At 40.9% G+C, this 57671-nt stretch carries 60 protein-coding genes and 2 pseudogenes; 38 read left to right on the plus strand and 24 right to left on the minus strand.

Annotation, left to right across the window (positions count from 1 at the left end; translation table 11 throughout):
- Positions 1-546: IS630 family transposase (locus tag LC653_RS20830; RefSeq protein ID WP_229496703.1), on the plus strand; the 546-nt coding region annotated here is incomplete at its 5' end.
- A 34-nt stretch (positions 547-580) separates the two neighbouring features.
- On the plus strand, positions 581-808 hold the full coding sequence (locus tag LC653_RS20835; protein WP_229496704.1) for a trypsin-like serine peptidase: 228 nt from the start codon (positions 581-583) through the stop codon (positions 806-808).
- A 79-nt stretch (positions 809-887) separates the two neighbouring features.
- Here the strand turns inward: LC653_RS20835 and LC653_RS20840 are convergent, their stop codons facing one another.
- Together LC653_RS20840 and LC653_RS20845 are read right to left on the minus strand one after the other, a co-directional pair.
- Positions 888-1046 carry a hypothetical protein gene (locus LC653_RS20840; RefSeq protein ID WP_229496705.1) on the minus strand — a complete coding sequence of 53 codons (159 nt, stop codon included), beginning with the start codon at positions 1044-1046 and terminating at the stop codon, positions 888-890.
- A gap of 81 nt (positions 1047-1127) precedes the next feature.
- Positions 1128-1337, minus strand: coding sequence for a hypothetical protein (locus LC653_RS20845; RefSeq protein WP_094352741.1), 210 nt, complete (start codon positions 1335-1337; stop codon positions 1128-1130).
- A 353-nt stretch (positions 1338-1690) separates the two neighbouring features.
- Here LC653_RS20845 and LC653_RS20850 point away from each other — a divergent pair, with 353 nt between their 5' ends.
- Positions 1691-2740, plus strand: a complete 1050-nt coding sequence (locus tag LC653_RS20850) for an adenosine deaminase (RefSeq protein ID WP_229496706.1) — start codon at positions 1691-1693, stop codon at positions 2738-2740.
- 644 nt (positions 2741-3384) lie between these two features.
- Here the strand turns inward: LC653_RS20850 and LC653_RS20855 are convergent.
- A complete protein-coding gene (locus tag LC653_RS20855) occupies positions 3385-4029 on the minus strand; it encodes a hypothetical protein (RefSeq protein ID WP_229496707.1) in 645 nt (214 codons plus the stop codon).
- 226 nt (positions 4030-4255) lie between these two features.
- Between LC653_RS20855 and mutL the strand changes: the two genes are divergently transcribed.
- Positions 4256-6010 (plus strand): DNA mismatch repair endonuclease MutL, encoded by a 1755-nt coding sequence (gene mutL / locus LC653_RS20860; RefSeq protein WP_229496708.1) that lies wholly within the window; start codon positions 4256-4258, stop codon positions 6008-6010.
- Between the two features lie 18 nt (positions 6011-6028).
- On the opposite strand, the gene LC653_RS20865 is transcribed toward mutL, so the two are convergent.
- Positions 6029-6580 carry a Uma2 family endonuclease gene (locus LC653_RS20865; RefSeq protein ID WP_229496709.1) on the minus strand — a complete coding sequence of 184 codons (552 nt, stop codon included), beginning with the start codon at positions 6578-6580 and terminating at the stop codon, positions 6029-6031.
- Positions 6581-6837: 257 nt separating this feature from the next.
- Between LC653_RS20865 and LC653_RS20870 the strand changes: the two genes are divergently transcribed.
- Positions 6838-7110 (plus strand): GlsB/YeaQ/YmgE family stress response membrane protein, encoded by a 273-nt coding sequence (locus LC653_RS20870; RefSeq protein ID WP_229496770.1) that lies wholly within the window; start codon positions 6838-6840, stop codon positions 7108-7110.
- 176 nt (positions 7111-7286) lie between these two features.
- On the opposite strand, the gene LC653_RS20875 is transcribed toward LC653_RS20870, so the two are convergent.
- Positions 7287-7469 (minus strand): CsbD family protein, encoded by a 183-nt coding sequence (locus LC653_RS20875; RefSeq protein WP_100901031.1) that lies wholly within the window; start codon positions 7467-7469, stop codon positions 7287-7289.
- Between the two features lie 306 nt (positions 7470-7775).
- On the opposite strand from LC653_RS20875, the gene LC653_RS20880 reads away from it, so the two are divergent.
- The gene (locus tag LC653_RS20880; RefSeq protein WP_229496710.1) at positions 7776-8663 is read left to right on the plus strand and encodes a TIGR02587 family membrane protein; all 888 of its coding nucleotides are present in this window, start codon (positions 7776-7778) and stop codon (positions 8661-8663) included.
- Positions 8660-9055, plus strand: coding sequence for a TIGR02588 family protein (locus tag LC653_RS20885; protein ID WP_229496711.1), 396 nt, complete (start codon positions 8660-8662; stop codon positions 9053-9055). Before LC653_RS20880 ends, LC653_RS20885 begins: the two co-directional genes overlap by 4 nt.
- Positions 9056-9300: 245 nt before the next feature.
- On the opposite strand, the gene LC653_RS20890 is transcribed toward LC653_RS20885, so the two are convergent.
- The 3 genes from LC653_RS20890 to LC653_RS20900 all read right to left on the minus strand — a co-directional run bounded on the left by LC653_RS20890 (position 9301) and on the right by LC653_RS20900 (position 11493).
- Positions 9301-10068, minus strand: a complete 768-nt coding sequence (locus LC653_RS20890) for a ChaB family protein (protein ID WP_229496712.1) — start codon at positions 10066-10068, stop codon at positions 9301-9303.
- Between the two features lie 152 nt (positions 10069-10220).
- Positions 10221-10760 carry a Dps family protein gene (locus tag LC653_RS20895; RefSeq protein WP_229496713.1) on the minus strand — a complete coding sequence of 180 codons (540 nt, stop codon included), beginning with the start codon at positions 10758-10760 and terminating at the stop codon, positions 10221-10223.
- Between the two features lie 373 nt (positions 10761-11133).
- Positions 11134-11493 carry a hypothetical protein gene (locus LC653_RS20900; protein WP_229496714.1) on the minus strand — a complete coding sequence of 120 codons (360 nt, stop codon included), beginning with the start codon at positions 11491-11493 and terminating at the stop codon, positions 11134-11136.
- A gap of 747 nt (positions 11494-12240) precedes the next feature.
- Between LC653_RS20900 and LC653_RS20905 the strand changes: the two genes are divergently transcribed.
- The 5 genes from LC653_RS20905 (at position 12241) to LC653_RS20925 (ending at position 16722) form a co-directional block, all read left to right on the plus strand.
- Positions 12241-13950 carry a fumarate reductase/succinate dehydrogenase flavoprotein subunit gene (locus tag LC653_RS20905; protein WP_229496715.1) on the plus strand — a complete coding sequence of 570 codons (1710 nt, stop codon included), beginning with the start codon at positions 12241-12243 and terminating at the stop codon, positions 13948-13950.
- 2 nt (positions 13951-13952) lie between these two features.
- The gene (locus tag LC653_RS20910; RefSeq protein WP_229496716.1) at positions 13953-14675 is read left to right on the plus strand and encodes an HAD family hydrolase; all 723 of its coding nucleotides are present in this window, start codon (positions 13953-13955) and stop codon (positions 14673-14675) included.
- An 8-nt stretch (positions 14676-14683) separates the two neighbouring features.
- Entirely contained in the window at positions 14684-15379 is a 696-nt protein-coding gene (locus LC653_RS20915) for an HAD family hydrolase (protein ID WP_229496717.1), read from the plus strand.
- A gap of 74 nt (positions 15380-15453) precedes the next feature.
- Positions 15454-16236, plus strand: coding sequence for a class I SAM-dependent methyltransferase (locus tag LC653_RS20920; RefSeq protein ID WP_229496718.1), 783 nt, complete (start codon positions 15454-15456; stop codon positions 16234-16236).
- A 24-nt stretch (positions 16237-16260) separates the two neighbouring features.
- Positions 16261-16722, plus strand: coding sequence for a GNAT family N-acetyltransferase (locus LC653_RS20925; RefSeq protein WP_229496719.1), 462 nt, complete (start codon positions 16261-16263; stop codon positions 16720-16722).
- 520 nt (positions 16723-17242) lie between these two features.
- On the opposite strand, the pseudogene LC653_RS20930 reads toward LC653_RS20925, so the two are convergent.
- Positions 17243-17785: pseudogene (locus LC653_RS20930) on the minus strand (REP-associated tyrosine transposase).
- Positions 17786-17885: 100 nt separating this feature from the next.
- Here LC653_RS20930 and LC653_RS20935 point away from each other — a divergent pair.
- From LC653_RS20935 to LC653_RS20945, 3 genes are read left to right on the plus strand one after another with little or no spacing between them, the layout of a single operon-like run.
- Positions 17886-18113: a 4Fe-4S dicluster domain-containing protein gene (locus LC653_RS20935; RefSeq protein WP_012408944.1), complete on the plus strand. Its 228-nt coding sequence runs from the start codon at positions 17886-17888 to the stop codon at positions 18111-18113.
- A gap of 19 nt (positions 18114-18132) precedes the next feature.
- Positions 18133-19116, plus strand: a complete 984-nt coding sequence (locus tag LC653_RS20940; protein ID WP_229496720.1) for a HEAT repeat domain-containing protein — start codon at positions 18133-18135, stop codon at positions 19114-19116.
- 2 nt (positions 19117-19118) lie between these two features.
- The gene (locus LC653_RS20945; RefSeq protein WP_229496721.1) at positions 19119-20195 is read left to right on the plus strand and encodes an Mrp/NBP35 family ATP-binding protein; all 1077 of its coding nucleotides are present in this window, start codon (positions 19119-19121) and stop codon (positions 20193-20195) included.
- A 7-nt stretch (positions 20196-20202) separates the two neighbouring features.
- Here the strand turns inward: LC653_RS20945 and LC653_RS20950 are convergent, their stop codons facing one another.
- Both LC653_RS20950 and LC653_RS20955 read right to left on the minus strand, forming a co-directional pair.
- Positions 20203-21300, minus strand: coding sequence for a glutamate-cysteine ligase family protein (locus LC653_RS20950; RefSeq protein WP_229496722.1), 1098 nt, complete (start codon positions 21298-21300; stop codon positions 20203-20205).
- An 11-nt stretch (positions 21301-21311) separates the two neighbouring features.
- Complete coding sequence (locus LC653_RS20955; protein WP_229496723.1) at positions 21312-21554, minus strand: hypothetical protein; 243 nt, start codon at positions 21552-21554, stop codon at positions 21312-21314.
- A 242-nt stretch (positions 21555-21796) separates the two neighbouring features.
- Between LC653_RS20955 and LC653_RS20960 the strand changes: the two genes are divergently transcribed.
- The 3 genes and pseudogenes from LC653_RS20960 (at position 21797) to obgE (ending at position 23963) form a co-directional block, all read left to right on the plus strand.
- Positions 21797-22471 (plus strand): Mo-dependent nitrogenase C-terminal domain-containing protein, encoded by a 675-nt coding sequence (locus tag LC653_RS20960; protein ID WP_229496724.1) that lies wholly within the window; start codon positions 21797-21799, stop codon positions 22469-22471.
- A gap of 40 nt (positions 22472-22511) precedes the next feature.
- Positions 22512-22883: pseudogene (locus LC653_RS20965) on the plus strand (four helix bundle protein).
- 51 nt (positions 22884-22934) lie between these two features.
- On the plus strand, positions 22935-23963 hold the full coding sequence (obgE, locus tag LC653_RS20970) for a GTPase ObgE (protein WP_229496725.1): 1029 nt from the start codon (positions 22935-22937) through the stop codon (positions 23961-23963).
- A gap of 119 nt (positions 23964-24082) precedes the next feature.
- On the opposite strand, the gene LC653_RS46885 is transcribed toward obgE, so the two are convergent.
- Complete coding sequence (locus tag LC653_RS46885) at positions 24083-24382, minus strand: ATP-binding protein (protein ID WP_308189113.1); 300 nt, start codon at positions 24380-24382, stop codon at positions 24083-24085.
- 143 nt (positions 24383-24525) lie between these two features.
- Complete coding sequence (locus LC653_RS20980) at positions 24526-24780, minus strand: hypothetical protein (RefSeq protein WP_229496726.1); 255 nt, start codon at positions 24778-24780, stop codon at positions 24526-24528.
- 285 nt (positions 24781-25065) lie between these two features.
- On the opposite strand from LC653_RS20980, the gene LC653_RS20985 reads away from it, so the two are divergent.
- The 4 genes from LC653_RS20985 to LC653_RS21000 all read left to right on the plus strand — a co-directional run bounded on the left by LC653_RS20985 (position 25066) and on the right by LC653_RS21000 (position 27561).
- The gene (locus LC653_RS20985) at positions 25066-25671 is read left to right on the plus strand and encodes a vWA domain-containing protein (protein ID WP_229496771.1); all 606 of its coding nucleotides are present in this window, start codon (positions 25066-25068) and stop codon (positions 25669-25671) included.
- 219 nt (positions 25672-25890) lie between these two features.
- Complete coding sequence (locus tag LC653_RS20990) at positions 25891-26496, plus strand: vWA domain-containing protein (RefSeq protein WP_229496727.1); 606 nt, start codon at positions 25891-25893, stop codon at positions 26494-26496.
- Between the two features lie 30 nt (positions 26497-26526).
- Complete coding sequence (locus LC653_RS20995; protein WP_229496728.1) at positions 26527-26922, plus strand: salt stress protein, Slr1339 family; 396 nt, start codon at positions 26527-26529, stop codon at positions 26920-26922.
- Between the two features lie 90 nt (positions 26923-27012).
- The gene (locus LC653_RS21000) at positions 27013-27561 is read left to right on the plus strand and encodes an AAA family ATPase (RefSeq protein WP_229496729.1); all 549 of its coding nucleotides are present in this window, start codon (positions 27013-27015) and stop codon (positions 27559-27561) included.
- A gap of 313 nt (positions 27562-27874) precedes the next feature.
- Here LC653_RS21000 and LC653_RS21005 read toward each other — a convergent pair whose 3' ends face one another.
- Complete coding sequence (locus LC653_RS21005) at positions 27875-28216, minus strand: winged helix-turn-helix transcriptional regulator (RefSeq protein ID WP_229496730.1); 342 nt, start codon at positions 28214-28216, stop codon at positions 27875-27877.
- A 430-nt stretch (positions 28217-28646) separates the two neighbouring features.
- Entirely contained in the window at positions 28647-29390 is a 744-nt protein-coding gene (locus LC653_RS21010) for a ferritin-like domain-containing protein (RefSeq protein ID WP_229496731.1), read from the minus strand.
- Positions 29391-29718: 328 nt separating this feature from the next.
- Here LC653_RS21010 and LC653_RS21015 point away from each other — a divergent pair, with 328 nt between their 5' ends.
- Entirely contained in the window at positions 29719-30312 is a 594-nt protein-coding gene (locus LC653_RS21015) for a thermonuclease family protein (protein ID WP_229496732.1), read from the plus strand.
- A 125-nt stretch (positions 30313-30437) separates the two neighbouring features.
- On the opposite strand, the gene LC653_RS21020 is transcribed toward LC653_RS21015, so the two are convergent.
- Positions 30438-31319 (minus strand): carbohydrate ABC transporter permease, encoded by an 882-nt coding sequence (locus LC653_RS21020; RefSeq protein ID WP_229496733.1) that lies wholly within the window; start codon positions 31317-31319, stop codon positions 30438-30440.
- Between the two features lie 251 nt (positions 31320-31570).
- Here LC653_RS21020 and LC653_RS21025 point away from each other — a divergent pair, with 251 nt between their 5' ends.
- The 3 genes from LC653_RS21025 (at position 31571) to LC653_RS21035 (ending at position 32726) form a co-directional block, all read left to right on the plus strand.
- Positions 31571-31948 (plus strand): type II toxin-antitoxin system RelE/ParE family toxin, encoded by a 378-nt coding sequence (locus LC653_RS21025; protein WP_229496734.1) that lies wholly within the window; start codon positions 31571-31573, stop codon positions 31946-31948.
- A 3-nt stretch (positions 31949-31951) separates the two neighbouring features.
- Positions 31952-32281 (plus strand): helix-turn-helix domain-containing protein, encoded by a 330-nt coding sequence (locus tag LC653_RS21030; RefSeq protein WP_229496735.1) that lies wholly within the window; start codon positions 31952-31954, stop codon positions 32279-32281.
- A 133-nt stretch (positions 32282-32414) separates the two neighbouring features.
- Entirely contained in the window at positions 32415-32726 is a 312-nt protein-coding gene (locus LC653_RS21035) for a hypothetical protein (RefSeq protein WP_229496736.1), read from the plus strand.
- Between the two features lie 256 nt (positions 32727-32982).
- Here the strand turns inward: LC653_RS21035 and LC653_RS46890 are convergent, their stop codons facing one another.
- Complete coding sequence (locus LC653_RS46890) at positions 32983-36228, minus strand: caspase, EACC1-associated type (protein ID WP_308189112.1); 3246 nt, start codon at positions 36226-36228, stop codon at positions 32983-32985.
- 354 nt (positions 36229-36582) lie between these two features.
- On the opposite strand from LC653_RS46890, the gene purN reads away from it, so the two are divergent.
- Complete coding sequence (purN, locus tag LC653_RS21050) at positions 36583-37254, plus strand: phosphoribosylglycinamide formyltransferase (RefSeq protein ID WP_229496737.1); 672 nt, start codon at positions 36583-36585, stop codon at positions 37252-37254.
- Positions 37255-37585: 331 nt separating this feature from the next.
- On the opposite strand, the gene LC653_RS21055 is transcribed toward purN, so the two are convergent.
- Positions 37586-40168 (minus strand): GAF domain-containing protein, encoded by a 2583-nt coding sequence (locus tag LC653_RS21055; RefSeq protein WP_229496738.1) that lies wholly within the window; start codon positions 40166-40168, stop codon positions 37586-37588.
- A gap of 707 nt (positions 40169-40875) precedes the next feature.
- Here LC653_RS21055 and LC653_RS21060 point away from each other — a divergent pair.
- Both LC653_RS21060 and LC653_RS21065 read left to right on the plus strand, forming a co-directional pair.
- Positions 40876-41061 carry a hypothetical protein gene (locus LC653_RS21060; RefSeq protein ID WP_229496739.1) on the plus strand — a complete coding sequence of 62 codons (186 nt, stop codon included), beginning with the start codon at positions 40876-40878 and terminating at the stop codon, positions 41059-41061.
- Positions 41062-41713: 652 nt separating this feature from the next.
- Positions 41714-42109 carry a hypothetical protein gene (locus LC653_RS21065; RefSeq protein ID WP_229496740.1) on the plus strand — a complete coding sequence of 132 codons (396 nt, stop codon included), beginning with the start codon at positions 41714-41716 and terminating at the stop codon, positions 42107-42109.
- A 68-nt stretch (positions 42110-42177) separates the two neighbouring features.
- Here the strand turns inward: LC653_RS21065 and LC653_RS21070 are convergent, their stop codons facing one another.
- From LC653_RS21070 to gyrA, 6 genes are all read right to left on the minus strand, one after another.
- Positions 42178-42780 (minus strand): CPBP family intramembrane glutamic endopeptidase, encoded by a 603-nt coding sequence (locus LC653_RS21070; protein WP_229496741.1) that lies wholly within the window; start codon positions 42778-42780, stop codon positions 42178-42180.
- A 90-nt stretch (positions 42781-42870) separates the two neighbouring features.
- Complete coding sequence (locus tag LC653_RS21075) at positions 42871-43935, minus strand: DUF3326 domain-containing protein (protein ID WP_229496742.1); 1065 nt, start codon at positions 43933-43935, stop codon at positions 42871-42873.
- Positions 43936-44131: 196 nt separating this feature from the next.
- Positions 44132-44338, minus strand: coding sequence for a DUF8621 family protein (locus LC653_RS21080; RefSeq protein WP_229496743.1), 207 nt, complete (start codon positions 44336-44338; stop codon positions 44132-44134).
- Positions 44339-44483: 145 nt separating this feature from the next.
- Positions 44484-44804 carry a 2Fe-2S iron-sulfur cluster-binding protein gene (locus tag LC653_RS21085; RefSeq protein WP_229496744.1) on the minus strand — a complete coding sequence of 107 codons (321 nt, stop codon included), beginning with the start codon at positions 44802-44804 and terminating at the stop codon, positions 44484-44486.
- A gap of 497 nt (positions 44805-45301) precedes the next feature.
- Complete coding sequence (gene lnt, locus LC653_RS21090; RefSeq protein ID WP_229496745.1) at positions 45302-46915, minus strand: apolipoprotein N-acyltransferase; 1614 nt, start codon at positions 46913-46915, stop codon at positions 45302-45304.
- The gene (gene gyrA / locus LC653_RS21095) at positions 46896-49502 is read right to left on the minus strand and encodes a DNA topoisomerase (ATP-hydrolyzing) subunit A (RefSeq protein ID WP_229496746.1); all 2607 of its coding nucleotides are present in this window, start codon (positions 49500-49502) and stop codon (positions 46896-46898) included. The genes lnt and gyrA overlap by 20 nt, the downstream gene beginning before the upstream one ends.
- Positions 49503-49658: 156 nt before the next feature.
- On the opposite strand from gyrA, the gene LC653_RS21100 reads away from it, so the two are divergent.
- From LC653_RS21100 to LC653_RS21140, 9 genes are all read left to right on the plus strand, one after another.
- Positions 49659-49820: a hypothetical protein gene (locus LC653_RS21100; RefSeq protein ID WP_229496747.1), complete on the plus strand. Its 162-nt coding sequence runs from the start codon at positions 49659-49661 to the stop codon at positions 49818-49820.
- 781 nt (positions 49821-50601) lie between these two features.
- Entirely contained in the window at positions 50602-51153 is a 552-nt protein-coding gene (locus LC653_RS21105) for a hypothetical protein (RefSeq protein WP_229496748.1), read from the plus strand.
- 308 nt (positions 51154-51461) lie between these two features.
- Entirely contained in the window at positions 51462-52109 is a 648-nt protein-coding gene (gene trmB / locus LC653_RS21110; protein WP_229496772.1) for a tRNA (guanosine(46)-N7)-methyltransferase TrmB, read from the plus strand.
- An 894-nt stretch (positions 52110-53003) separates the two neighbouring features.
- Positions 53004-53162, plus strand: a complete 159-nt coding sequence (locus LC653_RS21115) for a hypothetical protein (RefSeq protein WP_229496749.1) — start codon at positions 53004-53006, stop codon at positions 53160-53162.
- 31 nt (positions 53163-53193) lie between these two features.
- Positions 53194-53565, plus strand: coding sequence for a Nif11-like leader peptide family natural product precursor (locus LC653_RS21120; protein ID WP_229496750.1), 372 nt, complete (start codon positions 53194-53196; stop codon positions 53563-53565).
- Between the two features lie 75 nt (positions 53566-53640).
- Complete coding sequence (locus tag LC653_RS21125; protein WP_229496751.1) at positions 53641-54903, plus strand: nif11-class peptide radical SAM maturase 3; 1263 nt, start codon at positions 53641-53643, stop codon at positions 54901-54903.
- A 21-nt stretch (positions 54904-54924) separates the two neighbouring features.
- A complete protein-coding gene (locus LC653_RS21130; RefSeq protein ID WP_229496752.1) occupies positions 54925-55104 on the plus strand; it encodes a hypothetical protein in 180 nt (59 codons plus the stop codon).
- 390 nt (positions 55105-55494) lie between these two features.
- Positions 55495-56655 carry a phosphotransferase family protein gene (locus tag LC653_RS21135; RefSeq protein WP_229496753.1) on the plus strand — a complete coding sequence of 387 codons (1161 nt, stop codon included), beginning with the start codon at positions 55495-55497 and terminating at the stop codon, positions 56653-56655.
- A 530-nt stretch (positions 56656-57185) separates the two neighbouring features.
- Complete coding sequence (locus LC653_RS21140) at positions 57186-57425, plus strand: hypothetical protein (protein ID WP_229496754.1); 240 nt, start codon at positions 57186-57188, stop codon at positions 57423-57425.
- The last annotated feature ends 246 nt before the right edge of the window (positions 57426-57671 follow it).

A 57671-nucleotide genomic window follows, 5' to 3' on the forward strand; every position in this document is an offset into this window, starting at 1 on the left:
AAAAAAACATACGGGTATAGCCAGCGAGATGAGGCCAAACGGGCGGCATTCTTAGCGCAACTAGATAACCCAAAAGCCCCTCATCTGATATATGTCGATGAATCTGGTATGGATGAACGCGATAACTACGGTTACGGCTACTCCCTTGCTGGAGAGCGCTTCTACGACCTCAAATCAGGTCGGCGGCAGGGTCGTATTAATATGATCGCTGGCTATCGAGATCGGCAACTGATTGCCCCATTTACGGTTGAGGGGGCGTGTAACCGTACTGTGTTTGAAACCTGGTTAGAAACTTGCTTGATTCCGGTGTTGCGTCCGGGTGAGTGGGTAATTGTAGATAATGCGACATTTCATCATGGCGGTCGGATTGCCCAATTAATTGAAGCCGCAGGGTGTCAGCTAGTTTACCTGCCGCCCTACTCGCCAGACCTCAATCGGATTGAAAAGTGTTGGGCGACTTTAAAAAGCAGAATTCGCAAGCTATTACTTAAATCTGATAATTTACGTGATGCTATGGAAATCGTTCTCAAGCAAGCTGCGTCCTAATTAAAATGGCTACGGCTATACTGCTGGTAAAAGTATGACTGCTGGCGTTCATCTAGAATGCAGTATCCTCCGCCGTCAGGATAATTTGTTGTACCACAACTGTGATACTAATCACGGTGCTTCTGGAGGTGCAATTATCGGTAATATAAACGGCAAGTATTATATTTTCGCCCTCCACTCCGGCTCAAACGAGGTGAATGGATTGCTGTTGAACCGTGCAGTGGAAATGTCTCGCTTGGATGAGTGGTTGCAAGGGAATTAAGGACTAAAGTCCTTACTACGAACTTGCTTACCCATCAATTTAAATTTGACAAACTACTAGAAACTAAGCACAATTCTAATCACTTTGTGCCTAGTTCTCGCATTTCTTGGCGGGGCATGAACATAATATCAGTTTGTTCAAAAATTTTCGCCTGCACTGCTATAGTGTGAAGGCGTTTTTCTGGAAAATCATCCATAACGGATAAGTCTTGTGCATAGGCGTAGCCCAACCCAGCCATCGCACCTTTAAAATAACTATATCCAGCTTGAGGCTGGACAATAGCTAGAGATATTTTTGAGATTGAATGTTTACTTGATTTTTAACTTACCAAATCAACTAAGGCGTTGCTCTGAAAGCGGACTATAGATGAAACTGAGCAACCGCGATAATTCTCAGATGTGAATACTGATAGTGTGATATTAGCTTGACCGGGATCTAAAATGCGTTTTACCTTGCAGGTTTGCATTTTGTTGTTGCAGTAAGCAATAATGCGATCGCCAGCCTTGACTTCCAACGCTTGAATTTTCAATTAATACCAACCTTGCCAGGAATTTGCTTAGTTAAAGGAAAAATATATTGCTATATTTCACTTGCTCAACAATAGCGATGTTCTTCTAGTATAACACAAAAATTAAGGATATCAATGTTATCAATTTAATCTTGATGATGTCAAGTTTATTTATGCTCAAAACGCTATATAAATGCTGGATTTTCACAAAATAAGGATAAAATCCCGACCTTAGCGCAGAAGCCTTATCTGAAAAATCCAGATGGTGGAAAACCTGCGCTCCAATTTCTCTGGAGCTAAATTTTTTCGAGTCCAGATTTTTTCCTTCTATGTTTTTGTTACAATCAATGAAATTTTTACATAAAAATACCACTATGGCTTTATATGCTGAATTACATAGACATCTGGGCGGCTCGGTCGTACCACGAGTTTTATGGCGATATTTCGAGCGACATTCTTCTGAGTTGATTTCCCGCTTTGCTGACTATTCACAATTTGAAGATTTTTACACCCGTCCACGCAACAGCCTGGATGAGTATCTAGAATTACACACCCTGGTAGAAAGTGTGCAAACTGTTGAGACTTTGCCTTACTTTATCTATCGCTTGGTGCGGGGTGCTTACATTTTTGAAAATTTGGCTTATCTGGAACTGCGCTACACTCCCTATTTGCGGACACCTGAGCATCTGAGTCAATCACAGAGAATTGACAAGATGGCAGAAATCGTGCAAGTAGTAGGGCTTGCCAGCCACCAGCCAGAATATCCGATTGTTACTAGCCAAATTCTCTGTATGCACACGCGCCTACCTTATGAGGTGAACAAAGCGATTGTTGATTTGGCGGCGCAAAATAAGCAGTATGTCTGTGCAGTAGATGTAGCGGGGGGTGATAGCTATTATGCCGATCGCTTAGAAGAATGGATTAGCTTATATGATTATGCGCGATCGCAGGGCGTTAAAACTACTGGACATCTATATGAAACCACTGCTGGCTGTTACCCTGAACTGTTACCCTATCTCATGCGAATCGGTCACGGCATCCAAATTCCCCTACTATATCCAGAGTTACTTAATGATGTAGCTAAACGCGGACAGTGTTTAGAGGTTTGCCCCACAACTTACCTGAAAACTGGTACTTTGCAGGATATCCGTCAACTCAAATTAGTTTTTGACCGTTGTTTTGAAGCTGGGGTAGATATTGCTATCTGTACTGATAATGCTGGATTGCACAATGTGCGTCTGCCATTTGAGTATGAGAATCTCTTGACTTACAACATTATCAGTTTTGCACAACTACAAGCTTGTCAGGATGCAGCTTTCCGTCATGCTTTTGCTTGGCCTTACACTCAACGTCCCGCATCCCTGTTGAATGGGTTACTGAAACCTGAACCACCTAAAGTATTGGCAACAAGGGATAGTAATTAACCACCATCTAGAGGTAAGGGACTTCCAAATAAAAAAATATACCATTGCTATAGAGGCAGGGGGCAGGGGGAGGGAAAGTCATAGTGAAGTCCAGAAATTGGATAATTTATTTTTTGGAGTTCCCTAAGTAGAAAGTAAGATGATTTAATGTTTATTAATGTTCTAATCAGTGTGTTTTGTTGATGCTGTAGAGAAAGCTGTAATGCACAGTAGATATCTTGCAAAAGTGAGGTACACCCGTAGGGGCTTGTCTTTGCCCATAGGTGTCAACTTAACGTAAAAGCTATGTCCCGCAAGGAACTGAACTTCCTTGGCTTTTAGCGGAAGTCTTCTGTTGATGACTAAATATAGCCAAAAATCTTTAGTCTACTTCAGTAGACTTTAGCTATCAGCCTTGAACTTTAGTTCGAGGCGGGTGAGGAAGCTTTCAGTTAAGCTACTTTTAGCTTAAGTTGACACCAATGGGCAAAGACAAGCCCCTACACCTTGCGATATAATTTTGTACCGCATCTGAATGGGAACCGCTATAATTTATGGGTGTTTATCTGTGGTTTTCTTTTCACTGATTCGGATTTTTGCTGAATCTATCCCACGAATAATATTTTGTTAATATTGTTTGTGAATGCCATAGTTCATCCAGTACCTTAAAGGTAACGTCTACGTAAGATCCAACCAATCCCAATTACACATATACCGAATAGTGTTGCGTTAGTTTTTGGTTCTGGAGTTTTCTGCGGTGTCTGGAAGGAACCATTCAAAAAAGCTTGACCTTTCAAGGGAGCAGTTGGATCTTGATCGAGTGACTCAATTTCACTAAAGTTTAATATGCCTGTAGCACCGCTAAACCTGCCTGTACCACCAGTGATAGTTATAGTACCAGAACCTACTAATTGGCGGTTGATAAAGTCAAATGAAGCAGTAGCGCTACTGCTGCCAAATAATTTATCATCGCCACTGCCAAAAAACTCATCTCTGCCGATTGGCAAGCCTTGTAAACCAAATTTTGCTGGGTCTTGCAAGAATACGAGATTACCAGTATTGGGATCAGTTCGGCTGTAGTTATTTATGCTTGAAAAGTTACTCAGACCGTAAGGAGCATCAGAATTAAAGCCTGAGACAAATGCTTTTGATACGTCGGTCGATGGGATAGGTGTGAGAGTGACTTCCGTGTTGTATACTACATCAAATGGATAAGTAGTCTGGGCGATCGCTTTTGTCGTATTCGCACCCACACTAACTAAAAACAAAACTAGCCCAACAAGACATATATTATGCGATCGCAGTGTCATTTGAAGACCTCTACTATAATGACAACGAGCAGAATCTTTGTGCTATGAGCTAGAGAATCAATTTTCTACTAGCAAGTAAGCATAGAATACCAATTTGTAATTCATAGTTCGCCATAAATGCTACCACGTCAGCGAGAAAAATTTTTTGTAAATTCGCCTCCTCATCTGGCTCAACTTCTTCACTCCCCCCACTTCCCTTGCACCCAGAAGCTATAAACTATAATTTATGGCATCTACTATTCAAGCTCTACCAACAGAAGTCGTATATCTCATTACAGCTGGTGAGGTAATCGACTGTTTCGCTTCTGTGGTGCGGGAATTAGTAGAAAATTCCCTAGACGCAGGTGCAACGCGAATTGTGGTTTCTTTATGGCCGCAGCAATGGCGAATTCGTGTGGCAGATAATGGTTGTGGAATGAACCTAGATGATTTGCAACAAGCAGCCACAGCCCACAGCACCAGTAAAATTCGTTCTAGTGCCGATTTATGGAAAATTAACAGTTTAGGATTTCGTGGTGAGGCGTTACATAGCTTAACGACTCTGGCAGATTTAGAAATTTTGAGTCGTCCTGTGGGTGGAAAATTAGGATGGCGAATTAGCTATGGCAATGGTGGGGAAGTTGTGCAAGTTGAAGTAACTGCGATCGCACCTGGTACAGTGGTGACAGTTTCTCATCTTTTCGGTAATTGCTCATCTCGTCGTCAGGGATTGTCCACAGCAGCACAGCAAATGAAAGCCGTGCAAGCCACAATTCACCAAATCGCCCTGTGTCATCCTCATGTTACTTGGCAGATTTGGCAAAATGATCGTCAATGGTTCACCATCTCTCCCGCCGCGACAACTGGACAATTGCTACCGCAGATTTTACCCCAAGTGCGACAAGGTGATTTGCAAGAGGTGAAATTAGAAATACCCAACCCTCCCAACTCCTGTACAGACGCGATTAATCGCGTCTCTACTCCCCACTCCTGTACAGACGCGATTAATCGCGTCTCTACTCCTAACTCCTCACTCACTTTAGTGGTAGGATTACCCGATCGCACTCATCGTCATCGTCCAGATTGGGTACGTGTAGCCATTAACGGACGGATGGTTAAGACACCAGAACTAGAGCAAACAATATTATCAGCATTTCACAGAACATTACCACGCGATCGCTATCCAATTTGTTTCCTACATCTTGCCATTTCCCCCAATCAAATTAACTGGAATCGCAATCCAGCAAAAACAGAAATTTACCTCAACGAAATCATTTATTGGCAAGAGCAAATTACCCAAGCTATTAACCAAGCACTCAGCATTTCTTCTAGCAATCTCAAAGAAGCTGTCCACACCACACGAGTTAGTAAATTACTCAAAGCCGCAGAAGCCAAAGGCGGCTACAATTTCAATTCTCAAAATCCTAATCCTTGTACAGACGCGATTAATCGCGTCTCTCCTAACTCCTTGAAAGCTGTCGCTCAAGTTAGCAACACCTATATTGTGGCGGAACATCCAGGTGGTATGTGGTTAGTGGAACAGCACATTGCCCATGAGCGAGTTTTGTATGAGCAATTGTGTGATGATTGGCAACTTGTCCCCGTCGAACCGCCAATCATTCTTTATCAATTGTCGCCAGCGCAAGTATCGCAACTGCAACGCATCGGTTTAGAAATAGAACCCTTTGGCGAACAACTTTGGGCAGTGCGAAACATACCCGCACCTTTGCAGCAGCGAGACGACTGTGCAGAAGCAATTTTAGAACTTAGTTGGGGAGGCGATTTACAAACAGCCCAAGTAGCTGTCGCCTGTCGCAGTGCCATTCGTAATGGTACACCTATGAACCAACAAGAAATGCAGACACTTTTAGATAATTGGCAACGCACTCGCAACCCTCGCACCTGTCCCCACGGACGCCCAATTTATCTATCTTTAGAAGAATCAGCTTTAGCCCGGTTTTTCCGGCGGAATTGGGTAATTGGTAAAAGTCATGGAATTTGACTTTTTATTTAAATTATCTTAATTGTTAATTATCTGTGCCACCGCAACAGAAATATCTGGAAATGCCAGAGGTTGAATTGTTCCCATAGTCAATGTTAGTTTTGTGGCATACTCTCCGTCTAAGATTTCCCGAAACACCACTAAGTGTAGCTTTTTGAGATTGACAACCCAATACTCTAAAATACCTGCTTCTGCGTATATTTTGCTTTTTCTCTGTAAATCTTTTTCTAAACTGGAGTTAGAATACTCAATTAACCAGAAAATATTTTCTGGATAGGGATGATGCTCTCGATACTCGCGTCCTAAACGTTGGACAATGGCAATATCTGGTTCTGGTTCCGAGTCGTTGGGTAATGTGATAGGCTTGGCATGACGAATTTTGGCACGTTCAGCCAATAACTTTGCCAGATACTCACCACTTTCATCACTACAATAAGCATGGGGTTCCCCTTCCGGCGACATTTCGACAATTTCTCCCTTAAGTAGTTCTACTTTGCGATCGCTCAAAATGCCAGCATCAATCATGCGGTGATATTCGTCAATCGTCCACTTAGCAACAATAACAGTCATGACGATTGATTCCTCCCAGTGATTATTGATATTTTTCCATCTTAAACGTATTTTAAAGGAAGCCGCTAGCGCCTATGTACCCGTGTAGCCAAGACTTATAATCATTAGGGTTGTAGTTATTGGCAACAAAGTGCAATCTAATTAGCATAAAGAGTATTAATTTTTATTGAAGTTTAATACTTGTATCTTCGGGTATAAGGAAAACACTATTGTAATTTCTAAGCTAGTCATTAAGTTTTTTAATGGATGAAATTATGCTGAACATTATTGCTTGGATAATTTTAGGTTTAATTGCTGGAGCGATCGCTAAAGCTATTTATCCCGGTCGTCAGGGTGGCGGATTTTTTTCAACTATGGTTTTAGGTATTATAGGTGCTGTGATCGGGGGAATTTTAGTTACTATTTTAGAGACAGGAAGATTTCAATTAACTGCTGCAACCCTTAGTATTCCTGGTATAATTCTTGCCGTTATTGGTGCAATGATTGCCATCTTTGTCTGGAACTTATTAGCTAATCGTGCTAGTTCTTAGTTGAATCAAATTGCTAATAAAATCATGGTAAGAACCAGTTTGTTAGTAATTACCCTTTTAACTTTTACGCCAACAACACAAAAACTCCACTTCCTAAAAGATAGTGGAGTAATTAATGTTAGACTATCAGTAATAGAATCATCGTTAACATTACTATTTACACTGCAAAAACTAAATTAGTCTAAAGCTTTCTTAAGTTCGTCTTTAATGTTTTCTACAGTGTGAGTAGCTTGGGCTTGGGCTTGCTTTGTTTGTCCTTCAGCTTTATCTTGTGGATTGCCGGTTATTTCACCCACAACCTCTTGAATTTTCCCTTCAATATTTTTTGCAGTAGCTTCTACTCTTTTTTCAGCACTCATGGTTTTTATTTCCAGCTTGTAGTTGATTCAGCTATTACATAAACTAACAGTAGTGTATTATTTTTGACTTCCATCAACCGAGAGAAGAATTTGCTAGATTATGTATCTTAAGATAGATACGGGGTGCGACAGAACACCCGACTGAAAAAATATGAAGATATCGTAAATTCGCGGTGTCCAGATCCCCGACTTCGTAAAAGTTGTCGGGGATCTAACTTTTCACGAAGGATTTAGGACTGCTATATGCATCTTCATAGAGAATTAGTATAAGTCAAAGCAAATTTTCAACAAAAGGAAAGTAAAGGAGTGACAACAAAACGTCAAAAAAATGCATGGAGGAGTGAGATTAATGACATCATTCGGGGTGCTTGCGGAGGTTTTTTATTTGGTATACCTTTACTGTACACAATGGAGGTTTGGTGGATTGGCTCATTGGTAAAACCACAACTGATGATGATGGCGATCGCATTAATGTTTATTGTGGTTTACTTGCTCAATTATACAGAAGGCTTTCGCAAACGCAGATATAGCTGGCTAACTCCTGAAGCCGCAATGGATACCGTAGAAGCGATCGCGATCGGACTAGCTTGCTCTGCCTTTGTGCTGCTACTATTGCGAGAATTGACCCCAGAAACTTCCCTAAAGGAATCTTTAGGTAAAATCATCTTTGAAAGTGTGCCTTTCACTCTCGGTGTAGCATTAGCCAACCAGTTTTTGGGAGATACTAGAAACAGCAATGCAGAAGCACAAGCAAGCGATCAGGTAAACAGCACAACCAAAAACAAAGGGGATGAGTTACAAGCCACCTTTGCCGATGTGGGTGGAACCCTAATTGGTGCAACCATAATTGCATTTAACATTGCTCCAACAGATGAAATTCCTATGCTTGCAGCCGCAGCCTCACCACCTTGGCAATTGGCAATGATCGCCACATCTTTGCTGATTTCTTATGGCATTGTATTTGAGGCAGGCTTTTCTGACCAGCAAAAGCGAAGACAGCAAAAGGGAATTTTCCAACGACCATCAAGCGAAACCATTATGTCCTACCTAGTATCACTGCTAGCAAGCGCTTTTATGCTGTGGTTTTTTCAAAAGTTAACTTTTAGCGACCCTTGGACAATGTGGTTAGATCACACCTTGATGCTGGGCTTACCTGCAACTATTGGCGGTGCAGCCGGAAGGTTAGCAATATGACTAAAACAGAACAACCAAAGCGTTCAATTGCAGAGTGGGTAACATTCAGCGTTGCCTCACTTATCCTAGCAATCATTGTGAGTTTGGTGGGCTACACTTGGCTGAACGAAAAGAATCAACCTCCCATTGTTTCTGTCACCAAAAAACAAACAATTCGGGAAATTAATGGGCAATTTTATGTTCCCTTTGAAGTCGTGAATAGTGGAGGAGACACAGCCGAGTCAGTTCAAATTATGGCTGAGTTACTGATTAACGGTAAAGTTACAGAAACAGGAGAGCAACAGATCGATTTTTTATCTAGTGGGGAAAGTGAAGAAGGTGCATTTATATTCAGCCAAAACCCGCGCCAAGGTCAGTTAAATCTGCGTGTTGGTAGTTATAAATTGCCCTAATAAAGATTTAAAACCGCAGATATAGCAATATTCACGGGTAGGGACACGGCAATGCCGTGTCCCCACAAGTATCTGTATTCATCTGTGGTTAATTATTTTTTATGGATCTTACCCATGCGGGAATAGCTATAAACGCGGACTAACACAAATGATTGTAGGGTGGGCATCTCGCCCGCCCTTAACTAAAGAAAGCTTGGCAGAATTACCCACCCTATACAATTGGATAATTTATTTTTTGGAAATCTTTAAGCTTTAACCTTAGCTTTTGACCAAACCCCATTTTCATCTTCATCATATTGCTGATGAACAGACTCCCAAGCGGCTTGTTCAGCAGTGAACTCATCATTTTTCTCATTGAAGACAGTGTTATAGCGCTCAATGAAGGTGTGTTGAGCTTCATCAGAAAGATGAGCGCGAACTTCAGGAGACAAGTCTTGTGGGCTGTTGCACTGTCCAGGACAAGGGCGAGCAAAGGTTTTTTCAATTGTGTGAATTTCTTCGCCACCAGCACTTTCGAGCAACAATTGAAATTCGCCAGCGCGATCGCTCGGTACTTCTGCCATCACTAAGAACTCGCCAGCTTGTAAGCGGGTTTGGTAGATAGCCGCTTTATCTTCTGGCATCCCCAAAGTAGTTAGAACCGATACTAGACCAGCACCTGCACTACCTGCGATCGCTCCACTCGCTGCTCCCAATAGCACTGCACCAATAGGCCCTGCTGCCACAATTGGGCCGACAAAAGGAATAAACAGTACGCCTACACCCGTGAGCAAGCTGAGAAAGGAACCAAACAAAGAACCAAAAACTGCTCCTGTTCTCAAACCTCCCAGAATCACATCTTTTTTACTAATAAAGCCAGCGATTCTAGTTTCGGACTGGAAATTTCTACCCATGACCGAAATATGATCTCTAGGCACACTCCTGTCTAATAAACGCCGAATCACATCATCAATTTGCTTCTGCTCTTTAAATACAGCAGAGATAGTACGTTCTGCTTTATATACTTCTGACACTTAAAAACTCCTTGTATTATGTTATTTTTGCAATGAATATGGTGAATAGGTGGATGCAGGGAGATTAATTATTTCACAGCAGTTAGAAGGAGGATTGATTCCTCCTTCTAACTGGTTTCACAGATAGTCATTCTCAACTCAGACGTTATGAGCTATACACCTACAGGAGTCTTAGCCTTTTCTGCTGGCTGTCTACCATCTGGATCTAGTGCTTCCCCTTCAATAAATGAACGCAGCATCCAAGCTATCTCCTCATGCTGTTCCAGCAGTCCAGTCAGAAAGTCAGCAGTTCCTTGATCGTGGAACTTTTCACCAGACTGATCCACATGGTCTCTCAAGTTACGAATAACCTGCTCGTGATCATCCACTAGATTAGCTACCATCCCCGTTGCTGTGGGAACATTACCAGCATGTTCCTTGAGAGTAGCGAGCTTGAGAAATCCCTCCAATGTGCCAACTGGATAACCACCCAAAGCACGAACCCGCTCTGCCAAAGCATCAATATTTAGAGTCAGCTTTTGGTAGTGTTCTTCCCAAAGCTGGTGCAAAGAGCGGAACTGAGGGCCAACGACATCCCAGTGATACTTTTTGGTTTTCACCAACAGTAGATAAGCATCTGCCAAATCTTGATTTAACAGATTAATTACACCTTGACGCTGTTCTTCAGTCAAACCAATGTTTATCGAGCGCATTGTTTTCCATCCCTAAGCAAACTTATTCATTAATCTCTCAAATTCCAGGCAGATTCCACATCAACCAAAGGTAACATTGTCGGCTGAAATTAATTATATGCCTATGCCTTAATAGGTAGTGTTAAGCCAATATTCTAGTAATTAGCGAACTTTATTGATTTTTTTGGCTACAACAATAAAATATACTAAATATAATTATCAATTAAGATATTTTTAATCAAAACTATGTAAATCCAGTTTCACCATAGATGCTCAGAGTGAACATATTTTTATAATTAAATTGTAGTCTCTAGGTTAACAGTACTAATTAGTAATGGGTCACTGCATTTACGCAATCACCCATTACTACCGAAAAATTACCAGAACTATTAATTTAGTTCTTACCTGTAACTTTATCCAACACATTCTTTATATTTTCTTCCACAGATGTTGCACTCTGGGAATTTTCTGGACGCTTCTGCTTGTCAATATCAGCAGCTCCCTGAACCTCATTAAGTCCTTCGTTAGTCTCTTTTTGAGTCTTTTCCAATCCTTCTGGTGGTTCTTTAGCGGCTTCGTCAGTTTTGGCCTGAATGTCAAGCAGTTGTGTAGTAGCTTCGGTAGGGTCACTTTGGTAGCTATCGATCGCAAAAGCAGGAAAAGCACTAGATAACAATAGTAAGGCGCAAGTAAAAGCCACAACTAAGAAGCGTACTGGACTTAAGATAGATAAAACAGAAGCAATCATTTTCATTTGAAATCCTCGATAACAGCTTTAACAACGCAGAACTTTCACTAAGAGAGCGGAAACTCACACCTTATTTGGTAAAGAGCAAAAATAGCAAGCTCCGCTTCAATCTGGAAGTTCTTTATAAACGAACCTGGCGAAGAAATTGTCTTTGGATTTCTGCATCGAAACTAGTAAGGGATAATAAGCAAATACCACCTTAATTCTTTAGCAAAATCATTACATTTTTTATTGACAATCTTCTATTAAGGTTCACTGTTTTTACTTTTACTATGAAAATGCTATCGCCTGCATCAATCTCTAGAATGAAATTTCTTATATCTTTAGTTGTAATAAAATCAGTCTCTAGGTATATCGACTTAATATAGTTTTAGCAAGTTTATGGCTCTACTATTTTTGTTCAGTTAGCTCGACTTTATCCAATCAGTAGAAGGTAACATCGCAATTTTGCAAGAACATGTTTGTCATTGTGAGCGACAGCGTAGTGTTCACGTAGCTTCTGGTAGAGAAGCAATCCCATATCTTGCGATTGCTTTACTCCACCACGTTGCGATTTGGGTTTGATCTAACTTACACATTTGGGATGCTCCCCAGTAGAAAAACTTTTGCCGGATCTTGCTTTTACTGCTTATTCATGTGAATATTTTAACAGACGAAATACGGTAAATCGCTAAATTTACCGTATTTTATGTGTAAAAACATAAAAAATACTTATATTACATAAAATTACACAGTGAATCTAGAGATTTAGATATGAATATTAATACCCTGTGGATCAAAACAGATGTACTAGTCATTGGCGGTGGTACCGCAGGAACAATGGCAGGTATCAAGGCAAAGCAAGCGAATCCTAATACAGATGTGCTGATTTTAGAAAAGGCTAACATCCGTCGCAGTGGTGCGATCGCAATGGGTATGGATGGAGTGAATACCGCAGTCATTCCCGGTCATTCTACACCAGAACAATACGTCCGGGAAATCACCCTTGCTAACGATGGCATTGTCAACCAAAAAGCCGTTTATCAAACAGGCAAATTAGGTTACGAAGTCATCCAAGAATTAGAAAGTTGGGGTGTGAAATTTCAAAAAGATGCCCAAGGCAACTATGACTTAAAACAAGTGCATCGTGTGGGTAAATATGTCTTACCCATGCCAGAAGGTAAAGACCTCAAACCCATCCTCACCCGACAAGTTAAACGCCACAAAGTCAAAGTCACAAATCGCGTCATGGCAACCCGTGTGTTAGTCCAAGAAGGACGTGCTATTGGTGCGGTGGGATTTGATGTCAGAAACGGAGATTATATTGTTATTCAAGCTAAAGCAGTCATCCTGTGTACAGGTGCTTGTGGCAGATTAGGATTACCTGCTTCTGGCTATCTCTACGGCACTTATGAAAATCCTACCAATGCTGGAGATGGCTATTCAATGGCTTATCATGCAGGAGCAGAACTCAGCAATATTGAATGCTTTCAAGTTAATCCTTTAATCAAAGATTACAATGGCCCCGCCTGTGCTTATGTCGCCGGGCCTTTTGGCGCTCATACTGCTAACGCCGAAGGAAATCGCTTCATTAGCTGTGACTATTGGAGTGGTCAAATGATGTTGGAAATCTGGAAAGAATTAAATTCTGGTAAGGGGCCAGTCCAACTCAAAATGACCCATCTCGATGAAGATACAATTGCAGAAATTGAATCCATACTGTGGGCGAATGAACGACCGAGTAGAGAACGTTTTCATCAAGGTAGAAATGAAGATTACCGCACCCACGGCGTAGAGATGCACATTTCAGAAATTGGCTTATGTAGTGGTCATAGTGCCTCTGGTGTGTGGGTGAATGAAAACGCTCAAACAACAGTCCCAGGCTTATATGCAGCCGGAGACATGGCCAGCGTTCCCCATAATTACATGATTGGGGCATTTGTTTTCGGTCGTATAGCCGGAACTCATGCCATTGAATATATCCAAGATTTAGATTTTATTGAACCAGATACAGATTTTTTAGAAGCTGAAAAAGCCAGAATTTATGCACCTTTAACTCGCCCCAATGGTGTACCTCACACCCAGGTAGAATACAAATTAAGACGCTTAGTTAATGATTATCTGCAACCACCAAAATCAGGGAATAAAATCGAGATTGGTTTAAAACATTTTATCCAATATCAAGAAACATTAGATTTAATGGGCGCTCGTGATCCCCATGAATTGATGCGTAGTATAGAAGTGCATTTTATTCGAGACTGTGCAGAAATGGCAGCTAGAGCATCATTATATCGCCAAGAAACTCGTTGGGGTCTTTATCATTACCGTTTAGATTACCCTGAAAAGAATGATGATGAGTGGTTTTGTCATGTCAACTTAAAGAAAGATGAATTAGAGCAAATGATATTGTTTAAGCGTCCTGTAGATCCTTACATCGTGGATGTAAATTTACATAATGAAATTTATGATATAGCAGTGAAATAAACATGAAATATTTATTTTGGGATTTTGATCATACACTAGGTTATCGTGATGGAATGTGGAGTGAAACTTTACATTCAATATTGAAACGTCATGAAATCCACAATATAGACTTAGAAGATATTCGACCATTCGTAAATATTGGCTTTACTTGGCACTCTCCAGAAACTCCCCATAATTTATTGTTTAATGGGAAAACATGGTGGGAGTATATGAATGAATATTTTGCAGAAATATATGAAAAACTAGGAATAAATAAAACTCAAGCGATAAAATATGCTTCCCAAGTCCAGAATGAATATAAAGATTTGGAAAAATGGCATTTATATGATGATGTAATTCCTACTTTGCAAGATGCAATTAAAAATAATTATAAAAATATAATTATTTCAAATCATATACCTGAGTTACACGAAATCATCAACCAATTAAATATTACAGAATACTTTGAAGAAATATATACGTCTGGAAAAATTGGACATGAAAAACCCAGCCTCAAATTTTATGCTCATGTCATCAATGATTTAAAGATTGAAAAAACAGAATGTGTAATGATAGGTGATAGCTACAATGATGATATCGCTGGAGCATTACGGGCGGATATACAAGCAATTTTAGTCAGGAAGCCTAATGATAAAAATTATAAACTTTATAGTCCAGATTTCAGAGGAATACTAAAAATAATTAGAAAAGTTTCAACTATGGAAGAAAGCATTTTCGTGAATTAAAGAATTGAATGAGTTATAAAGCCATAATTTTTGATCTCGATAATACACTGTTGAATTTTGAGCTATGTGAACGCCAAGCTATTCTTGGCGCATTGGAAGATTGTGCAGTATCTTTAAATTTAAATGGAGTCAGTGAGACTATTTTTCTTCAAGTCTTTGAAACTTATAATTCCAAGTATTGGAGACAGCGAGATATCTTTTCTCCTAGTGAGTTAATCAAGATGTCTTATCGAAGTACACTTGCTCAATTATATATACAAACAGATCAAATCAGCAATCTTAGTCAAAGTTTTTGGCATATTTTTAATCATTTTGCTGTAATGGAACCTGATGTAAATGAAGTGCTAACTGTTCTCGCACGCAATTATCGTTTGGCTGTCATTACAAATGGTTTTGTATCAGCGCAACTACCGAGAATGCAAGCTGCTGGAATTGAGCATTTTTTTGAAGCAGTTGTAGTTTCTGAAGCAATTGGTTTTGCTAAACCATCTCCTGAGATATTCCATCATGCTTTATCTAGGTTAAATTTAACATCAGCAGAAGTTCTTTACGTTGGAGATTCTCTAAAGCACGACTATGCGGGAGCAACACAAGTCAAAATGGATTTTTGCTATTACAACAGAAAAAATCAAAATTTACCACAAGAAGCAAAACCAAAGTTTATGATAAGTGAACTCTTAAATTTGCTGGAATTTTTTAACTAACAAATTTTTTCTTTATTAATATAAAGTTAAATTTTAAATAGTTTGTTTGAAATTATTTTGAGTAATTTTCTAATATGTCTATATATAATTCAATTGGTCAACAATACTCAAAAACTCGCGTTCCTGATATCCGTATTGTCAATAAATTAATTGATTTACTCAATTTACCCAAAGGTAGCATTATTGCTGATATTGGCGCTGGTACTGGTGGTTACAGTCTAGCGCTAGCTAATAAAGGATTTCTTATTAATGCTGTTGAACCTTCTGTAGTTATGCAAAAACAAGCAGTAGAACATCAGCAAATTAAGTGGTTTACTGGCTATGCAGAAAATTTACCTCTACTAGATAACTCTGTTGATGCTGTTGCAAGTATCCTGGCAATTCATCACTTTTCTCATCTCGAAAAAGCTTTTCAGGAAATGCACAGAATAATTAGAGATGGGGCAATAATTTTGTTAACTTTTGATATTAGATTAGCTCAGAAGATATGGCTTTATGATTATTTTCCGTTTTTGTGGGAAGATGCGTTACGATTTTTACCACTTAACGAACAGGTTAATTTAATTCAGAGTAATACTAAAAGGCGTGTTGAAGCCATACCCCTTTTGTTACCATACGATTTATCTGATTTATTTGCAGCAGCAGGCTGGAGACGACCAGAGTTATATCTTCAACCAGAAGTACGTGCAGGAATATCATCTTTTGCTTTAGCTAATCAAGATTTAGCAGAGCAAGGAGTAAAGTTACTTGCAGCAGATTTAAGTAGTGGAGAATGGAGCAAAAAATATGGTGATATTCACAATTTGACAGAGATTGATATAGGCTATCGTTTTATCCGTGCAACGCTGGATAACTAAATAATTGTAATTTAAAATTAAATTATGATAAACAAAGTTAGTGTAAGTGAGAAAATTAAAATTAGACAAGCTGAGATTAAAGATGTAGAGAGAATTGCTAGTCTTTGCGAACAACTTGAATATTCTGTGACAAATCAACAAATAGAGCAGCGCCTTACTAAAATTAAAAATAACGATGCTCATATTGTGTATGTTGCCACTTTAGAAGATGAATATGTAATAGCTTGGGCGCACGCTCATATTTGTGACTCTATAGTTATTCCAACTCCAGCGATTATTTTGGGATTAGTTGTAGATAAAGCTTATCGCCATAGTGGAATTGGACGTTTTTTGATGCAGCAAATTGAACAGTGGGCTTCTCTGGCTGGATGTGATAGTGTTCTGTTACGTTCTAATATTAAACGCAAAGAAGCTCACTTGTTTTATGAAAAAATTGGTTATACCAATATCAAGCAATCATTAACTTTTTGTAAAAAATTGCTTTAGTGCGATCGCTATCTCCCGTAGGTTGGGTGGAACGTAGTGGAACCCAACAAATGATATCAGAAAAACAGAAAATATTCACACTCTAATAATCTCTCAATTTCTTGGATAAAATCAATGCTAAACCTATTTTATATATTTAATTATTCGCTAATATTAATATCGCTTGATGTTGGGTTACGGCGCAATAGAAATGGTTCATTGTGTTGCCAAGATACTAACTTGCGCCTCCACCCAACCTACAATAACTACAATAACTTCTGCAAGTGCAATCGCTATCTCCCGTAGGTTGGGTGGAACGTAGTGGAAGCCAACACATGATATCAGAAAAACAGAAAATATTCACACTCTAATAATCTCTCAATTTCTTGGATAAAATCAATGCTAAACCTATTTTATATATTTAATTATTTGCTAAGATTAATATCGCTTGATGTTGGGTTACGGCGCAATAGAAATGGTTCATTGTGTTGCCAAGATACTAACTTGCGCCTCCACCCAACCTACAATAACTACAAATAGATTATTCATTTCCTACATTTTCGGGAAATTCTATCTCTATCCTTGAACCCCAATCTATATCGTAAATTCCTTTGTTTACATACAAAATGAAACTTGAATAATTCCAATTTTTGGGTGCTTTAACATATCCATGCTTGACAGGATTATAATGAATATAATCAACATGACGAATGAAATCAATTTCGTCTTGAATTTGATGTTCCCAAAATCTGCGTTGCCAAACAGCCTTTTCACCTTTATTTCGACGTGATACAGAGATTTTTCCTTGATATTGAATATCACAATGATGGGTAAAATAATTTTTTATTAATCGCTAACGATCCGAAAAATCACTGTCCCCTGGTGGTAACGTCCAAATACAGTGTATGTGGTTTGGTAATATGACAATGGCATCTACAATAAATGGAGATTTGCTCATTACTTCTCTGAATGCTTGTCTTAACAGCAGAATATTCTCTGCATTACAAAGAAATTCCCGGAGGTTATGAGTAACAACGGTAAAGAAAAATGTACCTCCTTCTATCTTGGCTCTGCGATATTCCATAATGCCTATAAACAACCTACAATTGTGAGATAATTCATGCAAGCTTACACCATTTATTTTACCGTTTAGCAGTTTCAGTACAAAATCATGGAGTTATTTTATGGCTTTAATCAATCAAAGAATAGATGTTCCTGTGATCGTTGATGAATCAAAATGTTTAGAAAAATGCACAGCCTGTATTGAAGTTTGTCCCTTGGATGTATTGGCGAAAAATCCAGAGACAGGGAAAGCTTATATGAAATATGATGAGTGTTGGTTTTGTCTACCTTGTGAAAAAGAATGTCCAACCAATGCAATTACAGTACAAATTCCCTTTTTGTTACGTTAACTATCTGTGGTAAAAATCAATGAACGATGAACTCAAGCATTGGCTAGAAATGTTGCGATCGCCTGATATAAATGACCGGATAGTAGCTGTCAAAACCTTGCAGCATCTAGCTGATGAAGAAACAATAGATGCTTTAATTATCGCTTTGAAAGATGAAAATATCATTGTTCAAAAAATAGCGATCGCTGCCCTTTGGGAAATTGCTAATCCTGTTGCCATCCCTGCTTTAATTGAATGCCTCGGTTCAGCAGATACAGATATTCGCACGGAAGCCGTATCAGCATTAAACGAGTTAATTACACAAGATGAATTATTACTTTTACTAGATAAACTTCAAAGTAATGATGTAAATCTTCAACTAAATATTTTGGTGCTTTTGCGGAAGATACATGACATTCAATCATTACCATACATTTTACCATTTTTAGAATCAAAAAATCCTGATTTAAGAGAAACAGCCGTTACGACACTGCGATATATTAATCAACTAGAAAAATGTCCACAAGCTTTAAATTTAATCTTTGATGAGGAAGCAAGTGTACGTCGTTCTGCTGCTTTAACTTTAGAACATTTACAAGATGCAGAAGTGATTACAATCCTTTGTCAAGCACTCACAAATGATAGTGACTGGCAAGTTCGCCGGAATGCAGCTAAATCTCTGGCTATTCATGAAAATAATCAAGCAATTTCAGCATTAGAAATAGCTTTAAATGATGAACATTGGCAAGTGAGGAAATTAGCAGCACAAGCTTTGCAAAAAATTCCAAATATTCAAGTTATGCCGAGATTAATTCAAGCATTAACAGATGAATATGCAGATGTACGTAAAGAAGCTGCGATCGCACTTGGTAATTTAGCTCATCCTGACGCTATTAACCCTCTGCAACAAGCCTTAGATGATCCTGACAAAGAGGTGTCAATCCAAGCGCAACGGGCGATTCAGAAGATTAAAACCAATAGTCTCAAGGGAGCAGTAAATAACCAAGAAAAAGGCTTCTCCTAACCATGTCTCACCAGCAATCCCCCTTTCAGCATCCAGAATATCAAGGAAAAGCAGATACTAATCCCCATCAGCAAGAAGTCCTCCAACTTCTGAAACAGGTTATCGAACCTACTTTAAAAAATGACATCGTTAGTTTGGGAATGGTGCGAAATCTACGCATAGTTGATGACTATGTTTACTTGCGTTTATATATCGGTTCGCATCAGCAGCAATTACAGGCAGAAATTCAATCTAAATTATCATTTATAACTTGGTGTAAAAAAACTTATATTCAAATTTGTACAATTCCTGGCGTTAAAATAACCCTAGCAGTTTCTAGTGGTAAAGGTGGCGTGGGCAAATCAACAACAGCCGTAAATATAGCCGCCGCTTTAAAATTACAAGGTGCAAAAGTTGGGCTACTAGATGCTGATATTTATGGCCCTAATGTCCCGCAAATGTTGGGTTTAGGACAAGCTGATATTCAAGTAATTCCTACTCCTACAGGTGATAAATTTTTACCTGTAGAAGTTCAGGGAATTAAACTGATGTCAGTTGGTTTACTTGTAGAAGAAAATCGTCCTTTGGCATGGCGTGGCCCTGTGTTACATAAAATTATCACTCAATTTTTGCAAGATGTGGAATGGGGCGAATTGGATTATTTATTAATAGATTTACCTCCCGGTACAGGTGATGCTCAAATAACAATTATCCAAGAAAGCCCTGTTTGTGGAGTTATCCTAGTGACAACTCCTCAGCAAGTAGCTGTTGCAGATGTACGACGTAATATATATATGTTTCGCCAAGTGGGTGTTCCCGTCCTTGGTATCATTGAAAATATGAGCTATTTAATTTGTGGTGATTGTGGCGCACGCACGTCAATTTTTGGCAGTGGTGGCGGTGAACAACTCGCAGCAGAATTACAAGTGCCCCTGTTGGGGCAAATTCCCATTGACCCCGATATTTCTAGCGGTGGTGATATTGGAAATCCTATTGCAATTAGTCATCGCGCTTCGCCTGCAAGTGAGGTTTTTGTACAAATTGCCACTGCGCTTGACGCAACTTTTACCAATTGCAAACAACCTGAATTCGGCGATTGAATAAAGGCTACTGATAAGTCTGTCTTATTACTTCTTCTATTGAACTTAGGCGATAGAACATTTCTATTAATTCATGGGATCTTGTTTTTCGCTTCGCCAGCATTACTTTTAACGGCGTTAAATAATGAACATCTGCGTCATCTCCCAAGGCAACTTCGGCCGCTTGCAAGACTTTTGTCGCATTCCCAAAAATATCCTCGTTATCAAACCCTGCTTTTGCAGAAAGTTGGTGTAATGCTGCATCGGGTACAGTTGCTCTACCCAGCAAGGTTTCATCTAACACCAAACCTTTTAATAATGTCAGTAAAGCTGCATAGATTAAAAAGTTATCACAACTATCACAAGCCTTAAATTCAATGCGTCCCACTTCAGCCGGAATGCGGGCAATTTTTGTTAAGGAAGGTGTGCTATCAATCAGTTCTTCCTGTTTCTGAACAAAAACTAGAGCTGCTGGTCTTTTTCCAGTTCTGATAAACGTTCGTACTGATAGCCCATCCCATAAACCTCCCTTATAAAAAGGGGAACTGTAACTAAAAGGGACGATATAAGGACTGTAATAAGTTAACTTTTTGCCAACATCAATCACATCTTCAGTAGACAAATTTGCCACTGAAATATTTAAATCTGGGCCGTATGACACCATGTGAATATTAGCAGTTTGTTCGTCAGGATAAGCCTGTAGCTCTTTAATTTCGTAATCGTTTAATGGAGGATGAGGTTCAAAAACCGGATTGTAAGGATTAAAACTAACTAAAACTGGTGAGAAACCAAAGTCAGCAGCAACCTCACGTAGCAAGTGAAAACTTTCTGACAATTCACTAATAGCGCCTTGAATATCAGAATGTATAGTCGTTCTAATTTCGATACCTTTAGCATGACAGTCAATCACCTTATCGGAATCTGCAAATCTTTCAAATCCCTCAATATACCATCTTTTCATCTTAATACCCGCATCCCCAACCCGCAGTTGAGGATAATCGCTGGGGTATGTAGGTAGCCTTTCAATAATTTGATTGAAATCAGCAAATTTTGTGTGAGAAAAATCAGCAAACTTTCCTTCTTTGTTTAGGAAAGCGACTTCATGCTCAATGCCAAATAAAAACATTATGTATACCTTTATTGTTTATTGAAGTAGGTGCGTACCCAGTTGTCAAGGATAGTTCCTCGTAAACAACAGCTTATCTGAGAAGATTTAGCTGTAGTAAATTTATCCAATTCGTAGTCTATCGCTGCAAGAATCTCAGATGATTTCGGTTCTACTATAATTGGATCTGCTGCCTGAAGCTCACAAGCTCTAGCCCAGAGGGGAATTAGTAGTGTTTCTTGAATGACACCGAGGTGAACTTTGGTTTTATTCATCAATACCTCCACAGCACAGTTAAATCTTGCTTTTGTGTTTAAGTAGAAAAAATTCTCAAGATAACTCTCAAATGGATTTTACCCCAAGACCGACTATTGCGATTTGGAAATTTCTCTGGTTTATTTCTTGAGGCAGCGATGCCTACGCAGTTTCTTGATTATTCTGTATTGCCCCCACTATCTTCGTAGCCGCTGGGTAGGGTAGCTTAGTAGTGACTGAGGAAAGCTTGAGACGTGAGTTTATGACAAGTACCGTTCAATCCCCATACAGCAACGAACAGATTGCCGCTTGGTTGCGTGGGCTGCTCACCATTGCTTGGGCAGATGGTAATTTTGATGCCCAAGAACAGGAATTAATTGCCAGCATCACCAAAAATGAATTAGCTCCTAAGATTAAATGGGACTCACTAGAGGTAATTACGCCAGAAGAATTAGCCGCAGTCTTGGATAAAGGTACGCCAGCAGCGGAAAATTTCTTAAGGACAGCAGTAATGGTAGCGATCGCAGATGGTACTTATTCTCCCAGCGAAGATCAGGTTCTGCATCAGTTCTGCCAAGCCTTAGAACAGCCAGAGAATTTACTAGAAGCCCTTCGCCACACCCTAGAACACCCACAGCTTACCCCCACTATCGCCAGCCCTGGGCTTACAAAGCGTCAAATTGATGCGCTACACCCCCTGCGCGACTGGCTGGATCGGCTAGATATCCAAGACCCAAGAGTAGCCCGTTTCTTGTGTAAAATGATTCCCTCCCAGTGTCCCTTTGAGCGGGATGTCACCTTATTTGGACGCAAGATTGTCCATATACCGCCGATGTGTAAAATTAACCCCTTGTATGAGCAACTGGTGGGCTTACGTTTTCGCGCCCTTTCCTATCTGGCAGATAAATGCGGTGAAGATGTTTCACCATATATTTAGTCATTAGTCTTTAGTCATTAGTCATTAGTTAAGAAGGATAATGTCAAGTAGGAGGTTTCAAGAATTACGGGTTTATCAACTGGCAGAACGATTAGCTGACGACATCTGGAAAATTGTTAATGGATGGGAGTTATTGTCACAAGATACAGTAGGTAAACAGATTGTCCGTTCAGCCGATAGTATTGGTGCCAACATAGCTTTATGAGTAGGACGAGGGAGTTATCAAGACAATCGACGATTTGTCAGAATAGCAAGAGGATCTTTGTATGAAACTCAACACTGGCTAAGACGAGCATATAGCCGTAATCTGTTAACAGATCAACAAGTAGATGCACTCAAGCTAATCATTAATGACCTAGCACCTCAATTAAACGCCTACCTAAAATCAATTGGCAATGTTCCAGATGACTAATGACTAATGACTAATGACTAATGACTAATAACTAATGACTAATGACTAACTATGCAATTTATCGACCAAGCAAAAATTGAAGTTGAAGCTGGTAAGGGCGGCGATGGTATTGTCGCCTTCCGGCGAGAAAAATACGTGCCGACTGGTGGCCCCTCTGGTGGTAATGGGGGAAGAGGCGGTTCGGTATTTTTCGTTGCCGACGAAAACCTGCAAACCTTGCTGGACTTCAGATATAACCATCGCTTTCAGGCAGAAAAAGGGACTCGTGGTGGGCCAAATAACTGTACTGGAGCAGGAGGAAAGGATTTAATCGTCGAAGTTCCCTGTGGTACAACCATTTATGATGCTGAAACTGGCGAATTGCTAGGGGATTTAACTGAGCCTAAGCAGACTTTGCTGATTGCCCAAGGTGGTAAAGGTGGACTGGGAAATCAGCATTTCTTGAGTAACCGTAACCGCGCCCCAGAATATGCTCTGCCAGGATTACCAGGGGAAGTAAAACAGCTGCGCCTAGAGTTGAAGCTTTTGGCAGAAGTGGGGATTATTGGCTTACCAAATGCTGGTAAATCCACTCTAATTTCATCTTTATCAGCAGCACGTCCAAAAATCGCAGACTACCCCTTCACTACCCTCATCCCAAATTTGGGTGTAGTGCGGAAACCTACTGGCGATGGTACTGTTTTCGCCGACATTCCCGGACTAATTGAGGGTGCGGCTCACGGTGCAGGGCTGGGACACGATTTCTTGCGCCATATCGAGCGCACGCGAGTGCTACTTCACTTGATTGATGCCACTAGTGATGATGTGGTTAGAGATTACAACACAATTAAGGAAGAATTACAAGCTTATGGACGGGGTTTAGCAGAACGCCCGCAAATTTTAGCGCTGAACAAAATTGATGCAGTTGATCGGGAAACTGTCGATTTGGAGGCGTTAGCCACCCAACTTAATCATCTCTCATACGCGCCGGTTTTTGTGATTTCAGCAGTTACCCGCACCGGGTTAGAGCCGATGTTACAAGAAATTTGGGGAATTCTCGACCAAATGAAGGTTCCTCAAGAAGTGGAGGTATTGAGATAATTCGTAATTCGTAATTCGTAATTCGTAATTACTACTTTCACAAGGGAAGTAACTGTTAGCAGCAGAAATACTTTGTTTTTTACTCACGGGATGAAAGCTCTTAAAATTACGAATTATGTTTATGTATCCTGAATCAGGGGAATCTTAATCACAAACTCAAGTCCCATCCCCCTACCTTTGCCTATGGGCTTGGTGGTAAAGAAGGGGTCAAATAGTTGTTTTTTAACATCTTCTGGTATTCCCAATCCATTGTCGGCAATGCTAATTGTTACCTGATTTGGCTCTTGTAGTTGGGTGCGAATGCAAATTGTCGGAATTGGGCATTGAAAAGAGGCTCCAGGGGCGGGGTGCTGCTCTTGCTGAGGGGAAAATTCTTCTCCCTTGCTCCCTGCTCCCTCTTCTAAGTAGTCAGACAGAATTAATTACACAATGTCATTGCGAATGGAGCGTAAAGCCTTCTCTTCTCTTTCAGAGACGCTAACGCGAACGAGAGGCTCCGCCAACGGCATAGCTTCGCTTAACGCGGTAGCGTCTCTAAGAGTTGCGGAATGAAGCAATTCGCTTACGGCTGGGATTGCTTCACTCCGTACCCTTCTTTACGAGAGGCTGCGCCAACGGGAACGCCAGGGGCGAACGCAATGACTGTAAATATTATTGTCCGATTACTTAAAGCATCGATCGCATTTGACAAAATATTCATGAATACTTGATTTAACTGCCCAGCGTAACATTCAACCAGTGGTAGCTTGCCGTATTCTTTGATTATTTCAATTGTCGGGCGTTGGTCATTACCCTTGAGGCGGCTTTGCAAAATCATCAGAGTACTGTCGATTCCCTCATAGTAGTATTTATTTTTCCCAGACTAAATATGGATGCAACAACCAAATTAATTACTAACTTTTGGTGTTTCCAGGGGATTGGGGAGTAGGAAGATTTTGTTTAAAGATGCTAGGCGATGCCTGCTCTGGGCTACGCCAACGCATTTATCAACTGTGACGTGGCTTTGTTAAGTAGCATGATTGATACGAACCTTAAAATGCTTACGGTATCGTCAAATTCGTACACTAGACTAGAACTACAGGGTAACAATCAGAGGAAGATTATGATGAGCGATCGCGACTACACATTAATCATTGACAAAAGCGGTAGTATGTCCACACCCGACCAAGTGGGTGGTAGAAGTAGATGGGACATAGCCCAAGAGTCTACTCTCGCTTTGGCAAGAAAGGCTGAACAGTTTGACCCCGATGGCATTACGGTGTACGTGTTTTCCGGTAGATTTAAACGCTACGATGATGTCACTTCAGCCAAAGTCGCGCAGATATTTCTCGAAAATGATCCTGCTGGAACGACAAACTTAGCAAGTGTACTTCAGGATGCCCTAAATAATTACTTTCAACGCAAAGCTGCCGGTAAAACCAAGCCAAACGGAGAGACAATTTTAGTCATTACCGATGGTGAACCAGATGATCGCAAAGCTGTATTTGAAGTGATCATTCATGCGACTCGCCAGATGGAACGTGATGAAGAATTAGCAATTTCGATCATTCAAGTGGGTTCAGATGCTCAAGCAACTAAGTTCCTCAAAGCTTTGGATGATCAGTTGCAAAGTGTCGGCGCTAAATTTGATATTTGTGACACGGTTACTTTAGACGACTTAGAAGAAATGAGCCTTGTAGATGTATTGACGAACGCAATAACTGACTAATGGGTTAATCGCCCATAGTCCAGTAACCAATTTTAGATTTTAAATTTTTGATTGAAGGATTCAAAATTTAATTCTGCTTTCAGAGGGACTAGTTTCAACTATGGAAAAATCCCAAATTTGTTTCCCAATACCCTACCTTTAGGTTAACGGTTAATCTAAAATCTAAAATCTAAAATCCAAAATCCAAAATTGATTGGCTCTTAATTGGAGAATTGAATAATGCTAGAAAATCGTGATTATACCTTGATTATCGACAAAAGCGGCAGCATGGCAACCAAAGATCAAAAGGGTGGTAGAACTAGATGGGTTGCAGCACAGGAATCTACTTTAGCTTTAGCTAGTAAGTGTGAGCAATTTGACCCAGACGGCATTACTATTTATGTATTTTCTGGTAAATTTAAGCGATACGAAAATGTGACATCCAGTAAGGTAGTGCAAATTTTCCAAGAAAATGATCCCTCTGGTACAACTGACTTGGCAGGTGTATTAAAACATGCAACTGATGATTACCTTCAACGCAAAGCAGCCGGTCAAACCAAGCCAAATGGTGAAACAATTTTAGTGGTTACTGATGGTGAACCAGACGATCGCAAAGCAGTAATGAAGGTAATTATTGAAGTTTCTCGCCGCATTGATCGAGATGAAGAATTAGCTATTTCTTTCATTCAAGTCGGGACAGATCCCCAAGCTACCCGCTTTCTCAAAGTCTTAGACGATGAACTCCAAAGTGCTGGTGCTAAGTTTGATATCTGTGACACAATTACTATGGAAGATATGGAAGATTTGAGTCTATCGGAAGTGCTACTCAATGCCATTAATGACTAGCTATACCATTTTTTATTAGGAATTGCAAAAATGGATTCCATTGATAAGCTATTAGCTGAACTCCAAACTGAATACAAAGAAGTACAACCAGAACAGCAGCAGTCAAAATCAGCCACAGCCAAATCGTTTATTCCATCATCGCCAAAGTCGGCATCTTTCATGGATAACCTTCTGGCAGAAGTTCAGGCTGATTTTGCAGAAGAAGATGCTGCTATTGAGTTAAAAAGACAGCAAGAACTAGAACAGCAACGAATTCGACAAGAACAACTCAAAGCCAAACAACTAGAGGCTTTGAAACTAGAAGCAAAAGAATGGTTAGCCAAAGTAGATCCACTTTCTTCCGAAGGACTTTGGTTTGAAAGGTTTGCTGAAAGTTACTCCTCAAAATTAGAGGCAGCGATTGAATATTTAAAAAGTAATGAATAAACTCACAATAAATACACTGCAATTTTTATTTTTCTATAAAACCATATCAATTCTGCATAAACAATCCTTAACCCAAGCGGCATGATTTTTATGCAAGAAAAAATCATACCGCTTTATCGTCCAAGCATTCTTTTTTTATCCGGTGCATCTGGGGTTGGGAAGACAACAATAGTCAATGCCCTTCGATCCCAAAATACAAGTGCATCTCACTTTTTTTTGCACTTTGATTCTATAGATGTTCCGTCTTTAACTGATATGATTGAGTACGCAGGTTCAGTAGAAAGATGGCAAGAAATAACAACTCACAAATGGATTGAAAAAATTACCAATAATTATCGCTCAACAGACACGGTAATTATAGAAGGACAAGTTCGCTTGAATTTTATTGAAGACGCTTGCCGAAAATTTGGTATCACAAGATATGCCATCGTTTTGATTGATTGTGATTGGAAAATAATGTGCGATCGCTTAATTAACAATCGACAGCAACCAGACTTAATTAACAGTAATATGCAAAACTGGGCTAAATTTCTACACCAACAAGCACAGTTAAAAAATATTCCGATTATAAATACTTCTCAAAAAACGCTTAAAGAAGTTGTAGACATGATCCAAAATCAAGTCTTAGAGGATGTTTGAAAAGTCCTCTTGTCGGTATGAAATAGTTTTAGATCCCCCTAAATCCACGCCACTTGCTTCACTTGGGGAGACCCCAAGACCGCAGTGGCTCCCCGATAAATTGGGAGACTTTAATTCCGGTTCCCCCCAATTTATCGGGGAGCCAGCGCGGTCTTGGGGGTTTCCCCCATGAGCGACTGGCGTGGGTTAGGGGGGATCTAAAAGTACCTAAAGTCACAGCGAAATACTTTTCAAACAACCTCTTAATAAATTTAGTAGAGGCAAGGTAATCTTATTGCAGAAAGGGAGTAGTACAATTCATCTATGCTGAATATTAATGGTGATTTGTTCGAGCTAACCGTTGCACAGCCCATTCATGCATAGCATAGAGAATTGGTTGTAAAGTTTCTCCTAAAGGCGTCAGAGAATATTCCACCTTGGGCGGAATTTGGGGATAAACTTCTCGAAGAATAATACCGTCTTCCTCCATTTCTCTGAGTTGCTGGGTAAGCATCTTTTGCGTAACTCCAGGCAAAGCCCGTTGCAACTCACCAAACCGTTTTACGCCAGTCATTAATTCTCTAATAATCAAAACTTTCCAGCGTCCACCAATTACCTTTAAGGTAGTTTCTACTTCACAAGTCAGCCTGCTATTGTTTTCTGCTTCAGCTTTCATAGTTAGTTTTTAGGAAAAACCTTACTCAGGTTTGCTAGGTAGTACTGATACTTCCAAGTATAAGTACATCCACAACACTCTACAAGATTTAACTGCTCTGTTTGATGGACTAAATTTTTTTGAGAATACCAATTTTTGCGCTGTTCGAGTTCTCTACTGGAGTAGCTGATTATTGTTTGTTTTAGGTCTTCCATAATCTACTTGAGGATAGCGCGTCATACGAATTCACGAAAACCTTGATACATATAGATTTATCGTAGGTGCATGGCATTGTTCCTACCAATATATTTGTATCATTATTAAAGCAGAATAATATCAAGGAAAGAAGTGTGGAATTAGCTTGAAAGGCAAGGACAAACCTCGTGCCTTTCAAGCTAAATGTTGAATTTTCACAAATTTGTGAACATTAGATACTCAAGAATATCTATAATTACGTAGCTACCAACTCAGAATCGATTTCCGACGGCGCACTATCCTGGACTAGCGATCGCGTTTCACCATTACGCTGGAGGATACCACCAACCATTGCTAACAAGGCGTTTACCTTGCGAGTTCGCCACATATCTACGAGTTTTTGCACTTTACTAGCAGACATCCGTCGCATCATTGCTTCGTAGAGATAAGCAGCATGTCCAGTTTCATCTTGGGCAATACAAAGCATTCCTAACTTCAAATTACGAGCGGTTGACTCGTTATCAGGTAATACTTTCGCCATTCGCGCAAAGTCTTTACTAGCATCTAACTCAAGAATGTATGTGCTAGCCATAAACACATCCCAGTCAATGACAGCTGGTTTTAGCTGTTCTTGGGTATAACCTTCAAAGAATGCTGCGAAAAAGGGACTACGCTGTTGTGATTTTTTTGTGGATGTAGTTTGGGGTTGACCCTTGAAATCTATCACTTGTTTATTCAGCTGTTGTAAGGCGTGGGCAAAAATTTGACCATGCCTAGTTTCATCTGATGCATGTTTTGCTAGTTTTTCGGCTAGCCATGTATCGCCTTCGGCAGATGCGCGATCGCTAAGTGCAGATAAAAATGGCACAGAGCCAGATTCTGCCAACTGAAACCCCGCAAGGATGTTGGGGCGGGTTTTAGAATCACGAATTTGAGCAGCAGAGTAATAGGCAAAAACACCTGAACCAGCTAAATGCAGAACGTGAGTCAAGAAGTTCATCAGAAATTCCGCCTGACAATTGGAAGGTTACAATTCTTATACTAATCCGCATTTTCTATTGGTTGCCGCCAGAGGCTCTTATCATTTGGAATTGCCTGTGGCAGTATGTCATATCATGTCCGCTTGATTACTTATTAAACCCGAAGAACCCCACCCCTTAATCCCCTCCCCGCAAGCGGGGAGGGGAGACAAAGCGTAGCTTTGGCGGGGTGGGGTGCAATGACTGTGGGAATCATAACTAATTATGCGGACATGATATCAAAGGTTAACAAATATATCTTTGCATTTTGCTAGTATCATCCCACAGAGGTAATGCAGGTAACTTTGGATGGAGAAATTAATTAAACCAGTGCGATTTTGGCTTTGTGCAACTATCCTAATTTTGGGTTTGATAGGCTGCGATGTCGTGCGACAAGCCGCTTCGCGTCTACGCTTTATGGGTACTTCTGGAGAACCAGTTGAGCGAGTCAGTGATGGCGATACTTTAGTAGTGAAAGATACTAACGGCAAAAATCTTACCGTGCGTTTTGCTTGTGTAGATGCGCCAGAAATAGCTCATACTAATAAAGAAAAGCAGAGTAAACGCACTAGCGATCGCAACCAATTTACTTGGGGTGTGAAAGCCCAAGAACGGGTGCAAGAACTGGTGCAACAAGGAGGCGATCGCGTGACTTTGAATATCACCGACAGCGATCGCTATGGACGTAAAATTGCCGAAGTTCGTTTAAAAAATGGCACTTTTGTGCAACAGGTATTATTGCAAGAAGGTTTAGCAAAAGTGTATCGTCCCTATTTAAACAAATGTCCTAGCAAAGACTTAGTTCAACAAGCCGAAGCTGAGGCCAAGCAACAACGGCTTGGTGTTTGGAGTGATACTAAATTTGTGAACCCTTGGGAATATCGCAGCCTATATAAAAAGTAAAAACTCTAGCTGTTTCTAACTGAATGCACTACATTTTTTAGCATTGCACATTTGCGCGATGATTTAGCAACTTCCAAAATTCCCCCCTGCCCCCTGCCCCCTGCCCCCTGCTTCCCCTACCTCCCCTACTCCTCTCCCCAAGTTTGCAGTTGCAAATACACGAGTACCATCGTCACTCCTAGTAACACCGTCGCGGCGGCTGCTGCATAACCAAAATCAAACTGAGCAAAAGCCTCTTGGTAAATGTAGTAAACTAGCAAATTAGTCGAATTCAGTGGCCCACCGCCAGTCATCACAAAAACTTGCTCAAAACTCCGCAATGTAAAAATCGCGGTAGTGATGACTGCAAATATCACAGTCGGGCGCAATCCAGGGAGAGTAATATACCAAAATTGTTGCCAAGCATTTGCTCCATCCAAATCTGCTGCTTCATAACGACTGGGAGGAATTGCTTGCAACCCTGCTAAAAAAACTACCATATTGAAACCGAGTTGTTTCCAAATACTCATTAAAATAATTACTGGCATTGCCCAAAATGTGTCTCCTAGCCAGGGTATGGCTGGAATACCGAAAAAATCTAAAAGTCCGTTAACTGGCCCTAATGTTTGAAACAGCCAGCGAAATCCTAAACCGGCTGCCACAAGTGAGATAATTGAAGGCAGAAAATAGGCACTTCGCAAGATGCCCCGCAAGGGAATGGAGCGGTTTAATAGTACTGCCAATCCCAAAGAGATAACTAAACTGGGAATGATAGTGGCAACAGTAAAATAAAACGTGTTACCCAGAACTTGCCAGAAGTCGGGGTTGAGTAGCAAGCGCGAATAGTTTTTTAAGCCTATCCAATAAATACCTTTTAGAGTGAAACTACCAGCAGTGAAACTGAGGTAAAACAAATAGGCGATCGGCCAAATGATAAAAACGCCCAGCAAAATTAGTGCTGGTGTGAGAAAAATCCAGGCAGCTACTGTATCATTATCCAACCACGACTTAATATTTTTTTTTTGCATCTATAATTAACCCTCTTAGCTGTTATGATCCTCCGCCTTGATTTTACCCTTACCTTGGGTAAGCTCTTGGTTCATAATTATCTCTACTTGGAGTCTTTAAACTAAGTTTTGCATCAAAGCCCAGCAGGTGCGTAGTTTACAGCCGTAGGCATCGCTTATACTTTAAGTAACGTAGTTGGTGATGGACTTATTTTGATACTACTATCTTACTTGTTGACTTAATATGCTATTATTAGCATAATTAGCAATACATGAGTAAAAAACAAGAAAAACCCCTCAAATGGATTGCAAGCGCTCTTGATGATTTAAAAGATTTCCCTGAAGATGTGCAAGATGTAATGGGTTATGCTTTGGATTTAGCACAACATGGTGAAAAGCATCCTGACGCAAAACCTTTGCATGGATTTACAGGCACTGGGGTTTTAGAAATTGTAGATGATTTTGAAGGAGATACATACAGGGCAATTTACACTGTTAAATTTGCAGGATTTGTTTACCTATTACATTCATTTCAAAAGAAATCAAAACACGGTATTGCTACACCAAAACAAGATATAGATTTAGTTAAGAAGAGACTCAAGGTTGCTCAGGAAGATTATTTACAAGAAATAGCAAAAACAATGGAGTAAAAAATGAGCAACGAAAATGATGTTTATATTAGTAACGGAAATGTCTTTGCTGATCTAGGATTGTCTAATCCTGAAGAGCGCTTAATTAAAGCAGAACTTGCACGCAAAATTAGTGAAATTATTGCTAATCGCCAATTAAATCAAGTCCAAGCAGCCGAAGTTCTTGGAATAGATCAACCAAAAATATCTGCTTTAACTAGAGGGAAACTAAAAGATTTTTCAATAGATAGATTGATCAGATTTATAAACATTTTAGGTAATGATGTAGAAATTACAATTAAGCCTAAACCAGAAAGCCGTTCAATTGCTTGCACGACTGTAGTTTGTGAATAATTATCAAACGAAAAGGCAACCTAAAGAAGTAAATGCGATGCCTACGGTGGTCACTGAGCCTCTTGTACTGAGGGCAGTCGAAGTATGCCGAAGTGCGGTAAACTACACACTTTTCCCCTACTCACCAATCCTTATGACACAACAACCAGACAGACTAGACCGAATAGAAGCAACACTAGAGAGAGTTTCACAACAGCTTGACAATCAGGTTGTAGTGAATGCTGAACTGAGACAATCAACAACCGAACTGAGACAATCAACGGCAGAGTTAACCCAGTCAGTAAACGAAATTGCCAACTCAGTTAACTTGCTGCTGCAAACAGTGACAATTCATCAACAAAACTTTGAAGTACTCGCCGTCAATATGCAGCAAATGCAAGCTTCAATTCTTAACTTGCAAACTGAAAACAGTCGAATACTTGAGATTTTAGAAGGACAAGGCTAACATTATGAACAAGTGCGCGATGCAAAGTTCATGAAAATTTAAGATCCAACTGCGATGCCTACGACGGTAAACTACGCACTTTTCAACAGGCGATCGCTTGGGTAAGCTCTTGGTTCATAATTATCTCTACTTGGAGTCTTTACTTAAACCTAATCCACTCTGTTTTTTGAAAAAAAAATTAGATCGTTCCGCTTCGCTACACTCAAAAAGGGTAAAGAAGAGAGGGCAGAGGGCAAAAGAGCTAAAGTATAAAGGGCTAAAGAGTCCTCCCAACCGCGCAGACAACACGAAAACCAACATAGTTGTAGATGTCGTCGCGCTCCGCCCTACCGAAGTCGTCGTTGCGGGACGCGGAACGGCAGTTCCTAGGACTGTTGACCCAGGAACCGCCCCGCAGTATTCGATATTGATTATTATCTATCCATGCACTTCCATCACTAGGCGCTCCTTTATAGCTGTCATGCCAAGTATCTTGACACCACTCCCAGACATTCCCGTGCATATCGTATAATCCAAAGGCGTTGGGTGGAAAACTTCCTACTTCTGTTGTTACTTGAGGAGATTTTCTTTTTGGTGCAGAAGCGTAGGTGTAATTCCCATCGTAGTTGGCTAACTCAATTGTAATCGTCTCGCCAAAGTGAAATGGTGTCGTTGTTCCTGCACGACAGGCGTATTCCCACTCTGCTTCACTAGGTAGGCGATATTTATGCCCAGTCTTTTCACTCAGCTTTTTGCAAAAGTCTACTGCATCATTCCAGGACACTGTTTCTACAGGACGTTTTGCTCCCTTAAAGTTGGACGGATTGCTACCCATTATTTGCTGGTACTGTTCCTGAGTCACTTCAAACTTGCCTATAAAAAAAGCAGGCACATTCACAGCGTGCTGTGGTTCTTCATATTTGGTTCGACCATTTTCACCGGGTGGCGAACCCATATTAAAAGAGCCTCCAAGAATCTGAACCATATCTAAAGTTATGCCATTGCCTAAGTCCTCCTTAAAGAACTTAGCTTGCTTGTTAGGATCTCGTTTAATTACCTGTCCCTTTTTATCTACCGTTACCGTTTCAAACTTAACCGTCCACAAGGGTAATCCAAATGCTTTAGACGCTTCTTTAATAGGGGGAATATATTTGGGTTCAGCTACAGAGATAGTTGTCGGTGATTGACGCTTAATAGTTTCACCACCTACCACTGCTGTCATCAAATCTACACCTCCCAGACCAGCCCACTTCAAAAACCTTTGTAGGGTTATTCGCTCTTGAGCCGATTGAGTGGGTTGAGCAGAACTTGGCTGCTGAATCGGAGGTTTAATCAATTCTTGGCTTGCTACAACTCTGGTTTCAATTGCAGTAATGTCAGTTTGTTTAAGTCCTAGAGTCCGTTGAAATTGCCTTAACCTCTGCCGAACATCATCACTATCAAAGGAATTTCCTGCTTTAATTGTTTTAATTAATTCCTGCTCATAGTGCTGTAATTTTTGGTGATATTTTACTTCCTCTTGTTGCTGTTGTTTCTCTGCCTCTTGTTGCTGTCTGATTCTCTCTTGCTGTTTCTGGTATTCTGCTTCTGAAGATTGTTGAATAATAAGTGCTTCGATCGCAGCTATTTCCGCATCATTTAGTTCTAAAATTCGTTGAAAGCGCTGAAGTTCTTCACGAGTAACATCACTAAGAGGATATTCAAACTGCATCGACTCTCTAAACACCTCTTCATACTGCTGAAGCTTTTGCTGATGTTCCTTGATCGCAGCAATAATTGGATTTTCAATTGCAGTAACATCCTCAGCAGTCAGATTCAACGCTTGATGACGTTGCGTTAGTTGAGAGCGTTTGAAAGCACTAAGCGGATATTCTTGCTGAACACCTTCTGTAAACTCTTGCTCATATTGCCGCAAGTTTGCTTGATGCGTTGCAATCTCGGCATTAATTCGCCTCTCAATCGCTCTCACATCCCCTTCACTCAACCCCAACGTCTGCCACGTTTGCTGCAACTGCTTTTGCGTCACCTCATCTGGATAATGCTGGCGCTGCGTCGCCTTCACAAACGCCTGCTCGTACTGCTGGAGTTTTTGATGATAGCTTTCAATCTGTGTTGTGATTTGGGCTTCAATTGGTGCAACATCTACATCCCTCAGTCCCAAGCGCTGCTGCTGTTGGCGTAAATTATTCCGGGTTGCCTCACTGAGAGGATATTCCTGCTGGGTGGCAGTAAAAAACAGCCGTTCGTAGTCCCGGAGTTTTTGGTGATGTGCCTCTACCTCAGCCGTAATCTGAGATTCTATCGCGGCAATATCTCTATCCGCAAGCTCTAATTGCTGCTGAGTTTGCCGTAAGCGATCGCGGCTTGCTGCACTCAAGAGAAACTCTTGTCGCAGTGCCGTTGTAAACGCCTGCTGATAAGTTTGCAGGTTTTGCTGATGCGTCTTAAACTGTGCAGTCACTTGTGCCTCAATCGGCATCGTGTCCTCATTCCGCAGCCCCAAAGTTTGCTGGAGATTTTGCAGATCGTGGCGATCGCTATCTGTAATCGTTTCGTCTCGCTCCAGTAACTCGGTGAACACCTGCTGATAGTGCTGGAGTTTTTCGCGGAACTGGTTGCGGTAAGGTTCTAATATCTCATCTTCAATCGCCTTCGCCTCAGTTGTCTCCAATCCCAAGCAAGTCCTCTGATAATCTAATGTGCGACGACCAACAAGAGAAATTTCGCCTCGATGAATAAATCGCGCTACCTCTTTACGGTATCGCTGCCTGGGATCACCCGGAGCCACCTTTGCCAGTCGAATTTTAAAGCCTTCTCGAATTGCATAAATTTCCGGCTTCATCGCCGGTTGAAGTTCTCGCACCTTCTGACTGGCGTATTCATGGAGTTCATCAATGGAGATAAATTCATCTTGATCGCGATCGGCTTCTCCTGACTTGATCCCTTCAATCAAAAAACGAGTGTAAATCGATAAATCTTGCCCCTCTTGCTCAAAGGAATATTGAGTTGAAGTAGAAGAAGTCAATACAGCTCGTCCTTCACCGCCTAACTGCTCCCGGATGTCAATCATGCCGTCATCTTTGGCAGACATTCCCTCGGCAAACGCGCCACTAAAGCAGCTATCTAGGATTACCACCTGCCGACGGGAGCGGCTTTCACTCATGCGATCGTGAATAAAATTGGCAGACACCGACGTTGAGCGAATCAATTCGCCCTGCTGCGTCTTACTGGTGTTACGAGTCGCCAGATACAGCCTACCGCGATCATCTTTGATACCATGTCCTGAAAAGTACAGTAGCAGCAAATCATCCTTGTCCCGACCAGAAAACAGCGTTTCGATCGCAATTTCTACAACTTGTCGCTCAGGATTTTTTAGCAGGGTGACATCTGACGCAGCAAATCCGCCCATCTCGGTATGTAGCAGTACCTCGTACACTGCTTCCACATCTCTAACTGCACTAGGCAATGGGTTCAGCCCTGGCTCATACTCACTGACCCCAACCAGCAACGCTACCTTCGCCATTTAACTCACCTATGCTGCGATCAAATCCTGTGCGGCTTTAACAGTTATCAGTAAACAGTTAAAAGTTTTGATAATTGGGTTTAAGACTGAGCTATATCAGTTATCAATTATCAGTTATCAGTTATCAGTTAACTGTTCACTGTTGACTGTTTACTGATTTCTAACCTACGCCCTCTACGCCTGATAAATGATGACTATTGACTGTTCACTGATTTAATCTCTGTGTTGTTTCCTTCATACCAAGTTTTAGAATATTACCTATTTATGTGAGAAAAATTCAGGCAGCTACGTATCGTTATCCAACCACGACTTAGGATATATTTTTGGCATCTATAATTTTCCCTCTTAGCTGTTATGACCTTCCGCCCTGATTCTACCCTGAGCTTGGTTTCTCCTAGCACTAGCGATATTTGCCAACAATTCGCCCCTTTAAAACTGGGAATTATGGCTTCTGGGAATGGCAGCAATTTTGATGTAGTTGCCCAAGCTATCCAAGATGGACAGCTAAATGCCCAAATTCAAGTTTTAATTTACAATAACCCCTTGGCTAAAGCAACCGTAAGAGCAGCTAATAGAGGTATAGAAGCTGTTTTATTGAATCACCGCAACTATAAAAGTCGAGAAGAGTTTGATGAGAAAATTGTGCAGACATTGCGGCACTACAATGTAGAATGGGTGATTTTGGCAGGTTGGATGCGACTGGTAACGTCAGTTTTCATTGATGCCTTTCCTGAAAGGATTATTAATATCCATCCTAGTTTGTTACCTAGTTTCAAGGGAATCCATGCTGTAGAACAAGCCTTAGCATCTGGGGTAAAAATCACTGGTTGTACAGCGCATATAGCTTGTTTAGAAATGGACAGTGGCCCAATATTGATGCAAGCCGCAGTACCAGTATTGCCGGATGATACAGCAGAAACACTCCACGCCAGGATTCAAATTCAGGAACATCGGATTTTACCATTAGCGATCGCTCTAGCAGCTTCTTCGTCAAAAGCTACACTAAGCCCAATACACTTGGGTTAAGGCAGTTCTTGCTGTTCTTGCTGTTCTTGCTGGGGGAGCAGGAAGAAGCAAGGGAGCAGGGTGTAATATCATGTCCGCCAAATTACCCCTAATAAAAGAACCCCACCCCCAACCCCTAAGAGCCTGCGGGGAGGGGAGCTAAAGCGCAGCTTTGGCGGGGTGGGGTTCCGGGTATTATGCTTAATTGGCCCGACGTGATATAAGGGGGAAGTGAAAGGCTTGATGCAGGTTCTTTTTCCCCTTTTCTCCCTGCCCCCTGCCCCTTGTCCTCTTTCCCCCTGCCCCCTGCTCCCCTGTTTATCCGAAGTGTATTGCATCCTCTTCCACAAAGCTATTCACCAGAGTTCGCTTCAGTAGCTTGATATGCTTGTAGGAGCCTAGCATGATCGAGAGTAAATCCTACTTGCATCGCTATCTGGGTAAATAAATCAATCTCAGGCTGTTGCCAATCACGGGGGCTAGAACACTGATGTGCAACTAACAAGCCAAATAGCTGCTCATCTTTAATAATGGGTGCTATTAAATTTGCTTTCACACCAAAGGATTCGAGCAGGGTAACGTGACAATCAGCCAAACCGGCCTCATAAATGTTGTTTATTGCGACAACACGACCAGACTGGTACTTTTCTATATAGTTTTCTGTGAAACAAGGGTCGTAAACTTTAGACCGCAAAACTTTGGGATAACCTGGAACTACTGATTCAGCAATTATAATTCCGAACCAATTAGCGTAAAAGCTATAAACCAATACTCGGTCAATACTCAGTGCCTTGCGAACCTCTTCCACAGTGGTTTTGATGACATCCTCTTCCTTGAGCGATTGGCGAATGCTGCGGGTAATATCCACAAGTAACTGACTTCGCCTACTTTCAGCTTCGATTCGTTGCAGGAGTCTTGCATGGTCGAGAGCAAATCCCACTTGCATCGCTATTTGGCCAAATAAATCAATCTCAGATTGTTGCCAATCACGAGGTTTGGAACACTGATGTGCAATTAATAAGCCAAATAGCTGTTCATCCTTAAGAATGGGGGCTACCAAATTTGCTTTGACAGCAAAGGATTCGAGTAGGCTAATCTGATAATCAGCCAAACCGGCTTCGTAAATGTTATTTATTGCTAAAACGCGACCAGACTGATAATCTTCTACATAGCCTTGACCAAAATATAGGTCTTGGATTTCAGATCGCAAAACTTTTGGGTAGGTGAGAACAACTGATTCGGCAATCACAGTTCCAGAATAATTAGCATTAAAGCTATAAACCATCACTCGGTCAGTACTTAGTACTTTACGAACCTCTTCCACCGTGGTTTTCAGGACATCCTCTTCGTTGAGCGATTGGCGAATGCTGCCGATAGTATCCGCCAGCAACTGACCTTGCACACTCTCAGCCTCGATTCGTTGCAGCAGCCTTGCATGGTCGAGAGCAAATCCCACTTCCATCGCTATTTGGGCACATAAATCAATCTCAGACTGTTGCCAATCACGGGGTCTGGAGCATTGATGTGCAATTAATAAGCCAAAGAGCTGTTGATCTTTGAGAATGGGTGCGACCAAATTTGCTTTCACACCAAAGGATTCGAGCAGGTTAATATGACAATCACGCAAACCAGCTTCATAAATGTTGTTTATGGCTTGAACGCGACCAGACTGATACTTTTCTACATAGTCCTGAGCAAAACATGGGTCTTGGATTTCAGACCGCAAAACTTTGGGATAACCTGGAACCACTGATTCTGCAATCACTGTTCCAGACCAACTAGCGTCAAATGTATAAACCAGGACGCGATCGCTACTTAGGGCTTTGCGAACTTCTTCCACGGTGGTTTTGATGACATCCTCTTCGTTAAGCGATTGGCGAATGCTGCGGGTAATTTCGATAAATACCTGAGCTATATCTGCCTTCGTATCAACCTGTTCTAGAAGTTTAGTGTAGTCAAGGGCGAATCCTACTTGTATAGCTATCTGAGTCAACAAATCAATCTCAGACTGCTGCCAAAAGCGAATTCTAGAACACTGATGTGCAATCAATAAACCGAATAGCTGTTTGCCTTTAAGAATAGGTGCTACTAAATTAGATTTGACAGCAAATTGCTCTAGCAACTCAATATCATCATCACTGAGATCGGCTTGATAGATATTATCAATAGCACGGATGGAACCATTCTGGTATTTTTCTATATACCCTGTCTCGAACCCAGGTTCAGAGACTGTAACCCCTAATATTCTTGGTAAACCAGGTGCCACTGACTCAGCGATAAAAGTTCCATTACAATTGGAGTTGAAGCAAAAAATGCTTACGCGGTCAATGCTTAAAGCTTTACGAATTTCTTCTGAGGTAATTTTGAGAACATCTTCTTCATTGAATGATTCTCGAACCCATTGCGTAACTTTCCTCAATAGTTGGGAGTAATCAGCTTCGGTTTCTTTTTCCTTTACCAAAACTGAAAGCAGCTCTGTAAATAAGTTTATGTTTCTCTCTAACATCACTAATTCATCTTCGTTAGCGATGAAATATTGAGTAAACTCACTGTCTGGACGCAGCTTGTTTTTGATACTATTAGAAATTGCCGCAGCTTTACTGACTCGACTAATAGCTCGATTAGTTACAAAAACAGCGATCGCACCTGTTAAAATTGCTGTTACTCCCATACCAGTTAACAAGAGTGACAATTGTCTCTGTAGAGCTAGTTCAGTTTCTGTTGAACTTGCTGCACTCTCAAGTCTTACTTGCGGAATTTGTTTGGTAATTAAATTAATGCCATAGTAGTAAGTAGCTGTTCCAATTGCAACCACAGGAAGGATACTAATGCTTAGTGCCCAAACAATTGCTTTAGTTTTTAAACTCCATTTTTGTTGCCACAGCCTTTGTTCACGATTTCGTCTTGCTTGGTTTTGAGAAAAAGACTGATTCATAAATGAAACCTGGATTGCTGCAATTGAGAATCAAGTAAATCACCTCTCCACCAAATTCTACACAAAACTTATTAAACAAGCATTGGCTTTCAGGTGTATTTTGAGGCACTAACCTTCTACGTCGTGCTCCATAAAGCTTTTATCGCCTTTGACCTCAAAAAATCAGGTCTGATTAACGGGCTTGTTAATAATAAAATGGCGATCGCTTTGTTTAATGCCTCATTTTCTCATCAGGTGTTGTAGTTTTCTGGCAAAACAGCCAAAAATTCTTTCTTTTTCAACAAGAGTCATACAGACTTATCAGAGTTAGCCTCCCCCCTCAGAAACAGAAGGAACAACGCGAAAATAAGCCTTTAAGTCTCTTGACAGAGAGAGACTTACTACTCACCTTCCTTAGATTTGCGTAGCGGCACAAAGTGCAGGAAGGAGTTTGGGTTTAAATATGTTTATTGTAGTCTACTTGACTAAAAATCTCTGTAGCTGCAATTACACATACACGCTTTATAAAAAATTTATAACATATAATTAAATCTGAATTTATATTTAATACAACTTAACCATAACTTATAAATATGGAAGCTGTAGTTACAAACGCTCATAATGCTATAAGTAAAGTTAAAGTTGTAGTTACTACAGCTTAAGCAATAATTATAAAAGCTCCTAATTTTATAAGTAAAATTGAACATGTAGTTAATAAAACTTAAGCATTGCTTATAAATATTGAAGTTGTAGTTAACGCAGCTCCTTCTGTAGTTATAAATGTTCAAGCTGTAGTTAATACAGCTTCTTCTGCGGTTATAAATGCTCAAGCTGTAGTTAATACATTTTCTTCCGTAGTTATCAATGCTCAAGTTGTGGTTAACACAACTTCTTCCGTAGTTATCAATGCTTAAGCTGTAATTAAGATATAGCGCTTCTGGATTGAGTTCAATACAGACCTAACAAAAATAGCCCCCAATACTGCGTAGGTTTTGAAGATTTGTAGGTTGGGTTAAGCAAAGCGCAACCCAACAAAGCCTTGATAATGTAGGGTCTACGTTCCTCAACCCAACCTACATTGGAGTTATTTTTAGGCAAAACCTACGCAGTATTGATAATGTTGGGTTTCGTTCCTCAACCCAACCTACATTGGAGTTATTTTTAGGCAAAACCTACGCAGTATTGAAATAGCCCCAACGCTAGCAGCGTTGGGAAGTAAGCCTCAAAGCCTCTCTCCTAGAATGGAAGTGAGGTCAGAGTCTCTTGCAGACAAGCGAGAAACCAATACGGTTCGGATAAGATTCGATCCCCCCAACCCCCCTTAAAAAGGGGGCTAAAAATGGCTCTATTTCCCCCTTTTTAAGGGGGACTAAGGGGGATCTTTAAGGCCTATGCACCTTAACCGAACCGTATTGAGCGAGAAACGCTATAGACGCTTCAGATAAATTAAGAGAATTTACCAGTAATTATGTCATAAAAAATACAATTATTTGTGGATTTTGCGGAGCCAGAATATATTTCCAGTAGGGCATAGTAACTGTATAAATGTTACAAGGAACTAAATTTATGTCTTTGAGAAAACGGACATCCCGCGTTTTAGAAAGTGCTGAGTTAAGATTCTCTGGACTCAAAGCAATTAATGCCAATCTGGATCTTGGAGATGATTACAATTTAAAAAGTCTGACACAACTAATTGAGCAATTACGCGTCAAGATAGAAGCTCATAACACCGCTCTCAGCACCATTGACTCTTCCAAAGTAGAAATTGAAGAGTTAGAACAAATCTTGGGTACTTTCTCTGAGAAAATGCTCATGGGAATTGGCTTTAAATACGGAAAAGATAGCCGTGAATATGAGATGGCTGGTGGAGTTCGCAAAAGTGAACGTATCCGTAAAAGCAGGGCGACTCGTTTAAAAACTGTTGCACAAAAAGCATCTAGCCAGAGCGCTCAAACCACGTAATTTATTCTATGGTTGATAGTGTGCGATGCCTGTGGTTGGGCTACGCCTACGCACTAATTCCTAGAAGCTCAAAATTTATTTTTTAATTGCCGTAATTGCGACATTTTCCAGAAATAGCTAGAAATCCAATTGGTAATAATGTGAGCGACAATCGGCACTAATAAGTTGCCAGTGAGCAGGGCACTATAGGCGAATATCATCCCAACAATTGTTGCCCAAATCACATAAGGCCATTGTTGGGAACCGCTAAAATGCAAGATGCCAAAGCAAAGACTGGATACAATCACAGCCAGATGATCCAAGCCTAAAGCTGGCAGCATTACACCTCTAAATAATAATTCTTCACTCAACCCTGGTAGTAACCCCAGCCAAATTAAGTCTGGTAAGGCTAAGGGCTTCAGTACCATTTCTAGATAATAATCTGCACTTTTACGGTAGGGAGTCCAAACGCGATAAGCTACGCCACTTAACGTGGTGATGGCGAATCCCAACCCTACACCCAACAGCAGCTGTCTTTGGTTCAAGTCCCAAGAAAATAGGGAAAAGTTGCCAAGGTATAACGAAAGTTTAGCGACTATCAACAAAATGATTGCAGTCGCTCCCATCGCCCCAAGTATTTGGATGCGCGTTAGGTATGGAATTTCTGGCTTTTGCTTTTGTTGTTCAATCACGGGTTTTTAGGGAGAGAGGGGAGGGGGCAGGGGGCAGGGGGAGAATAACTAATGACTAATGACTAATGACTAATGACTAATGACTAATGACTAATGACTAATTGACTGCAAAGGTAATAATTTGGGACGGAGAGCGTCGGGATTAATACCTGCTTTATGTGCTACCAATACACCTACTGCTTCTAAATATGAGTTTACCTGTATAGATTTGATCCCCAACGGTTGGGGAGGAACTTTTATAAGAGTTTTATTTTCTTCTACTGTAATTATTTGGCATCGTCTTTGGCTTAAACTTAGTAAGGCACTGCTACCACAAGCAGTTGCAGGTACGATCGCAGCATCCACTTCATCTACCCAAATATCTTCTTGCTGTGATCCGATTGCTCCTCTCTCTACTATAAATTGTGGGGCACGACTTAATCCTACAAGGACGCACGGCAAAAAGGTATAGCCCAATTCTTCGGCGGCGGAACGGGGAGATAAATCAGGTTGTGGAGGTTCGCTCAAAAGGGCGGGAGAATGGGCGCAAGGAATTTGAAAGGTTCGCACTAGCAAATGGCTAATTACGGCTTCTGCACCCGCTAAAGAATCAACGCCTTCACCCTGGCGGTATTTTTGTACTGCCTCCTCATCCATATCATCGGGGAAACGGGCAACAACTGCGATCGCTTCTGCCCCCGCTTTTTTAATTAATATCTCAGCTGCCCGTAATAAGCTATCCGCGTTGCCAATTGTTCCCCAACTAGCTCCCGATGCTGTAGTCCGCAATTCTACATTTAATGGTGCATCAGTAATTACATACTCTGTTAGGGTCAATCCCAGAGTTGCTCTAACTGCATCGGCTGCTTGTAGATGTCGTAGCCGTAATTCTGGCTCAATGGCTTGGTCTAAAAGTAAACCTACCTTGTTAGTGCGGACTGGACGCAAACCCCAGCATCCAGAGGCGAATTTGTCAAGCCCGTAACCTTCAACATAGAAAGCGTTTGGAAGATTCCAGTACAAACTTGCGCCATTAAGGACATTGGGGTGAGTAATTAGGCGATCGCAAACCTGTGCTATAACTTTGGCAACAGGCAAAGCATCTCCTGCATAACCCCCAATGGCAGCCCCAACGCCAGTTGGTACAATTAAGATAGTAGTGTATGGACGATTCATTTTAAGTTATTTCCCACTCTCCAGGGCTATTTCGTTCTAGACATAAACCGCCCAGAACTAAAGTCCGTTTTAACGGGCCATAACCTTTTCCAGTCGTCTTGAGACGACTTTCGCTATTAGACTGGTGAATTCATTCTGAGGCGGGCTAGATGAAAATGAAATAACCTTTGCCCACTCTCAACTTTTAACTTCTAACTCAGCACTGGCTCAATGCCCCGCTATCGCTAACAGCACTCTTTGTCACCACGGCTTCAACTGTAGCTTTTTGTTCGTCAGCATCCACAGAAGTAACTGCCCAACGCAGAGGTTCGCCTTGTTTCTTTAACTCTGTTTCAATTACTTCTAGTAACTCTGCGGGAGTTTCTTGTAAATCAATTTCTGCGGTAATAAAATGAGTTGTCATTTTGGTAAATCCTGTTGATTTGTAGTTTCTATAGCTGATTTCATCGGCGATGAAATATTTGTGTAATTTCTCAGATTTAGTAATCTCCGTGAACAGTTATTCAGTTGTGAATAATCATCCGATATACTGACTAACTGTTCGCTGATTATTTGCCTTTGCCAAATTGTAACTGATAAACTACATCTTCTTTTTCTGTCTTAATTTTCAAATCAGAAAGGGGTTTGGCAACACAAAGCAATACGTAACCTTGCTTTTGCAAATCTGGACTAACGCCCATACCATCAGTTTGATCCACAGTTCCCTCGCTTATTTGACCGGCGCAAGTTGTGCAAACACCTGCATTACAAGAACTCGGCAGTTCCAAACCAGCAGCATCGGCAACTGATAAGATCGTTTCATTTTCAGGAACTTGCAAAGTATGAATTTTGCCTTGGTGATCAATTTCTACGGTGTAAGTTTTGGGCATATACAAAAGAAGTGATGCAACGGACAAATTTATTATTTTATCTTAATTAGTTAAAAATATCCAGATGTTACTATAAAAATTTAGGTAAGGGACTTCCAGAAAATAAATTTAGGACTTATATCATGTCCGCTTGATTACTTATTAAACCCGAAGAACCCCACCCCGCCAAAGCTACGCTTTGTCTCCCCTCCCCTTGCTAAGGGGAGGGGATTAAGGGGTGGGGTGTAATGACTGTGGGAATCATAACTAATTATGCGGACATGATATTACGCAAAAGTACACGCGCTCAGGGGCAATTCATGAATTGCCCCTACGTGAAATAAGGGTTTCGGCTATTGTTTGCGTAAGTCCTGCATTATTGGTAAGAGTTTTTAAACCTAATAAAGCCCTGAAAATGTTGGGTTTCGTTCCTCAACCCAACCTACATTGGAGTTATTTTTTAGGCTTAACCAAACAGTATTGAGTAGTATCTTGGGATCAGGGAAAAAAGTTAATTACTAATCACTTATTTTCTTTGTATGCCCAAGTTGAATTAGCAGCCAAGCTCCTCCAGAGGATATCAATAACAACGGTGTCAACCAATCACCCCAACGCACATATAAAGTCTGCGTTTGTCTCCGATAAATTGTTTCAGCATGAGTTTCGTAAGTATTATATCCAGATATCCACAAGGTTCTGCCGTGAGGATCTATAAAGCCTGAATATCCTGTATTCGTTGCCCGTGCTGACCATCTATCAGTTTCAATTGCCCGCATGATATCTTGTGCATGGTGCTGGAACGGCATCGATGCAGTGTAATGGGCATCGTTAGAAGAACTGAGGATAAATTGCCCACCCGCAGCAGCTTGACGGCGAAATTGCTCAGGAAAAGCAGATTCATAACATATACTAGCGATCGCCCGACCAAAAGGAGTATCAAATATTTGATTTGTCGAACCCGGAACTTGATGTGCTTCCAGAGGCGACAAGCGTTGAACTATCCCGCCTAAAATTCCTTCAAAGGGAATATATTCTCCCAAAGGTACTAGTTTGGACTTATCGTAGCGGCTGACAATTTCACCTTTAGCATTAAAAGTAAACAAACTAATTGTATAACTGTCTCCCCGTTCTCCAAAAGCCCCAATCCAAGCAACTACGCCTTTTTCCTTCACTGCTGCGACTAAGGCAGTTCCCAGTAAGTCACGCTGGAAAATAGGTAAGGCTCCTTCTGGGGTGAGGACTGCATCTACACCTTGATTTGCTAAAGTTATATACCCACTGGTATAGTTTTCTTGGGCGCGACGAAACCCTTCAGAACTTCGTAAAAGTCGGTTCGGGATATTACCCTGAACAATCCCCACTTTCAAGGCTGCTTCTGGTAACTGGGCGATGGGACGGCTATATAAGATAAAACCGATAAGGTGTAAAGTAATTAATAATCCTGTGGCGCTAACCCAGTATTTATTAACGAACCGCCAAGGCGCAGAGGACACAGAGAAAATCTTGGCGTCCTTGGCGTCTTGGCGGTTCGTCCATCCTTCAGCAATTAACCCATTCACGGCAACTATTCCTGCTGTCACAGTATTAGGCCCAGAGAGTTGCCCCAGATGTAAAATTACGAGATTGTGCGGACTTTGAGTGTAAGCAAGGGAACTCCACCACAAAGGCCCCGCACTCCACAGACTCTCTAATCCGCACCAGACGGCTGTACCAATCAATATACGTAGCCACGGTTTTTGTCCGTTTAGGCGAACCATCACAGCTGCCCAAATAGCAACGAATACCCCTCCCAAGAGGCTGATAAATCCCCAACAAAAAAGAGTGATTGCCAAGCTTGGCAACCAAGGAACGCCCAACCATGTCATCGGATGAATTCCGGTAATCCAAGATAGGGCGACACCGTGATAACCGATACCCCATAGGAAAGCAAGGGGGAATTGGTTTTTGCCTTTAGCTGAAGGGACAACTAGCACCCATAAGGGAACTAGGGCAATCCAAGCCAAGAACCATGCACCTACAGGGGCGACGGTTAGCCCCATTAAAATGCCGCTAGCTAAGGCAATTAAGCAAGGGAGTAAGGCGGTTAATTTCTCCCCCTGCCTCTCCTGCTTTTTACTCTGCTTCTTCTGCATCGGCAGCATCAGGTGGAACTATTGCCACTCCGGTAATAGCGTCATCTTCGTCTAAACGCTGCACTCTGACTCCAGTTGCCGATCGCGATTGGATAGAAATCGCATTTACCGCTTGACGGATGATAATACCGCGATTTGTCACCATCATGATTTCATCATCATCATTGTTGACAATGCGTAGGGTTGCCAACTTATCTTTGGTTTTGCGGTTTTTGAACTTGGTTGCCATTAAACCCTGACCGGCACGATTTTGTAGTCGGAACTGGGCAACTGGTACGCGCTTACCATATCCTCCCATTGTAATTACCAACACCCAAGGGCCAACAATGCCACTGCTAGGCACTTCTGCGGACTCTTCATTAGTTTCAGTAATTTCGATATCTTCTGTTTCAATTGTTTCGATATCTTCAGTTTCGGCTTCTGTAACTATATCCAAAGTTTCAAGAATTGCTGCGGGGAGGATATCCATACCCACCAGTTCATCTTTATTTTTGAGTTTCATTGCTTTCACCCCACGAGTCGCCCTACTTAAAGGACGCAGTTGTTCGTGGTTGCACCGGAAGTTAATCGCCATCCCGTTCCGAGAACCAATGATTACACTGTCCTCTACTCTAGCGCGTCGCACCCAGCGCAGTTGGTCGCCTTCTTCTAAGGAAATGGCAATCAAACCATTGGCGCGAATGTGACTAAACGCGGCCAATTCGGTTTTCTTGATATTGCCGCCCTTAGTAAGCATGACCAGATATTCTTCACTGCTAAACTCGTCAACAGGTACAATCGAGGTGATTTTTTCCTCTTTGGGAATCGGTAGCATCTGGACAATTGGTGTCCCTCGGCTAGTACGCGAACTCGCTGGAATTTGATAAGCTCTCAGGCAATAAACAACACCACGCTCACTAAAGAATAAAATACTGTCGTGATCGCAGCAAGTCAAAAAATGCTCAATGGTATCATCATCTTTCACCTTGGCTGCGGCTTTGCCTCTGGTAGCACGGCTTTGCGCTTCAAAGGTGTTAACTGGCATCCGTTTGATGTAGCCTTGCTCTGTAACCAAAATTATTGCTTTTTCATTGGCAATTAGGTCACGGTCATCTAGTTCCCCTTCTCCTGGTAAAATCACCGTGCGGCGGGGTGTGGCAAAGCTAGTTTTTAGTTGCGCGACTTCAGTTTCAATGATTTCTAGCACTCTCTCCCGGCGTGCCAAAATATCTTGCAAATCGGTAATTTTCGCTTGTAATTCCTCGTGTTCCAAACGAATTTTGTCTGCTTCTAAGGCAGTCAACCGCCGCAATTGCATTTGCAAAATTGCATCTGCTTGCACTTCCGAAAGTCCGTAAGTTGTGATTAATTCGCCTTTAGCTGTGGGCGCATCGGGAGCATGACGAATCAAGACAATAATTGGATCTAACTGGGATAGGGCAATTAATAATCCTTGCAGGAGATGGTCGCGTTCCTCGGCTTTCCGCAGTTCGTAGCGGGTGCGTCTGGCAATGGATTCGATGCGGAAATCCAAGAAGACGGTTAAGAACTGCTTGAGGGTGAGTACTTGGGGTTCGCTATTCACCAACGCCAGCATGTTCGCCCCAAAGTTGGCTTGCAGTGGCGTTTGCTTGTAGAGGTTGTTCAGCACAACGCGGGGATAAGCATCACGCTTGAGTTCGATGACAACTCGCATCCCGTCGCGATCGCTTTCATCCCGGATATCTGCGATGCCCTCTAGACGCTTTTCGTTCACCATTTCGGCGATTTTTTCAATCAGCGCCGCTTTATTGGTTTGATAGGGCAATTCAGTAATGATAATTGCTTCTCTATCTGGGCGTCCCCGTTGTTCAACGGTTTCAATGTTAGCGACACCACGCATGGTGATGGAACCACGCCCGGTGGTGTAAGCTTCTCGAATGGCAGATGTCCCCAAAATTTGCGCCCCAGTCGGAAAGTCTGGGCCGTGGACATACTGCATTAACTCAATATCGGTGATTTCTGGATTGTGGATTACAGCCACCAAAGCATCAATCAATTCGCCCAAATTGTGCGGCGGAATGTTGGTTGCCATACCCACGGCAATCCCAGAGGAACCGTTGAGTAACAACTGCGGAATTCGCGCCGGTAGCACTGTCGGTTCTTGCTGGGAACCGTCGAAGTTATCGGCGAAATCTACGGTTTCATACTCGATGTCGTGTAGTAGACCAGCGCTAGTTAAAGCTTGCAAGCGGCATTCTGTGTACCGCATGGCGGCTGGCGGATCGTTATCTACCGAACCAAAGTTACCATGTCCGTTAACTAGGGGCGATCGCATGGAAAAATCCTGCGCCATCCGCACCAAGGCATCATATACTGCCGTGTCACCGTGGGGGTGGTATTTACCCAACACTTCCCCCACCACACGGGCGCATTTCTTAAAGGGGCGATCGTGCAGTAGACCTAGCTCGTGCATTGCGTAGAGAATGCGACGATGCACAGGTTTTAGACCATCCCTGGCATCTGGCAACGCCCGACCCACTATCACGCTCATGGCGTATTCCAGATAAGACTGCGACATTTCGGTTCGCAAGTCTATCGGGATAATCCTCTCCTGTGAGGTTGTCATAACCTAAAAATCTCCAAAAATCGTAGATTTTAGCTTTTTTACTCAACAAAGCGCAAAATTATTCTAAATTGCTCTTGAATAATTGCCATAATTTGATACAATCCTAACATATATTGCTTTTTTTTGCCTGGAAAGCTAACTCAAGCGTCTTAGTAGATGCTCTTTGGTTTGATCCAAGTTCTACCAGAGGCACTGGACTTAATCAAATACCCTCCGAAAATTGACGATGTTATTCGGGAGCAGTCGGTAGAAGAACGTAAAAGTAACTCAGCTTTAGTACCGGAAATCATTGATGAACAAAATGATGAATTGAGCTAATTCACAAACGAAGTAGGGCGATATATCATAGCTTACTAATAGTAAAAAATATGACTGTCTAGCTGCTTGGACAATAACAAAACTTTTACCTATATCAACTTAATTTAGGTACTTCAAGGAATCTTGTTGGATCTCATCAACTGTGACTCTTTGCATTTGAGCTTTTTGGCGTAATGGTATAGGGATATTAGATTACTTGACTAGATTGGAGTGTCATGTCTGAGGACAAGTAGCTTTGCGTCTAAGTACTTTGCGGGAGGTTGAGTGAAGCGATCACAGAACCTAAAAATTGATCAATATGTCTGTAGCTGTAGATTGGGTGAAGTAATCCAGATATAACCCGCATTTCTCACAAGCCCTGCGATGGCTACGCCCGCCGCAGGCATCGCACTCTTCATAATCCTTATCCAGAATATGTTTCGGGCATTTTCGACAGGTTATTTTTTGATGCAGTGTGAAAAATCGGAATCTAGATTTTATAAGGCTTTGAGAATTGTGGTGATAAATCCGGGTATAAGCATTCCTTGATTGCATTGAACAACCTTTTACTTTAGGTATCTTATTAATTACTTACTGTAGTTCAACATTAGCTTATTGTAGTATATAATACAGTTGCAAGCATAAAATCGCATTATACGAAGGATTAAATGGTACTCCCCTCAGCAATATTGACATTGACAACTTTAAAATTGCCTTTCTCTCAAAATACCAGTTTGATAATGATGCTATTCGAGGGGCTGTATTAGTTACAGATAAAGAAACAAAACCACTTGAATTTCGTGTGACTGAACCAGTACGTCCTACAAAAATCCAGAGAACACTTTATGGAGAAATTCTATATGATTATATCCTTGTAGAGCTAATAGCACTTCCTTTACTTACAGCTTTAAAAGAAAAACCAAATATTGTTATAGTTCAAGATGAAATTTTAATCAATGTCAATCAAAAGCATGAGTACGAAAAAGCATTAGACATTGGTCGGATTCAATTAGAAACATCAATTCAAACAGAAAGTGATTTTCAAGTTAGAAATAATATTTTTAAACTTATTGGTAATTTAAAAAAAATATGTAATTTTGCTTCTGGTCAGTCAACTAGCCCAAAGAGTGAATTACTAATAGAGTATATAGAAACAATAGCCGCCAATGGAGAAAAAGTTTTAGTATTTTCTCAGTATAAACAAGAGGGAATTAATAAAATTGAAACACTTTTAAATCAACAAAAAATAGGTTTTGTTTCATACAAAGGTGAAATGTCTGTACAGCAGAGAAATAACGCTGGCATCCGTCGGCTTGGGCTAAGTTTGGTCTTCCACCGTCACCGCAGATTTTAGCGATCGCACCCACAAATTTACCAGATTGCAAGACCTTTTTATTGACTTTTAGACTAAAAGCTGAAATTCCAACATAGTAATTCGCCTGTGCTTCTAAGGTTGCAGTAATTTGACCTTTACTACCATTACTAGCATGAGTAGAGTAAACTTGTTTGCCACTCTCAATCAATCCATTATTGTTGCTATTGTAATAGATGAATGCAGGCAATTGACTAAAATTACCAGCTAGTTAGTACATTTTGTTAACAAAGCCAACTGATGGCGATCGCACGACATACAGGATATTCTCACGTAAAGGAGAGCAAATTTTGGCAGCAGTCCGAGTCCGCCAGCATGTTAATCCACTTGGTAAAAAGTATCAAACACCAGCAAGTCCCCAAGACTTGGAAAAAATTTATGCAAAGCCAAATCAACCGCTACATTTAGATATTGGCTGCGCTAAAGGACAGTTTTTGGTGAATATGGCTCAAATAGAACTCAACTGGAATTTTCTTGGGTTGGAAATTCGGGAACCTCTGGTGGTGGAGGCGAATAAGTTACGTTCTGAGTTAGGTTTGACAAACCTGCACTATTTATTTTGCAATGTGAATAACTCATTGCACTCCCTTTTCTCTTCCCTTCCACCAGGAAGTTTACAGCGCGTTACAATTCAATTCCCCGATCCTTGGTTTAAAACCCGCCACGCTAAACGCCGTGTAGTGCAACCAGAACTAGTGGCAGAATTAGCTAATTATCTTGCAGTTGGGGGAGTTGTATTTCTGCAATCAGATATGGAATTTGTTGCGGTGGAAATGCGCGATCGCTTTGCCGCTCATCCAGCTTATCAGAAAGTTGGTACAGAAGAATGGTTAGCTGAAAACCCGCTACCAGTCCCCACAGAACGGGAAATAGGTACGCAAAAAAAGGGTGAGCCTGTTTATCGAGCTTTGTTTGAAAGAGTGAGAAATGCAGAATAGAGATATTGATAATATCAACTCTATTCCACAATATTTTGAATTGAAAGTTTTCTTGAGCAGCCTTAAAACTATTTAGTAGTATAGACTTAAATCTTATTTGTTATCTTGTCGTTAGACATTGCTCATCAGTCAGAAAAGTTTTGGAGACATAAATGTTTTATTAAGGGTAAAAAAGTTAGTGATATATTCTCTTAGAATTGGTGCAAAACCTTGCTATGAATGAATTACAGCGTTTTTCAAGTAATTGAACTATGCTACTCCCATTCCCTACTCCCCATCTCAGTCGTGGTCTAAATACCTGAAAATTGCTGTAATAGATATATGAACTTGATAAATAAATAGTTAAGCTGTTAAGCATTTAATTTGCACATTGGCACCGCAGAGGGCAGGGGGCAGAGGTCAGGGGAGAGAGTTTCCAGCTTTTATTGACAATAAAAATGGTGCAACTTGTAGGCGCGACAGCTTATTACTGAAAAGTATCGATTGACAGGGCGGCCGCATTATGTCAATAAAAAGATTTTATTCTCAATAAGCTGAAAAGCAGTCGCATTAATAGCTGCTTATTGACATAAGTTTAGCGTAGGCGTAGCCCGCACTTCGACAAAGCTCAGTGACCATCGTAGACATCGCTCTGAAGCTAGGAAAATAAATCAAACGTGAAATGCTGATTTTTTCGTTGGTTCTTAACCTTGCTTATGATCAAGAGTAATTTAGATGCGTTTGCCCTGTATCGGTTGATTATTTAGTGACATAAAAGTTTTATTTATGTCTAGTTAACAATTGGCAAAACATAGTTAAATCATTTCTCTCATGCCTAAAATATAGACAGATTAGGTAATTCCAGTACTTAGTAATTAAGCCTATATCTAGTTATATATTCTGAGGAAAAGCGAAATGGAAGGCAAGAAAAAGAATTCAAATCTTCAATTAGAAATTAACAATCTAATTGATAACGCTGTTAACAATGCAGTAGCACGACGGAACCCTGTTGAGGATTTAGAAGATGCTTTGCAGTTGAAGTGGCAACACCGACTATTGGTTAAGCAAAGCTAGGTCTGTAATTAAATAATTTTATGAGGAAATCATGTCCATAAAAAATGTTCAAGCCTTTTATGCACAGCTAGCAAATGATGAAGCTTTTCGCGCTCAAATTCAAGGAGTGAAAAGTAAGGAAGAATGTAGCCAAATTGTTCAAAGTGCTGGCTACAATTTCACCCAAGATGAGTTTGAAGAATATACGGCTCAATTGTTGGAGTCAACTGCTGGCGACGATGAACTCAAGGATTTAAATGAAGAAGAACTAGAAGCCGTTTTTGGTGGGGCTTCATCAATTACTGGGAAGCCTACTATACGGCCGCTATATGGAGTTATTGTTACGGAACCTATTGATTGTCCTCACAAGCCACCTGGTTATCAGCTTGCCTATGGAGTTATTCAGTCAGATAATATTGCTTAGATAAGAGTTTAGGTTTATGGGGACGGATAGGGATATATTCGTCCTTTTCTCAAGAAATTAATTGAGGGTATTCTAATGACTTATCGTCGAATTAGCTATGCAGTTTGGGAAATTACATTAAAGTGTAATCTAGCTTGCCAGCACTGCGGTTCTCGTGCTGGTCATACAAGAGCGAACGAACTTTCTACAACAGAAGCCCTTGATTTAGTCAAGCAAATGGCGGAAGTGGGAATCACTGAAGTAACCATAATTGGTGGTGAAGCATTTCTGCGTCCTGATTGGCTGGAGATTGCCCAAGCAATTACCCAAGCGGGGATGCTTTGCGGTATGACCACTGGAGGTTATGGTATCACTCTCGACACAGCACGCCGGATGAAAGAAGCTGGAATTAGAGTGGTATCTGTCTCAGTTGATGGCTTAGAAGCAACTCACGATCGCCTCCGTGGTAGACAAGGCTCTTGGCAATGGGCGTTTAAGACTATGAGCAATCTCAAACAAGCAGGTATTCCCTTCGGCTGCAACACTCAAATCAATCGTCTCTCTGCACCAGAATTTCCTCGTATTTACGAGCATCTGCGCGACGCCGGAATCTTCGCTTGGCAAATTCAATTGACTGTACCGATGGGGAATGCAGCAGATAATAGTGAGATTCTGCTGCAACCTTATGAATTACTAGATGTATATCCTATGATTGCTCGTGTTGCTCAACGGGCAAAGCGAGAAGGGGTGCAAGTACAGCCAGGAAATAATATTGGCTATTACGGGCCCTATGAGCGATTGTTGCGAGGAGGAGATGCTTGGTCTTTTTGGCAGGGATGTAGTGCTGGACTGTCTGCTATAGGCATCGAAGCCGATGGTGCTATCAAAGGTTGTCCCTCACTACCTACCACAGCATACACTGGCGGTAACATCCGCGATTATTCACTACGGACAATTATTGAAGAAACCGAAGAATTACGGTTTAATCTCGGAGCGGATACTCCTAAAGGAACATCACATTTATGGGGTTTTTGCAAGACTTGTGAATTTGCCCAACTCTGTCGAGGTGGTTGCAGTTGGACTGCTCACGTTTTCTTTGATAAGAGAGGTAATAATCCTTATTGTCATCATCGCGCCCTGACTCAGGAAAAAGGCGGTATTCGAGAGCGAGTTTTTCTTCAACGTCGGGCGGACGGAAACCCCTTTGACAATGGGGAGTTTGGGCTAATTGAAGAACCGATAAATGCTCCTTGGCCTGAAAACGATCCGCTTCATTTTACTAGCGATCGCATTCAATGGCCAGAAGGTTGGGAAGAAGAACCAAATTTAGCATTATCTTTAGTTAGTTCTAGTAATTAAAAACTGCAAAATACCATTTCTATGAATAATATCTCTACTGATATCCCTTCAGAAAATACGACTGTTCATGACTCTCAAGTAACCCTATTACCTCGTTCACCTTGGAATAGTCAACTAGCTTATTTGAGAGTTATTTTTAGAGCGAAAAAAGCTCTAGACCGCATCGAAAAAGAAGCTGGTCTTTTGATAAATGAAAACTAGTTAGATTATATCCATAAATTACTTAAAGTTGATTAGGGACTTCCAAATAAAAAATATCCCAAAACTGAGGCAAAAATCCCCTCTATTTATCCTCTCTCTGTGTTCTCTGCACGGCAGTTGCTTCAAGTCGGCAAAGCCGCCCAACGCACTGCCTCGTCTCTGTGGTTCGTAATTTATTTTTTGGAAATACCTTACACAATAAAAACGCGTAGGCAAAGCCCGCACTTCGACAAAGCTCAGTGACCATCGTAGACATCGCATATTCTCGGAAACTTGGTTTACTGATTATAGTGGCATCAAACTTTTCTTGCTATCGTAATCAACTGTTACCAAAAAATAATGATTTTATAGTGGCATACAAATAATAGATAGTTCATCCATTTACAGCTTATGACATTTTTATTAAATTCTCATAATATTTTCGATTATTTAGTTGCAGATGGTTTATGTAATCACTCCAACCAACCACCCAGTCAGGTAGAACCAATTGCAGCTAAAAATTTTAATTTATTAGTTACTTTGTCAAGCGATCGCAAGCTTCTTGTTAAACAAGAACGACACAATCAGGAAGGGAAAGCGGCTGGTGAATTTTTAAGTGAGTGGCGAATTCAAGAATTTTTACAACGATTTCCAAACTTTGACAACTACCGCTCATTTTTACCAGAGGTACTGCATTTTGATGCCGAGAATTCCATTATTGTCTTTAGATATCTGGATGATTATCGGGATTTAATGGATTTCTACACCAAGGAAAATAGCTTTCCTACAGAAATCGCTACGGCAATTGGTAATATTTTAGGGACTATCCATCGTGATACTTTCAACCGCCAAGAATATCAGGAATTCTTTTCTAAAAATTCAGATAATTTAATGGCTGATCAAGTATCACATTTAGTTCGGGGATTAGAACGGATTGAACCAGAAATTTTTGGTCTAGTTCCTGGCGATGGGTTAAAGTTTTTTGCTCTATATCAACGTTATGATAGCTTTGGGGAGGCGATCGCACAATTGGGTAATGCTGTAACGCCCTCTTGTCTCACCCACAATGATTTAAAACTAAATAATATTCTCCTCTACAAAGATTGGCAGGAATCCAGTAACAATGTTGTCCGGCTAATTGATTGGGAACGCTCGGCTTGGGGAGATCCAGCTTTTGATTTGGGAACACTTATTGGCAGCTATGTACAAATCTGGCTTGCTAGCTTGGTTATCAGTAGTTCTTTGAGTCTTGAAGAGTCTCTACGCTTGGCAATAACACCTTTAGAACTGCTTCAGCCTTCAATTGCTATATTAACCCAAGCTTATTTAAACACTTTTCCAGAAATTCTAGAACACCGCCCTGATTTCTTGCAGCGGGTGGTGCAATTTACCGGTTTTGCTTTGATTCAACAGATTCAGGCGATGATTCAATATCAAAAATCTTTTGGCAATATGGGGATTGCTATGCTTCAGGTTGCTAAGACGTTATTATGCCGTCCTGTACAATCGATGCCAACTATTTTTGGTGCTGCTGCTGTTGAATTAACTCACCTGAGTAGTTCTGCTGTTTAAATCATTTTGTTATTACTAAAGTAGTTATGCAATTATTAAATTCTGCTCAAACTCAGGTATCAACTGGTTTATGAGTGCCCACACATCTATGCAACCGCGCAGTTTGTGACACGTCTTACCTGAGTTAGACAGATTGTAGCGGATAGCATGAGGTTTGCTTTTACCCTCAGAATAAAATAGCTCTAAATTTTTATCGTTCAGTCCAAGAGGATTCTTGGGCTGGTTTTTTATTGGTTTTTCTAATTTGTAGAAGTGAAGCAAGCAATCAAGAAAGAAAAAGGACATAAATGTTTTTTTATATATCATCAAAAATTAGCTACTTTGTCGCCATGTATCTAATGTTTTTATTTTCGGATAGATAACACAGTAACTTTAATAATAAACAGACATATAATTGCATTATTTTTGGCACACTATTTAGTAAAATAACCCTTGCAATAATAGATGCAGTAACAGATTATGGTAATGGGATGAGGCAATTCAAAGTCTAATCCTTACTGAAACAAATTTACTTAGGAGTACATTGAGGAATGGCTAGCATTACTATCTCTGAACTGCGTCCTACTGGTTACGAACTGTTTTCTGATTCTGAAACTTTTATGACTGATTTGGTTGACAGTGAACTTGACATTATGGGTGGTCGAGCCGCTGGTGGTCTAGCCGCTGCATCCGGATGCAATTCAGGGTTTTTATGTTGTATTACCAGAGCAGAGGTAGCAGATGCTCTGGTTATTACCAGAGCAGAGGTAGCAGATGCTCTTGTCCTTTAAAATTTAGTGAAGGTACAGACAGAAGTGATGATTTGAAGAATCCTCTAAAAAGGATTCTTCTTTCTCATCTGCTTTGAAAGCTCCCATAATGGCAATATTTCTGTAAAATTTGGATATATCTGGGGTAGAATATCTACTTTTACCAGTGTCAGATCATTCTGACCCAATGCTGTAAATGTGAACAAGTTACCCCTTTAATTAAGCAGGGCTGTTTCATTCCCTAAATAGCGCTAAAAATGAAGGGTT

Source organism: Nostoc mirabile CHAB5784, assembly GCF_020829645.1.
In the GTDB taxonomy this organism is placed as follows: domain Bacteria; phylum Cyanobacteriota; class Cyanobacteriia; order Cyanobacteriales; family Nostocaceae; genus Nostoc; species Nostoc mirabile.

Bases quoted from the DNA above. Each gene is read 5' to 3' on its own strand.
- LC653_RS20835 (WP_229496704.1), top strand. From the start codon at position 581: ATGACTGCTGGCGTTCATCTAGAATGCAGTATCCTCCGCCGTCAGGAT.
- LC653_RS20840 (WP_229496705.1), bottom strand. From the start codon at position 1,046: ATGGCTGGGTTGGGCTACGCCTATGCACAAGACTTATCCGTTATGGAT.
- LC653_RS20850 (WP_229496706.1), top strand. From the start codon at position 1,691: ATGGCTTTATATGCTGAATTACATAGACATCTGGGCGGCTCGGTCGTA.
- LC653_RS20855 (WP_229496707.1), bottom strand. From the start codon at position 4,029: ATGACACTGCGATCGCATAATATATGTCTTGTTGGGCTAGTTTTGTTT.
- mutL (WP_229496708.1), top strand. From the start codon at position 4,256: ATGGCATCTACTATTCAAGCTCTACCAACAGAAGTCGTATATCTCATT.
- LC653_RS20865 (WP_229496709.1), bottom strand. From the start codon at position 6,580: ATGACTGTTATTGTTGCTAAGTGGACGATTGACGAATATCACCGCATG.
- LC653_RS20875 (WP_100901031.1), bottom strand. From the start codon at position 7,469: ATGAGTGCTGAAAAAAGAGTAGAAGCTACTGCAAAAAATATTGAAGGG.
- LC653_RS20885 (WP_229496711.1), top strand. From the start codon at position 8,660: ATGACTAAAACAGAACAACCAAAGCGTTCAATTGCAGAGTGGGTAACA.
- LC653_RS20895 (WP_229496713.1), bottom strand. From the start codon at position 10,760: ATGCGCTCGATAAACATTGGTTTGACTGAAGAACAGCGTCAAGGTGTA.
- LC653_RS20900 (WP_229496714.1), bottom strand. From the start codon at position 11,493: ATGAAAATGATTGCTTCTGTTTTATCTATCTTAAGTCCAGTACGCTTC.
- LC653_RS20905 (WP_229496715.1), top strand. From the start codon at position 12,241: ATGAATATTAATACCCTGTGGATCAAAACAGATGTACTAGTCATTGGC.
- LC653_RS20910 (WP_229496716.1), top strand. From the start codon at position 13,953: ATGAAATATTTATTTTGGGATTTTGATCATACACTAGGTTATCGTGAT.
- LC653_RS20915 (WP_229496717.1), top strand. From the start codon at position 14,684: ATGAGTTATAAAGCCATAATTTTTGATCTCGATAATACACTGTTGAAT.
- LC653_RS20920 (WP_229496718.1), top strand. From the start codon at position 15,454: ATGTCTATATATAATTCAATTGGTCAACAATACTCAAAAACTCGCGTT.
- LC653_RS20925 (WP_229496719.1), top strand. From the start codon at position 16,261: ATGATAAACAAAGTTAGTGTAAGTGAGAAAATTAAAATTAGACAAGCT.
- LC653_RS20935 (WP_012408944.1), top strand. From the start codon at position 17,886: ATGGCTTTAATCAATCAAAGAATAGATGTTCCTGTGATCGTTGATGAA.
- LC653_RS20940 (WP_229496720.1), top strand. From the start codon at position 18,133: ATGAACGATGAACTCAAGCATTGGCTAGAAATGTTGCGATCGCCTGAT.
- LC653_RS20945 (WP_229496721.1), top strand. From the start codon at position 19,119: ATGTCTCACCAGCAATCCCCCTTTCAGCATCCAGAATATCAAGGAAAA.
- LC653_RS20950 (WP_229496722.1), bottom strand. From the start codon at position 21,300: ATGTTTTTATTTGGCATTGAGCATGAAGTCGCTTTCCTAAACAAAGAA.
- LC653_RS20955 (WP_229496723.1), bottom strand. From the start codon at position 21,554: ATGAATAAAACCAAAGTTCACCTCGGTGTCATTCAAGAAACACTACTA.
- LC653_RS20960 (WP_229496724.1), top strand. From the start codon at position 21,797: ATGACAAGTACCGTTCAATCCCCATACAGCAACGAACAGATTGCCGCT.
- obgE (WP_229496725.1), top strand. From the start codon at position 22,935: ATGCAATTTATCGACCAAGCAAAAATTGAAGTTGAAGCTGGTAAGGGC.
- LC653_RS20980 (WP_229496726.1), bottom strand. From the start codon at position 24,780: ATGATTTTGCAAAGCCGCCTCAAGGGTAATGACCAACGCCCGACAATT.
- LC653_RS20985 (WP_229496771.1), top strand. From the start codon at position 25,066: ATGATGAGCGATCGCGACTACACATTAATCATTGACAAAAGCGGTAGT.
- LC653_RS20990 (WP_229496727.1), top strand. From the start codon at position 25,891: ATGCTAGAAAATCGTGATTATACCTTGATTATCGACAAAAGCGGCAGC.
- LC653_RS20995 (WP_229496728.1), top strand. From the start codon at position 26,527: ATGGATTCCATTGATAAGCTATTAGCTGAACTCCAAACTGAATACAAA.
- LC653_RS21000 (WP_229496729.1), top strand. From the start codon at position 27,013: ATGCAAGAAAAAATCATACCGCTTTATCGTCCAAGCATTCTTTTTTTA.
- LC653_RS21005 (WP_229496730.1), bottom strand. From the start codon at position 28,216: ATGAAAGCTGAAGCAGAAAACAATAGCAGGCTGACTTGTGAAGTAGAA.
- LC653_RS21010 (WP_229496731.1), bottom strand. From the start codon at position 29,390: ATGAACTTCTTGACTCACGTTCTGCATTTAGCTGGTTCAGGTGTTTTT.
- LC653_RS21015 (WP_229496732.1), top strand. From the start codon at position 29,719: ATGGAGAAATTAATTAAACCAGTGCGATTTTGGCTTTGTGCAACTATC.
- LC653_RS21020 (WP_229496733.1), bottom strand. From the start codon at position 31,319: ATGCAAAAAAAAAATATTAAGTCGTGGTTGGATAATGATACAGTAGCT.
- LC653_RS21025 (WP_229496734.1), top strand. From the start codon at position 31,571: ATGAGTAAAAAACAAGAAAAACCCCTCAAATGGATTGCAAGCGCTCTT.
- LC653_RS21030 (WP_229496735.1), top strand. From the start codon at position 31,952: ATGAGCAACGAAAATGATGTTTATATTAGTAACGGAAATGTCTTTGCT.
- LC653_RS21035 (WP_229496736.1), top strand. From the start codon at position 32,415: ATGACACAACAACCAGACAGACTAGACCGAATAGAAGCAACACTAGAG.
- LC653_RS46890 (WP_308189112.1), bottom strand. From the start codon at position 36,228: ATGGCGAAGGTAGCGTTGCTGGTTGGGGTCAGTGAGTATGAGCCAGGG.
- purN (WP_229496737.1), top strand. From the start codon at position 36,583: ATGACCTTCCGCCCTGATTCTACCCTGAGCTTGGTTTCTCCTAGCACT.
- LC653_RS21055 (WP_229496738.1), bottom strand. From the start codon at position 40,168: ATGAATCAGTCTTTTTCTCAAAACCAAGCAAGACGAAATCGTGAACAA.
- LC653_RS21065 (WP_229496740.1), top strand. From the start codon at position 41,714: ATGTCTTTGAGAAAACGGACATCCCGCGTTTTAGAAAGTGCTGAGTTA.
- LC653_RS21075 (WP_229496742.1), bottom strand. From the start codon at position 43,935: ATGAATCGTCCATACACTACTATCTTAATTGTACCAACTGGCGTTGGG.
- LC653_RS21080 (WP_229496743.1), bottom strand. From the start codon at position 44,338: ATGACAACTCATTTTATTACCGCAGAAATTGATTTACAAGAAACTCCC.
- LC653_RS21085 (WP_229496744.1), bottom strand. From the start codon at position 44,804: ATGCCCAAAACTTACACCGTAGAAATTGATCACCAAGGCAAAATTCAT.
- lnt (WP_229496745.1), bottom strand. From the start codon at position 46,915: ATGCAGAAGAAGCAGAGTAAAAAGCAGGAGAGGCAGGGGGAGAAATTA.
- gyrA (WP_229496746.1), bottom strand. From the start codon at position 49,502: ATGACAACCTCACAGGAGAGGATTATCCCGATAGACTTGCGAACCGAA.
- LC653_RS21100 (WP_229496747.1), top strand. From the start codon at position 49,659: ATGCTCTTTGGTTTGATCCAAGTTCTACCAGAGGCACTGGACTTAATC.
- LC653_RS21115 (WP_229496749.1), top strand. From the start codon at position 53,004: ATGGAAGGCAAGAAAAAGAATTCAAATCTTCAATTAGAAATTAACAAT.
- LC653_RS21120 (WP_229496750.1), top strand. From the start codon at position 53,194: ATGTCCATAAAAAATGTTCAAGCCTTTTATGCACAGCTAGCAAATGAT.
- LC653_RS21125 (WP_229496751.1), top strand. From the start codon at position 53,641: ATGACTTATCGTCGAATTAGCTATGCAGTTTGGGAAATTACATTAAAG.
- LC653_RS21130 (WP_229496752.1), top strand. From the start codon at position 54,925: ATGAATAATATCTCTACTGATATCCCTTCAGAAAATACGACTGTTCAT.
- LC653_RS21135 (WP_229496753.1), top strand. From the start codon at position 55,495: ATGACATTTTTATTAAATTCTCATAATATTTTCGATTATTTAGTTGCA.
- LC653_RS21140 (WP_229496754.1), top strand. From the start codon at position 57,186: ATGGCTAGCATTACTATCTCTGAACTGCGTCCTACTGGTTACGAACTG.